52 protein-coding genes (2 of these 52 cut by a window edge) are annotated in these 55,962 nt (G+C 73.0%); 30 read left to right on the top strand and 22 right to left on the bottom strand.

Translation table 11 applies throughout. The features are described 5' to 3' along the window. A protein-coding gene (locus AB0G84_RS08460; protein ID WP_361317363.1) for an ROK family protein crosses the window boundary here: on the top strand, positions 1–1,176 show its 3' portion. It extends 45 nt beyond the left edge of the window; the window shows 1,176 of its 1,221 coding nt (coding positions 46–1,221); its start codon lies off the left edge, out of view; its stop codon occupies positions 1,174–1,176. 160 nt (positions 1,177–1,336) lie between these two features. On the opposite strand, the gene AB0G84_RS08455 is transcribed toward AB0G84_RS08460, so the two are convergent. The 5 genes from AB0G84_RS08455 to AB0G84_RS08435 all read right to left on the bottom strand — a co-directional run bounded on the left by AB0G84_RS08455 (position 1,337) and on the right by AB0G84_RS08435 (position 4,846). Next, complete coding sequence (locus tag AB0G84_RS08455; RefSeq protein WP_361317843.1) at positions 1,337–2,266, bottom strand: phosphotriesterase; 930 nt, start codon at positions 2,264–2,266, stop codon at positions 1,337–1,339. A gap of 86 nt (positions 2,267–2,352) precedes the next feature. Beyond that, complete coding sequence (locus tag AB0G84_RS08450; RefSeq protein ID WP_361317360.1) at positions 2,353–2,937, bottom strand: DUF4865 family protein; 585 nt, start codon at positions 2,935–2,937, stop codon at positions 2,353–2,355. A gap of 99 nt (positions 2,938–3,036) precedes the next feature. Then, positions 3,037–3,660 (bottom strand): TetR/AcrR family transcriptional regulator, encoded by a 624-nt coding sequence (locus AB0G84_RS08445; RefSeq protein WP_361317357.1) that lies wholly within the window; start codon positions 3,658–3,660, stop codon positions 3,037–3,039. A gap of 210 nt (positions 3,661–3,870) precedes the next feature. Next, positions 3,871–4,383 (bottom strand): ATP-binding protein, encoded by a 513-nt coding sequence (locus tag AB0G84_RS08440; protein WP_361317355.1) that lies wholly within the window; start codon positions 4,381–4,383, stop codon positions 3,871–3,873. 175 nt (positions 4,384–4,558) lie between these two features. Further along, complete coding sequence (locus AB0G84_RS08435) at positions 4,559–4,846, bottom strand: hypothetical protein (RefSeq protein WP_361317353.1); 288 nt, start codon at positions 4,844–4,846, stop codon at positions 4,559–4,561. Between the two features lie 322 nt (positions 4,847–5,168). Here AB0G84_RS08435 and AB0G84_RS08430 point away from each other — a divergent pair, with 322 nt between their 5' ends. Continuing rightward, positions 5,169–6,266 carry a PLP-dependent cysteine synthase family protein gene (locus AB0G84_RS08430; RefSeq protein WP_361317841.1) on the top strand — a complete coding sequence of 366 codons (1,098 nt, stop codon included), beginning with the start codon at positions 5,169–5,171 and terminating at the stop codon, positions 6,264–6,266. Between the two features lie 177 nt (positions 6,267–6,443). Here AB0G84_RS08430 and AB0G84_RS08425 read toward each other — a convergent pair whose 3' ends face one another. After that, a complete protein-coding gene (locus tag AB0G84_RS08425) occupies positions 6,444–6,920 on the bottom strand; it encodes an SRPBCC family protein (protein ID WP_361317350.1) in 477 nt (158 codons plus the stop codon). A 137-nt stretch (positions 6,921–7,057) separates the two neighbouring features. Then, complete coding sequence (locus AB0G84_RS08420) at positions 7,058–7,903, bottom strand: DeoR/GlpR family DNA-binding transcription regulator (protein WP_361317347.1); 846 nt, start codon at positions 7,901–7,903, stop codon at positions 7,058–7,060. Positions 7,904–8,744: 841 nt separating this feature from the next. On the opposite strand from AB0G84_RS08420, the gene AB0G84_RS08415 reads away from it, so the two are divergent. Then, positions 8,745–11,030, top strand: a complete 2,286-nt coding sequence (locus AB0G84_RS08415; protein ID WP_361317839.1) for a hypothetical protein — start codon at positions 8,745–8,747, stop codon at positions 11,028–11,030. Here the strand turns inward: AB0G84_RS08415 and AB0G84_RS08410 are convergent. The 6 genes from AB0G84_RS08410 to AB0G84_RS08385 all read right to left on the bottom strand — a co-directional run bounded on the left by AB0G84_RS08410 (position 11,000) and on the right by AB0G84_RS08385 (position 17,112). Beyond that, positions 11,000–13,432 carry a right-handed parallel beta-helix repeat-containing protein gene (locus AB0G84_RS08410; protein ID WP_361317344.1) on the bottom strand — a complete coding sequence of 811 codons (2,433 nt, stop codon included), beginning with the start codon at positions 13,430–13,432 and terminating at the stop codon, positions 11,000–11,002. The genes AB0G84_RS08415 and AB0G84_RS08410 overlap by 31 nt on opposite strands. A gap of 178 nt (positions 13,433–13,610) precedes the next feature. Beyond that, positions 13,611–14,213, bottom strand: coding sequence for a hypothetical protein (locus tag AB0G84_RS08405; protein ID WP_361317341.1), 603 nt, complete (start codon positions 14,211–14,213; stop codon positions 13,611–13,613). A 142-nt stretch (positions 14,214–14,355) separates the two neighbouring features. Further along, positions 14,356–14,787, bottom strand: a complete 432-nt coding sequence (locus AB0G84_RS08400) for an ATP-binding protein (RefSeq protein ID WP_361317837.1) — start codon at positions 14,785–14,787, stop codon at positions 14,356–14,358. Next, positions 14,784–15,602, bottom strand: coding sequence for an MEDS domain-containing protein (locus AB0G84_RS08395; protein WP_361317339.1), 819 nt, complete (start codon positions 15,600–15,602; stop codon positions 14,784–14,786). Before AB0G84_RS08395 ends, AB0G84_RS08400 begins: the two co-directional genes overlap by 4 nt. A 148-nt stretch (positions 15,603–15,750) precedes the next feature. Then, on the bottom strand, positions 15,751–16,575 hold the full coding sequence (locus AB0G84_RS08390) for an MOSC N-terminal beta barrel domain-containing protein (protein WP_361317336.1): 825 nt from the start codon (positions 16,573–16,575) through the stop codon (positions 15,751–15,753). A gap of 78 nt (positions 16,576–16,653) precedes the next feature. Continuing rightward, positions 16,654–17,112 (bottom strand): DUF6643 family protein, encoded by a 459-nt coding sequence (locus AB0G84_RS08385; RefSeq protein ID WP_361317334.1) that lies wholly within the window; start codon positions 17,110–17,112, stop codon positions 16,654–16,656. Between the two features lie 269 nt (positions 17,113–17,381). On the opposite strand from AB0G84_RS08385, the gene AB0G84_RS08380 reads away from it, so the two are divergent. After that, positions 17,382–18,794 (top strand): TerD family protein, encoded by a 1,413-nt coding sequence (locus tag AB0G84_RS08380; protein WP_361317331.1) that lies wholly within the window; start codon positions 17,382–17,384, stop codon positions 18,792–18,794. 22 nt (positions 18,795–18,816) lie between these two features. Here the strand turns inward: AB0G84_RS08380 and AB0G84_RS08375 are convergent, their stop codons facing one another. Then, positions 18,817–19,965 carry a glycosyltransferase gene (locus AB0G84_RS08375; protein WP_361317835.1) on the bottom strand — a complete coding sequence of 383 codons (1,149 nt, stop codon included), beginning with the start codon at positions 19,963–19,965 and terminating at the stop codon, positions 18,817–18,819. A 121-nt stretch (positions 19,966–20,086) separates the two neighbouring features. Between AB0G84_RS08375 and AB0G84_RS08370 the strand changes: the two genes are divergently transcribed. The 3 genes from AB0G84_RS08370 (at position 20,087) to AB0G84_RS08360 (ending at position 22,318) form a co-directional block, all read left to right on the top strand. After that, complete coding sequence (locus AB0G84_RS08370; protein WP_361317328.1) at positions 20,087–20,887, top strand: aspartate/glutamate racemase family protein; 801 nt, start codon at positions 20,087–20,089, stop codon at positions 20,885–20,887. A gap of 61 nt (positions 20,888–20,948) precedes the next feature. Beyond that, complete coding sequence (locus AB0G84_RS08365; RefSeq protein ID WP_361317326.1) at positions 20,949–21,566, top strand: hypothetical protein; 618 nt, start codon at positions 20,949–20,951, stop codon at positions 21,564–21,566. A 254-nt stretch (positions 21,567–21,820) separates the two neighbouring features. Then, a complete protein-coding gene (locus tag AB0G84_RS08360; RefSeq protein ID WP_361317323.1) occupies positions 21,821–22,318 on the top strand; it encodes an NUDIX domain-containing protein in 498 nt (165 codons plus the stop codon). Positions 22,319–22,377: 59 nt separating this feature from the next. Here AB0G84_RS08360 and AB0G84_RS08355 read toward each other — a convergent pair whose 3' ends face one another. Continuing rightward, positions 22,378–22,941, bottom strand: coding sequence for a hypothetical protein (locus tag AB0G84_RS08355; protein WP_361317320.1), 564 nt, complete (start codon positions 22,939–22,941; stop codon positions 22,378–22,380). Between the two features lie 447 nt (positions 22,942–23,388). Here AB0G84_RS08355 and AB0G84_RS08350 point away from each other — a divergent pair, with 447 nt between their 5' ends. The 3 genes from AB0G84_RS08350 to AB0G84_RS08340 all read left to right on the top strand — a co-directional run bounded on the left by AB0G84_RS08350 (position 23,389) and on the right by AB0G84_RS08340 (position 26,581). Next, positions 23,389–24,216 (top strand): 3-hydroxybutyrate dehydrogenase, encoded by an 828-nt coding sequence (locus AB0G84_RS08350; RefSeq protein WP_361317833.1) that lies wholly within the window; start codon positions 23,389–23,391, stop codon positions 24,214–24,216. Positions 24,217–24,298: 82 nt separating this feature from the next. Then, positions 24,299–26,284, top strand: coding sequence for a helix-turn-helix domain-containing protein (locus tag AB0G84_RS08345; protein ID WP_361317831.1), 1,986 nt, complete (start codon positions 24,299–24,301; stop codon positions 26,282–26,284). Positions 26,285–26,389: 105 nt separating this feature from the next. After that, positions 26,390–26,581 carry a CsbD family protein gene (locus AB0G84_RS08340; protein WP_361317318.1) on the top strand — a complete coding sequence of 64 codons (192 nt, stop codon included), beginning with the start codon at positions 26,390–26,392 and terminating at the stop codon, positions 26,579–26,581. Between the two features lie 260 nt (positions 26,582–26,841). Here the strand turns inward: AB0G84_RS08340 and AB0G84_RS08335 are convergent, their stop codons facing one another. Then, positions 26,842–27,804, bottom strand: coding sequence for a YafY family protein (locus AB0G84_RS08335; RefSeq protein WP_361317315.1), 963 nt, complete (start codon positions 27,802–27,804; stop codon positions 26,842–26,844). 95 nt (positions 27,805–27,899) lie between these two features. Between AB0G84_RS08335 and AB0G84_RS08330 the strand changes: the two genes are divergently transcribed. Both AB0G84_RS08330 and AB0G84_RS08325 read left to right on the top strand, forming a co-directional pair. After that, positions 27,900–28,643: an alpha/beta fold hydrolase gene (locus tag AB0G84_RS08330; protein ID WP_361317313.1), complete on the top strand. Its 744-nt coding sequence runs from the start codon at positions 27,900–27,902 to the stop codon at positions 28,641–28,643. 144 nt (positions 28,644–28,787) lie between these two features. After that, positions 28,788–29,426: a GNAT family N-acetyltransferase gene (locus AB0G84_RS08325; RefSeq protein WP_361317310.1), complete on the top strand. Its 639-nt coding sequence runs from the start codon at positions 28,788–28,790 to the stop codon at positions 29,424–29,426. Between the two features lie 101 nt (positions 29,427–29,527). On the opposite strand, the gene AB0G84_RS08320 is transcribed toward AB0G84_RS08325, so the two are convergent. The 3 genes from AB0G84_RS08320 to AB0G84_RS08310 form a co-directional block, all read right to left on the bottom strand. Continuing rightward, complete coding sequence (locus AB0G84_RS08320; protein ID WP_361317307.1) at positions 29,528–30,709, bottom strand: MFS transporter; 1,182 nt, start codon at positions 30,707–30,709, stop codon at positions 29,528–29,530. A 283-nt stretch (positions 30,710–30,992) separates the two neighbouring features. Then, positions 30,993–31,160 carry a hypothetical protein gene (locus AB0G84_RS08315; protein WP_361317304.1) on the bottom strand — a complete coding sequence of 56 codons (168 nt, stop codon included), beginning with the start codon at positions 31,158–31,160 and terminating at the stop codon, positions 30,993–30,995. A gap of 82 nt (positions 31,161–31,242) precedes the next feature. Then, positions 31,243–32,496: an ATP-grasp domain-containing protein gene (locus AB0G84_RS08310; protein WP_361317302.1), complete on the bottom strand. Its 1,254-nt coding sequence runs from the start codon at positions 32,494–32,496 to the stop codon at positions 31,243–31,245. Positions 32,497–32,913: 417 nt separating this feature from the next. On the opposite strand from AB0G84_RS08310, the gene AB0G84_RS08305 reads away from it, so the two are divergent. From AB0G84_RS08305 to AB0G84_RS08240, 14 genes are all read left to right on the top strand, one after another. After that, positions 32,914–33,102 carry a hypothetical protein gene (locus AB0G84_RS08305; protein ID WP_361317300.1) on the top strand — a complete coding sequence of 63 codons (189 nt, stop codon included), beginning with the start codon at positions 32,914–32,916 and terminating at the stop codon, positions 33,100–33,102. A 63-nt stretch (positions 33,103–33,165) separates the two neighbouring features. Further along, complete coding sequence (locus AB0G84_RS08300) at positions 33,166–34,488, top strand: SidA/IucD/PvdA family monooxygenase (RefSeq protein ID WP_361317298.1); 1,323 nt, start codon at positions 33,166–33,168, stop codon at positions 34,486–34,488. A 73-nt stretch (positions 34,489–34,561) separates the two neighbouring features. Further along, complete coding sequence (locus tag AB0G84_RS08295) at positions 34,562–34,924, top strand: cupin domain-containing protein (protein WP_361317295.1); 363 nt, start codon at positions 34,562–34,564, stop codon at positions 34,922–34,924. Between the two features lie 3 nt (positions 34,925–34,927). Then, a complete protein-coding gene (locus tag AB0G84_RS08290; protein WP_361317293.1) occupies positions 34,928–36,550 on the top strand; it encodes a class I tRNA ligase family protein in 1,623 nt (540 codons plus the stop codon). 4 nt (positions 36,551–36,554) lie between these two features. Then, positions 36,555–37,715 (top strand): FAD-dependent oxidoreductase, encoded by a 1,161-nt coding sequence (locus AB0G84_RS08285; RefSeq protein ID WP_361317291.1) that lies wholly within the window; start codon positions 36,555–36,557, stop codon positions 37,713–37,715. Beyond that, the gene (locus AB0G84_RS08280; protein ID WP_361317289.1) at positions 37,712–38,965 is read left to right on the top strand and encodes an MFS transporter; all 1,254 of its coding nucleotides are present in this window, start codon (positions 37,712–37,714) and stop codon (positions 38,963–38,965) included. Before AB0G84_RS08285 ends, AB0G84_RS08280 begins: the two co-directional genes overlap by 4 nt. Positions 38,966–38,981: 16 nt before the next feature. Further along, the gene (locus AB0G84_RS08275; protein WP_361317286.1) at positions 38,982–40,226 is read left to right on the top strand and encodes an ATP-grasp domain-containing protein; all 1,245 of its coding nucleotides are present in this window, start codon (positions 38,982–38,984) and stop codon (positions 40,224–40,226) included. Positions 40,227–40,341: 115 nt separating this feature from the next. Next, entirely contained in the window at positions 40,342–41,205 is an 864-nt protein-coding gene (gene ddaH / locus AB0G84_RS08270; protein WP_361317283.1) for a dimethylargininase, read from the top strand. Positions 41,206–41,230: 25 nt separating this feature from the next. Next, positions 41,231–41,593, top strand: a complete 363-nt coding sequence (locus tag AB0G84_RS08265; RefSeq protein ID WP_361317280.1) for a hypothetical protein — start codon at positions 41,231–41,233, stop codon at positions 41,591–41,593. Next, positions 41,590–43,377, top strand: coding sequence for an ABC transporter substrate-binding protein (locus AB0G84_RS08260; protein WP_361317278.1), 1,788 nt, complete (start codon positions 41,590–41,592; stop codon positions 43,375–43,377). Before AB0G84_RS08265 ends, AB0G84_RS08260 begins: the two co-directional genes overlap by 4 nt. Further along, a complete protein-coding gene (locus tag AB0G84_RS08255) occupies positions 43,364–44,665 on the top strand; it encodes a cation:proton antiporter (RefSeq protein ID WP_361317276.1) in 1,302 nt (433 codons plus the stop codon). Before AB0G84_RS08260 ends, AB0G84_RS08255 begins: the two co-directional genes overlap by 14 nt. After that, a complete protein-coding gene (locus AB0G84_RS08250; protein ID WP_361317274.1) occupies positions 44,656–45,645 on the top strand; it encodes a clavaminate synthase family protein in 990 nt (329 codons plus the stop codon). Before AB0G84_RS08255 ends, AB0G84_RS08250 begins: the two co-directional genes overlap by 10 nt. 31 nt (positions 45,646–45,676) lie before the next feature. Next, complete coding sequence (locus tag AB0G84_RS08245) at positions 45,677–46,354, top strand: hypothetical protein (RefSeq protein ID WP_361317272.1); 678 nt, start codon at positions 45,677–45,679, stop codon at positions 46,352–46,354. 74 nt (positions 46,355–46,428) lie between these two features. Continuing rightward, positions 46,429–47,772, top strand: coding sequence for a hypothetical protein (locus tag AB0G84_RS08240; protein WP_361317270.1), 1,344 nt, complete (start codon positions 46,429–46,431; stop codon positions 47,770–47,772). 292 nt (positions 47,773–48,064) lie between these two features. Here AB0G84_RS08240 and AB0G84_RS08235 read toward each other — a convergent pair whose 3' ends face one another. Next, positions 48,065–49,144, bottom strand: a complete 1,080-nt coding sequence (locus AB0G84_RS08235; protein WP_361317268.1) for a helix-turn-helix transcriptional regulator — start codon at positions 49,142–49,144, stop codon at positions 48,065–48,067. Positions 49,145–49,505: 361 nt separating this feature from the next. Between AB0G84_RS08235 and AB0G84_RS08230 the strand changes: the two genes are divergently transcribed. Then, positions 49,506–51,920 (top strand): hypothetical protein, encoded by a 2,415-nt coding sequence (locus tag AB0G84_RS08230; RefSeq protein ID WP_361317265.1) that lies wholly within the window; start codon positions 49,506–49,508, stop codon positions 51,918–51,920. Positions 51,921–52,152: 232 nt separating this feature from the next. Here AB0G84_RS08230 and AB0G84_RS08225 read toward each other — a convergent pair whose 3' ends face one another. Then, complete coding sequence (locus AB0G84_RS08225; RefSeq protein WP_361317263.1) at positions 52,153–52,806, bottom strand: TetR/AcrR family transcriptional regulator; 654 nt, start codon at positions 52,804–52,806, stop codon at positions 52,153–52,155. Between the two features lie 112 nt (positions 52,807–52,918). On the opposite strand from AB0G84_RS08225, the gene AB0G84_RS08220 reads away from it, so the two are divergent. Continuing rightward, positions 52,919–53,842, top strand: coding sequence for an alpha/beta fold hydrolase (locus AB0G84_RS08220; protein ID WP_361317261.1), 924 nt, complete (start codon positions 52,919–52,921; stop codon positions 53,840–53,842). Between the two features lie 169 nt (positions 53,843–54,011). Here AB0G84_RS08220 and AB0G84_RS08215 read toward each other — a convergent pair whose 3' ends face one another. Beyond that, entirely contained in the window at positions 54,012–54,878 is an 867-nt protein-coding gene (locus AB0G84_RS08215; protein ID WP_361317258.1) for an AraC family transcriptional regulator, read from the bottom strand. A 130-nt stretch (positions 54,879–55,008) separates the two neighbouring features. Between AB0G84_RS08215 and AB0G84_RS08210 the strand changes: the two genes are divergently transcribed. Together AB0G84_RS08210 and AB0G84_RS08205 are read left to right on the top strand one after the other, a co-directional pair. Then, the gene (locus AB0G84_RS08210; RefSeq protein WP_361317255.1) at positions 55,009–55,407 is read left to right on the top strand and encodes a hypothetical protein; all 399 of its coding nucleotides are present in this window, start codon (positions 55,009–55,011) and stop codon (positions 55,405–55,407) included. Positions 55,408–55,489: 82 nt separating this feature from the next. Beyond that, a protein-coding gene (locus tag AB0G84_RS08205; RefSeq protein ID WP_361317829.1) for an SDR family oxidoreductase crosses the window boundary here: on the top strand, positions 55,490–55,962 show its 5' portion. Its footprint extends 445 nt past the window's final position; only the first 473 of its 918 coding nucleotides appear in the window; its start codon is at positions 55,490–55,492; its stop codon lies off the right edge, out of view.

Raw genomic sequence — 55,962 nt, 5'->3', positions numbered from 1 at the left:
CTCGGACCAGCACTGGAGCTTGTACACACCGGACGCGCGCCCACCCGTGCGGTCCTGACCTCCGAACTCGGTGTGACCCGCGCCACCGCGGGCGCGGTGGCCGCCGAGCTCGAAGCGCTCGGCCTGATCACCGTCGATTCCCGGCCCACCGCTTCGGCGGGCTCCCAAGGGCGGCCCTCCCACCGGCTGTTCGTCGACGAGAACGGCCCGGTCGTGCTCGCCGCACAGATCCACGCCGACGGGTACCGGGCGGCCCTGGTCGGACTCGGCGGCCGCATCGTGGCGACCGCGCCCGGCTGTGGCACCATCCCCGCCGACCCGGCGGACGTACTGGCCGAGGTCGTGGCGGCCGGTGCCGCGCTGCTGCACGGGACCGGCCGGCGCTGCCTGGGCGCCGGGCTCGCGGTCCCCTCCGCCGTCGCCGAACCGGACGGCGAGGCCCTCAACCCGCTCCACCTGGCCTGGCCCCCGGGCGCACCGGTGCGCGCACTCTTCCGGCAGGCGCTCGCCGACGCCGGCCTCCCGGGCGTCACCGAGGCGATCGGTTTCACCGGCAACGATGTCAACCTCATGGCGCTCGCCGAACACCGCCACGGCGCCGGTCGCGGCGCCCGCGATCTGCTCTGTGTGGCCTCCGGGCACCGGGGCGTCGGTGGCGCGCTGGTCCTCGACGGGCGGCTGCACAGCGGCAGTTCGGGCCTGGCCCTGGAGGTCGGCCATCTGACCGTCAACCCCGAGGGCGCGGCCTGCCACTGCGGCAGTCGCGGCTGCCTGGACGTCGAGGCGGACCCGCTCGCCTTCCTTGTCGCGGCTGGCCGCGAACCGGGCCCCGAGGTCTCGCTGCTCCAGCAGGCCGCCGACCTGCTGCGGGACGGTTACGCCGATTCCGCCGTACGCGCCGCGGCCGACCTCCTCATCGACCGGCTCGGCCTCGGTATCGCCGGGCTCGTCAACATCCTCAACCCGGACCGCATCATCCTGGGCGGGTTGCACCGCGCCCTGCTGGAGGCGGACCCGGAGCGGCTGCGCGCGGTGGTCGCCGACCGCAGCCTGTGGGGCCGCAGCGGCGGGGTGCCGATCCTGCCCTGCAGCCTCGACCACAACAGTCTGGTGGGCGCAGCGGAGTTGGCCTGGCAGCCGGTGCTGGACGATCCGCTGGTGGTACTCGACCGGTAGCGGGGCGGGCGGGACGGGCCGGACGGGACGGGCCGAGCCGGTGGGGGAGGGGGACGGTGACGGGAACGGTCCCCTGCGGCGGTGGGGCCGGGGGTGGCGGAGCGGAGCGCGGTTCCCGGTGGCGGTGACGGTGGCGGAGCGGGGCCGCCTGGGCAGGTCCTCAGCTCCCGGTGGCCGGTCGTGGCCACCGGGCGGCGAAGGCCCGCGCCGGATTGGCCGTCAGGAATCGCGTCACCAGGTCTTCCCCCAGGGCGAGTTCGAGCCGCCGACGGTGGCGGCCCAGCAGATACGGCATACCGGGGCCGCCGTTCACCGAGCGGGCACCGGCCGTCGTGGTGTCCCCGCCGAGCAGGATCCGGTCGCCAAAGCCCGCCCCGGCGAGCCCGGCCAGCGCATCCGGCAGCCGCCAGTCGGTCGCGTGGTGCGCCCGGGAGGGACCGTCGAAAGCCAGGTACGCCCCGGACTCCGCGGCCATCCGGTGCACCACCGGATCCGGGGAGCGGTTGAGGTGGCCGAGGACCACCCGGTCCGGCGCGACCCCCAACGCGCCGCAGAGCAGGTCGAGTACGTCCAGTGCGCCGGTGCCCAGCTCCAGGTGGACACCGATGGCCGCTCCGGTGGCGTGCTGGGCCTCGGCCGCCGCCGCCATCGTGTAGCGGGCGTGCCGGTCCAGGCCGTGGAATCCCCCCGCCACTTTGATCATTCCGGCGCGTACCCCCGTGGCGCCGATCTCCTCGGTCAGCTCGGTGACGAACACCCCGGCAAGGTCGGGTCGGACCCGCTCCAGCACCGCGGGCGCATAGTGCACCGCCTGGTGCAGCCCGGTGGCCGCCACGATCGTCACCCCCGACTCCTGTGCGAGCCGCGGCAGTTCGGCGGCGCCGCGGCCCATGCCGTACGGCGTCCACTGGACCACCGCGGCGCCGCCCGCCCGGTGGAAGGCGGCCAGCTCCGCGGCCGCCGCAACGGGATCGGCCAGCTCCTCGCCCGGCAGGCGGGGGCTGCGCAGGAAGAGGTGGTCATGGGCGTCGCAGACGCCGAGGTCCGCCGGGGCGATATCGCCCAGCACCGTACGGACGGTCGGCGCCACCGGCGCGGGCTCCCCCGCCCCGGGGGACCCGGACGTCCGCCCCACCGCGGCGGCGGGGTCCGGCTCCACCGGGCTTCCCGAGGCGCTCACCACTGCTGACCCGCCCTCAGTCGGTCCATGCCCGGTGCGGACAGGTGCAGCACCTGATAGCGGTCACCGGCCTCCTCCGGGACGGCATCCGTCCAGAGGGTGAAGTGGACCAGCTCCCACCGGCTCGGATCGAGCGCCAGCGAGGTGGAGTGGACGCCGTCCGTGGCGGCCAGCCGCTCGTGCCTGGCCACCGCGGCGGTGACGGCGGTGTCCGGATCGGCTCCCTCGGCGAGGCGCTCGGTGCGCCGTGAAAAGGCACCGGGACGGCGGTGCGCGGCCGGGCCGGGCCGATGGAACAGCCCCTGCCAGTGCTGGACGACCGGCCGCCCGAAGTCGCTGATCACACCATGGAATCCGGCACCGAGGAGGAAGCGGCTCATCGCCTCCGGGTCGGCCCAGAGGTAGAACGGCGCGTACTGATGGGCCGGGGCGCCGTCCTTGCCGCGCTCGCGGATTCCGTACGCCTTCAGGCCCAGTCCGGCGAAGTCGTCGAGGAGGTGACCCCGGGTGGCCACACGGCGGCGGATGATCCCCATGTCGTAGTCGGCGGGCAGCGTGATCGCGTACTGCATGGCGTGCATAAGGGGGCTCCAGAGGGTGGGAAGGGGGCTCGGCTCCAGAGAGGTGAGGGGCGGGTTCCGGAGGGGGAGCGGAGCGCCGTGGCGGTGCCCGAGGGAGGGTCAGGCGGACGCCGGGGGTACCGGGGGCGTGGCTTGTGCGGCGAGCAGGGCCAGGACGCCCTGGACGGCGGCGTCAAACGGCGCCGTGGCATCGGCCGCCCGGGCCAGCACATAGCCGCCTTGGACGACCGCCGCGACGGTGGCCGCGGTGGCCACCGGGTCGAGCTCAGCAGCCAGTTCTCCGCGCCGTCGGCCTTCGGTGAGCACCTCGGCGATCCGGCCCCGCAGCCAGCCGAACATCTCGTCCAGCGGTGCGCGCAGCTCGGGGCTGTGCACCACATCGCGGTCCTGGGTCATCCGGCCGATCGGGCAGCCGCGCAGCACCTGCCGCTCGCGCAGCAGATAGGCCGCCACGCGGTCGTACGCCGTACCGGGGCCGCCCAGGCACTCCTCGGCGGTCTGCTGCATCTCCTCCGCGGTGCGCCGGATCGCCGCCAGCGCCAGATCGGCCTTGCCCGAGAAGTGGTGGTACATGCTGCCCTGGCCGACGCCCGCACGCTCCAGGATGGCCTTGGGGCTGGTGCCGACGTAGCCGCGTTCCCAGAGCAGTTCCTGGGTGCTGCGCACCAGGCGTTCCTGAGTGCCGAGCCGTTCCCGGGTGCCGAGTCGTTCCTGAGTGCCCATGGCGGCACTGTACATACTGGTAGTTACAAACCTCAAGGGGAGGGGGTGTCGGTCGGAACGGGGCCCGGTCGCCGGGTACTTCCCACGGGGTGCAGACGAAGTCGGCGCAACGGCGGCGCGACGTGACTGCCGGGCTGGGTGGGGATGCTGGGCTGGGTGGGGATGCTGGGGTGAGCGGGGCCGCCGTGTCCGTCGTGACTGCTCCGCCCGTCAGCCGACCCGCGCGCCCCGCACCCCGGGCGGGGCCCCGGCGTCCGCCGCCGTGCGGAGCTCGTCGAACGGCAGCGACTCCCGGTGTCCGGGGGTCGCTCGGGCCTCTTCGGGGGCGGTGGTGAGGGCCGGAAGGGTGAACCATACGACCTTCCCGCCGCCGTCCGGGCGCACTCCCCAGGTCTCGCTCAGGGCGGCGATCAGCGCCAGTCCGCGCCCACAGGTCTCCCAGGTGCCGGCGGCCCGGACGCAGGGGAGCCGGGGATCCTCGTCGTACACCGAGACCGTCAACTGGTCGAGCAGTACGCTGAGTTCGACGGTGCACTGCTTGCTGGGGCGGGCGTGCCGGTGGACATTGGCGAGCAGCTCGGTCACCCCCAGTGCGGCGGGGTCTATGACGGCGTCGAGCCGCCAGTACCGCAGCTGGGCGGAGATGATTCTGCGCACATGTCCGATGCGAGCCGGGGCGGCTTGGAGCTCCACCGTGCAGTGCCTGCTGGGCTGCCTGATCACGACCGCGACTCCCTGATGAGGTCGGGCGCCCCTCGTATCGGCAGGGGCGAAGATCGGATCCAGCGATGCCCGCCACACCACAGCGTCACCGCTGGTGAACCCTGAGTGATACGAGTTCAGGGTCGGTCAGACGGTGCGCTCCCGCAACCGCACCGGGGCGGCCGGGGGCAGGGTGTCAGGCGCGCGGCGGGCGGGCCGCCTCCAGGGCCTTGAGGAACAGCTCCGGCGTGCCGAGGGTCAGGGAGTACCGGTGCCCGTTGAGTCGGGCGAACGCCCGGTCCCGCGCCGCGAACCGGGGCTTGTGGGCCTGTACGGCGCCCAGCGGGGCGCTGTCGATCTCCGTGCCGTAGCTGGTGAGCAGCGCCAGCCGGCCGTCCTTGATGACGACCTGTCCGGCGTGGGTCAGCGACCGCAGCCACCGCTCGATCCGTACGCCGGTCGCGTTGAACTCCGGTTCCGCCATGGCCGGCACCTCCTCGGTGAAACGGGCAGTTGCCCTTCACCGCCCCTAGGGGGAGTGTGCCGTCACCGCGCCCGGTGCGCCAGTATCCCTGGTGGCCGCCGGCGCATGCCCGAACCGGCGGGGTGCGCAAGGCGCTCGCCCCAGGGACCTCTTGGGGACTCTCAAAGGGATGTTTATGCAGGTGAGAAGGGTGCTGAGGGTGGCTATAGTCGGAAGCGGCCCGGCGGTTCCGTGCGGGCTTCGCCACCCCTGAGGAGCGCCGGTGAGCACCGCACAGCAGCCGCAGAGCCAGCCGGAGGACGAGGCCGCGGGGCGGCCCCCGATGCCGACCGTGGACGTCGACCGCTCGGATCCGGACTACCGCAGCTGGCTGAACGAAGCCGTGCGCAAGGTCCAGGCGGACGCCAACCGCACCGCCGACACCCACCTGCTGCGCTTCCCGCTGCCCGAGCGGTGGGGCATTGACCTCTACCTCAAGGACGAGTCGACGCACCCCACCGGCAGCCTCAAGCACCGGCTGGCCCGCTCGCTGTTCCTCTACGGGCTGTGCAATGGCTGGATCCGCCCCGGCAAACCGGTCATAGAGGCCTCCAGCGGCTCCACGGCCGTCTCCGAGGCGTACTTCGCCTCCCTCATCGGCGTGCCGTTCATCGCGGTGATGCCGGCCACCACCAGCCGCGAGAAGACCCGCCTGATCGAGTTCCACGGCGGCCAGTGCCACCTCGTGGAGGACCCGCGGACGGTCTATGAGGTCTCCGCCCGACTGGCCGCGGAGTCCGGCGGCCACTATATGGACCAGTTCACCTACGCCGAACGGGCCACGGACTGGCGCGGCAACAACAACATCGCCGAATCGATCTACCAGCAGCTGCGGCTCGAGCGCTACCCCGAACCCGCCTGGATCGTGGCCACCGCGGGCACCGGCGGCACCTCGGCGACCATCGCCCGCTACGTCCACTACATGCAGTACGACACCCGGATCTGCGTCCCCGACCCGGAGAACTCCTGCTTCTTCGACGGCTGGCTCACCGGCGACGAGGGCACCGGCTGCGCCACCGCCTCCCGGATCGAGGGCATCGGGCGGCCCCGTATGGAGCCGAGCTTCGTGCCCGGCGCCATCGACCGGATGATGAAGGTCCCGGATGCCGCCAGCATCGCCGCCGTGCGCGCCTTGGAGGCGGCGATCGGCCGGAAGGCCGGCGGCTCGACGGGGACGGGGCTGTGGAGCGCGCTGAAGATCGTCGCGGAGATGGTCGCCGAGGGCCGTACGGGATCCGTCGTCACGCTCCTCTGTGACCCCGGTGACCGCTACCTCGACAAGTACTACTCCGATGAGTGGCTGGCGGCCCAGGGGCTGGACATCGCGCCGTACGCGCGCACCCTCGACCAGTTCCTGACCACCGGCGCCTGGCCGGCCTGAGCACGGGTACGGGCACCGGACGTCGGAGCCCAGAGTCGGAGCCGGGGCTGGAGCGGGCGGCCGGGCCGGGGGCGGATGTCGGCGCCGGAAGCCGAAGGCCGGGGGCGGCACCGGCGGGCATGGCGTGGCGTAGCACGGTGTGGTGCGGCACGGCGGGGCAAGGCCGGGTGGCGGGGTTCAGGCCGGGCCGAGGCGCCGGTCCAGTGCCCGTACGGACTCCCGGAAGGCGCGGCCGAGGCCCGGCCTGGCGAGGGTCATCACCCAGCGGAACGGGGCCGGGCCGTCCGCCGCGAAGATCCACCGCAGCCGGGTGCCACCGTCCGTGGGCGTCAGCCGCCAGTCCTCCAACAGGGCTTGCAGGCCCGGGGTGTTGGTGGAAGTGTCGACCCGGTAGGCGTAGTGCGCGGCGGGCTCGGCGGCAAGCACGGTCTCGGTGAAGCGGGTGCCGCCCGTGAGCCGCACCTCTCGGCCGTGGCCCCCGTGCGTCGGGGCTGCCCGGGCCACGCCCGTGAACCAGCTCGACCACCCCGCCACATCGACCGCCAGAGCCGCGTACACCGCCTCCGGTGGCGCGGCCACCTCGGCGGCGAAGATCAGCCGCAGCGGGGCGGACTCGACGAAGTCCAGTTCGACGGGGCGGAGTCGGCGTGCCATGGGATGTGCACCCCCTGCGGGACGGTCGGCGGCCGGGTTCTGCCGGCGCGCCGCCCACCCTAGCTGACGTACCGTCAGCTGTCTGCTCTCTGCCCAGGAGCGGGACTTCGCGGCGGGGCCTCACGTCCCGCTCGGCGTCAGAGCTCGGTGTCCAGCGGCGGTTCGCCGGCCACCACAAGCTCCGGCGGCAGTTCGGCGAACTCCGCGCGCGCCTCTGCGGGCAACCCCGAGTCCGTCACCAGGACATCGACCTCGTCCAGCGTCGCGAACGAACTCAGCCCGACCGTGCCCCACTTGGTGTGGTCGGCGACCACCACCACCCGCCGAGCGGACCGTACGAAGTGCCGGTTGGTCTCGGCCTCCGCCAGGTTCGGCGTCGACAGCCCGGCCTCCACCGATATTCCGTGCACCCCGAGGAAGAGCACGTCGAAGTGGAGCGACCGGATCGCGGCATCCGCCACCGGGCCCACGAGCGTGTCCGACGGCGTACGCACCCCGCCGGTCAGCACCACCGTCGCGGCCCCGGCGCGCGGTCCGCCGCCACCACTGGCCGCGGCCCGCTGCGCGGTGTAGAACACATCGGCCACCCGCACCGAATTGGTGACGACCGTCAGATCCGGGACGTCCAGCAGCTGCTGCGCCAGCGCGAACGCGGTGGTCCCGCCCGCCAACGCGATGGCGCTGCCCGGGGCGGCCATCTGCGCCGCTGCCTTGGCGATGTCCTCCTTGGCGCTCAGCTCCAGCGACGACTTCGCCTCGAAGCCCGGTTCATGCGCGCTCGGCTCACTGACCGGCACCGCGCCGCCGTGCACCTTCTCCACCATGCCCTGACGCGCCAGCGCGTCCAGATCGCGACGGACCGTCATGTCCGACACGCTCAGCTTGCGGGTGAGCTCATTGACCCGTACCCCGCCGCGCCTCCTGACCTCGTCGAGAATCAGGGCACGCCGCTGCTCCGCAAGGAGGTTCTGGTTGTCGCTCACCCCGGCCCGTCCCTTCTGCCCGGCTCGCCACGTCGGGTCGTCTGCGCCGGCCACTGCCTGCGATCACTGGTTCACTCATCCTCGCACGAGCCACCGACAGCGACCCCGCGCACGTGACGCACCGCGCAGCGTCGGGTCCGGCGGTGGCGCGTACCTCTACCGGTGCCCCTTCAGGTGCCCCCGTGACGGCCTCCGGCCCCTTCCGCCGTCGTGGCGCCCTCCGGGCAGGCCGGACGGCTGTCCGGCGGGTACGTGTCACCCCTCCGACGTCGCCCCTCCTGCGTCGCCCGCCTCCGGCCTCTTCGGCTCTCCGGCCTCTCCGTGCTGCGCCGCCCTGGGGAGCGTCCCCGGCCCCGGTGGTCCGTACGTACGATCCGTCACCTCCGTCACCGAGGCGCGCTGGAACTGCCCCCGTGCGGCAGGAGACAATCCCTGCGGCGCCGGGCCGTCATGCACCGCAGTACCACGACCACCCATGACCCGTGCGCTGCACCACAGGCGCCAGACGACCATCGGGGGAGAGCCAGTGGACACCGCAGAACCGACACCGCACGCCCGGACAGCCGGACACGACGAGCCCCAGCGCCCGCCGGAGCCTCCGGAGGGCGACGCAAGGCTCACAGACACCACAACGGACGCGGCAGCAGGCAGCGCAGGACACGCCGCAGCAGGCACCGCTGCACCTGCCACGGTGGACACCACAGCGGCAGGAAGTGCCTTATCCAGACGCACGGATGACGAACCCTCACCTACCGCGCCAACGGCCCCGGCTCCCGCTCCCGCTCCCCAGCTCTCCCTGGAGCTGCTGGTGCACGGCGTCGGCGGCACCACCGCGCAGGAGATGCTCGGCGATCCGCGCGTCCAGCTGATCACGGGCGACGACACCGCCGCCTGCTACCGCCGTACCGACGACGCCGACGCCGAGGAGCGGCCCGGGGACTACCGGGACGAGCCGGTGCGGGAGGCCTACTGCTGGTCCAACCTCACCTCGGGCAACGGGGCCCGCGCCCTCTGGCTGGTCCTGCTGCCTTTCATGGTCGCCAACCTCGCCCACTGGATGCGGCCCGCCGCACCGGCCGACCACCGGGCCCAGCGGATCTACGACCTGCTGGTGCGCCTCCTCGCCCTCACCCTCACCGTGCTGCTCGCCGCCGCGGCCTGCGAGGTCGCCCTCGACCTCACGGCCTGGCAGTGCGCCGGCACCCCGGTCTGCGCCGACGGCAAGTCCTGGCTGGGCTGGCTCAGCCCCGACAGCGGCGGCTGGTGGAGCAGCCCCGGCCGTCGCCTGGCGCTCGCCGCCGTGGTGCCGCTGCTCGTCATCGGCTTCCTGTCGTGGCTCTCGCACCGCACCTGGAGCGCGTACGAGTCGGCCTCCCCGCCGCCCCGCGAGCCCGGCAGCTCCCGCTACACCCCGCACGAGGAGCGGACCGCGCTCAGCCTGCAGGGCTTCTGGTACGGCCGCCGGCTGGTCGCCCGGCTGCGTGCCGCACACACCACGGCGGGCCTGCTGACCATCGCCGTGGTGCTGCTCGCCGCCGGCGCCAAGGCCGACCGGAACACCGGCGTCCCCACCGCGCTCGCGGTCACCGGGCGGGCCCTGACCGCCCTGGTGGTCCTGCTCGCCGCGGTCACCCTCGTCGTGGTGTGGCGCACCGCGCGCAGCGAGGCCGCGCCGGACGACGACTCCGACCACCTGGTGGTGCGCACCCTGCCGTTCGCCGCGTTCGGGGTGCTGGTCCTGGTGGCGGTGCACAGCGGCTGGGTCCGTCCGGAGGCGCACAGCCGTGGTCCGCTGCCCGGCGCCGCCGCGTTCGGCGGGATCGCGGTCCTCCAGGGCGTCCTGGTACTGGCGCTGGCGGTGACCGCCTGGGTCCTGCAGCGCGCCGCCCGCGATGACGCGCGGACCGCCCTGCGCGGCATGGGCGGCCCCGCCGTCGCCCTGCTGGCGTGTGCGGTCGGCGGGGTGCTGTCCGGGGGAGTGGCACAGCGGTTCGCGGACTGGATGGACGGCGGCGCGACCCCGGGCCAGGCGCACGCCCCGATCCCCGGCCCTCCGGTCCTGCTGTCCTGGCAGGCGTCCGTGATCCCCGTGCTGCTGGTCGTCGTGGTGCTCGTCATCGTGCTCGCCGCGGTCCGGGTGGTGATCGTCAGGAAGCGGGTCGCCCAGGACGTGCCCGGGCTCTACGACCCGCGGGAGCGGCCCGACGCCCGCCGTACCGAGCGGATCGCCGGCACCATCGCCCGGGCCGGCCTCACCGACGCGGCGCCCGTACTGATCGCGGCCACCTCCGCGGTCACCCTGGTGCTGGGCGCTGGCGCGGTGGCCGGCGCCTGGCTCACCGACCGGGCACCGGGCCGCGCCACCGCCGGCGCCTCGCCGGTCGTGCACGCCGCCGCCGAGACCGCCGAGTCCCTCGGCTCCTGGCTGATGGGCGCCGGCGTCATACTGCTGATCGCCATGGGACGGCGCGCCTACCGGGACCACTCCGCCCGCCGCACCATCGGCATCCTGTGGGACGTCGGCACGTTCTGGCCGCGCGCCGCCCACCCGTTCGCCCCGCCCTGCTACGCGGAGCGGGCGGTGCCCGACCTCACCTGGCGGATGGCCACCTGGACCGAGCGGTTCGACGGCCGGCTGGTGATCTCCGGGCACTCGCAGGGCAGCGTGCTGGCGGCCGCCGCCGTGTGGCAGCTGGACCTGGTCACCCGCAGCCGGGTGGCGCTGCTGACGTACGGCAGCCCGCTGGAGCGCCTCTACGGGCGCTGGTTCCCCGCGTTCTTCGGGCCGCCCGCGCTGACCGGACTGCACCGCGAGATGGACGACTGGCGCAACCTGTGGCGCTTCACCGACCCCATCGGCGGGCCGATCCGGCTCACCTGTGAGGACGGACGCCGGATCGACGAGGGGCCGCTGCGGGACCCGCTGGCCTTCGGGCGCACCCTGTACGACCCGCTGCCCGCGCAGATCCTGGGCCACGGCGACTACCAGGCCGACCCGGTCTTCGGCGCGGTACGGGCCGAGCTGATCGCCCGGCTCGCACCGCAGGTGCCGGGTCAGCCCGGCCCCGCCGACGCGTGCCCGGGCGACCGTGCGGCTCAGGGGAGTTCGGGCAGGTCGTCCGCGTAGAGGAGGCTGAGGTCGTCGGTGCTCGGGTCGGTCAGCTGTGCCACCCGGCCCGCGTGCCGCTCGACCATCGCCTCGAACGTCTGGCGCGCGGTACGGCCGTTACCGAAGGAGGCGCCCTTGGGGAGCGCGGTGAAGTACTTCAGCAGCGCCTCGCCGGCGCCCTCGGCGAGGCGGTACTCGTGCTCCTCGCCCTGCTGCTCGACGATCCGCAGCAGCTCCTCGGGCGCGTAGTCGCCGAAGGTGATGGTGCGGGAGAAGCGGGACGCCACACCGGGGTTGACGGCGAGGAAGCGCTCCATCTCCGTGGTGTAGCCGGCGACGATCACCACCACGGCGTCCCGGTGGTCCTCCATCAGCTTCACCAGGGTGTCGATGGCCTCCTTGCCGAAGTCTCGGCCGGAGTCCTCGGGGGAGAGGGCGTACGCCTCGTCGATGAAGAGCACCCCGCCGCGCGCCCGGTCGAACGCCTCCTGGGTGCGGATCGCGGTGGAGCCGATGTGCTCGCCCACCAGGTCCACCCGGGAGACCTCGACCAGGTGCCCGCGCTCCAACACCCCCAGGGACGCCAGGATTTCGCCGTAGAGGCGGGCCACGGTGGTCTTGCCGGTGCCGGGGGAGCCGGTGAACACCAGGTGGCGGCGGACGGAGGCGGCCTTCAGACCCGCCTCCTGGCGCCGGCGGCCCACCTCGATCATGTTGATCAGGCTGCGCACCTCGCGCTTGACGCTCTCCAGCCCCACGAGGGTGTCCAGTTCGCCCAGCACCTCGTCGGACGGCCGGCTGCTGACCGCCGGCTCGGGGGCCGCCGTGACCGCCTGCGGCGGGGTCTGCGCCGGTACGCCGCCCAGCAGCCCGGCGGTCTGCGTCGCATGCTGCACCGCGGGCGCCGTGGCGCCCGCGGACGGCGCCGGCAGCGACCGGCTCTCGTCACTGGTGCAGTCCTGGACCGTCGGCCCGTCGCCCTGCCCGGCGCCGCTGTCGGCGAACTCGTAGCCGCCGCGCGCGCACCGCTCGGTGCGGCACCGCGTCAGCGTCGTACGGCAGCCGTCGATCACATGGAAGCCGAAGCCGGAGCTGCCGGTGACCCGGCAGCCGTGGAAGGTGCCGCGGCCCTCCGCCGAGACGTAGAACCCGGCCTCCAGGGGGGAGCCGACCGTGCAGCCCTCGATGGTGGGGTCCGCGCCCTTGGTGACGATCACCCCGGTCTGTGCCCCGTCGATGGTGCAGTTGGCGAGGGTGCCGCCGCTGCCGTGGTCGCGGAACCACGCCCCGGTCGCCGCGTCCCGGATCCGGCAGTCGTCCAGCTGCACCGTGGCCCCGTCGCTCACCGACACCGCGGTGTTGCGGACCTGGGCGAGGTCGCAGTCGACGACGTCCGCACGGGACCCGCGGTCCAGTACGAACAGGGCGTCCGGGACGTCGTGCACCCGCGTGGCGTCCAGGACGGCGGTGGCGCCGTCGCTGACCCACACCGCCGGGTAGTCGCCCGTACTGTCGTGGATCTCGCACTGGTTGGCGTCCACCCGGGTGCCCGGGTCCCAGACGGACAGCCCGTTGCGCCCGAAGTGCCGCACCGTGCTGCGGGTCAGCGTCAGCACCGAACGGGACCGCAGGTCGACCGCGTTCTCCGGGATGTCGTGGATGTCGCAGTCGGCGAGGGTGAGGACCGCGTCGGTGTCCAGGGTGACGCCGTCGGCGGAGGTGCGGTGCACCGTGCAGTCGGTGAGGTGGCCGGTGGCCCGTGCGGCCACCTGGATCCCCGCCCCCTTGATCTCGTAGAGCTCGCAGCTCACCGCCTCGACCGCGCTGCCCTCGCCGTTGACCGACAGGCCGGCGCCCGAGGCGTGGTGGACCTTGCAGTTCTCCAGCCGCGGATGGGCGCCGCCGCGCACCGCCACCCCGGCCTGCCCGGCGGCCACCACCTCGCACTCCTCGAAGAGGCCGCCGGCCCCGTCCAGGACGCTGATGCCCACTCCGCCGGCGTTGTCGACCGTGCAGCGCCGCACCGTCGGGCGGGCGCCGCCGCGCACCTCGATGCCGGACGCGGAGCGGGTCACCACCCGCAGCCCGGTCAGCTCGGGGGCGCCGTCCTCCACCAGCAGCGCGGGCGCCGCGGAGTCGGTGGCCTCCAGATGCAGATCGTGGACGGTGGCCGAGGCCCGTATCGTCAGCGCGACGCCGTCGGCCGGCGCGATCCGCACCGAGCCGCGCGAGCCGTCGGGACCGCGTAGCGTCACCGCGCGCTGCAGCACCAGGTTCTCCCGGTAGGTACCGGCCGGCACGGTCAGCACATCACCGTCCCCGGCGGCCTCCAGGGCTGCGGCGAGCGAGCTGTACTCCCCCGTGCGGCGCCGCCACCGCGATGTTCCGGAGTGCGTCACCTGGACCGAGCCCTGTGCCATGGCGCTGTCGTGCCCCCACCTCGTGCGGCTGATGTCGGCCCGGCAACCATCCGTCCGCAGATGTCCGCATGGGGGTTCCCCGGGCCCCAGCCGGGAGGCTGGGGGCACCACCGTAGCGCGCCCGGCGCGTCGCAGTTGACACGGTCAGAGCCTGGTCGGCCGCGGGCGGCCGGACCGGTCAACTCCCCGCGTCGGCCCGGCCCCAGTCCTGGCCCGCGCGCTCCCATTCCCGGTCCCAGCGGCGGTAGCGACGCGCCATCAACTGCCCGACGGCCAGCCGCCGCCCGCCCTCGATGAGACCGCCGACCGCGGCCGCGGTGCCCAGGCCGGCGAGCACCGCATGGGTGCCGGCCGTGCTGGTGTCCATCGGGCGGGGCATCACCCGCCCCTGGAAGTCCGTCCAGATGCGGAACCGCTCACCGGGCTCCACCGGCCGGGGCGTCGAGATCTGCCCGAGGTGCGGGCTGCCGTTCGCCGCCGTCCAACGGGCCACGACGCGGCGGTGCGCATCGCGCTGCGACGAGGTCTCCGGATCGGGGTCCAGCGGGGCCCGGGACACCAGCCGGTCGACGGTCACCCACACCAGGTGCCGCTGCTGGTGCTGGAGCCGTACGGTCTGCAGCAGCGCGCCGTGCGCCGCCCGGCCGGCGAACCAACCCGCCCACGGAGCCCCGAAGACGATCATGAGGGCGGCGGCCAGCGCGAGCCAGGCCTCGATCCGGTCGGTCCGGCGCTGCAGCGGACTGCGCCGCCAGCGCCATACGCCTGTCATCGCTCGCATCGTCGCCCCTCTCGGTGTGTCCGTGAATACCGCATCCGGGGGGCTTGAGGCGAGGGTTCTGCCAAGAGAGAGCAACATCACCCGGTACGGGGAGCGGCTTTCGGACTAACGGAAGGGGCTGCGGCGGGGCCGGCGCCCGTGGTCAGCGCAGCCGGACCGCCACCGTCACCACGGCACCGGTCGCCCCCGGTGCCGCACCGGAGACCGCGAACCGGTCCGCCACCAGGCGCGCCAGCCACAGCCCGCGGCCTTTGGGCGCACCGTCCAGGCCCGGCAGTAACTCGGGGATCACCGTCTCGCTGAACCCGGGGCCGGCATCGCTGATCCGGCACTCCAACTCGTCGCCCACCCGGCGCAGCACCAGCCGGCCCGAGCCGCCCGCGTGCTCCACGGCGTTGCCCGCGATCTCGTCCACGGCCAGCACGAACTCGCCCCGCCGGGGCTCGCACAGGCCCTCGCGGGCGGCGCACTCCTCGACCAGCAGCCGCAGCTGGGGCAGCAGCCGGGCGGTGAAGCGCCGCTGCAGCAGCCGGCGGCCCGGCTCCTCGGCCGGGCCCGCGGGTTCCGGGATCACCACGGACCCACCACCTCCGTCAACGCCAGCGACGGCACCGACCCGCCGCCCAGCCGTCGCAGCATCCGGCGCTGTCCGCGGTCGCAGCGGACCTGGATCAGCTCATGGCCCGCGGCCCCGTTAGCCAGCGTGAGCAGACCGACCGCGCAGCCCACCGACAGGAAGTGCAGCCGGGTCAGATCCACCGTCAGCCGCCGGGCCGCCGCGGTGTGGGCCAGCGCGAGTCGGAGGGCGCGGGTGAACTCCTCCTGATTGGCGGCGTCCGCCTCGCCGATGAAGCGCAGCACGCCGTCCCCGTCGCGCACCGTGCGCAGACCGCCCAGGCCCTCCAGCAGGGTGCGCGGATGCGCCCGTTCCATCGCGTCGATCACCGTGCGGTTGAAACGGCGCCGGTCGTAGGCGCAGATCTCGGTGTACGGCCGGTCGGTGAACAGCTCCTCCGCGCCCGTCTCACGGTGCATCATCACCTCGACCTCGGCGCCCAGCGCGGCCACCCAGCCCATGTCGATGAACGCGCGCAGGCCCGCGTACCCCTCGGCCGTCGCCCGGTCCGTCTCCGCGGACAGCCAACCCATCTGCCGCGCCGCGGTGAACTCCGGGTCCGGTGCGATCACCTCACGCATGCTGCTCACCACCAACTGGCCGCGCTCGCGCGCCGCGACGGTGCTGGCGCTGGGGAAGTCGAGCCTGGCCAGTACCTCCTGGGCGGGGACCCCCGGGCAGGGCAGCACCAGGACCTTCTCGCCCCGAGCCAGCCCCAGCCGTACGAAGGCCGTGATGACCTCCCAGCGCACCTCGTCGTTCCCGTAACTCACAAACGCGTGGTCCCCGGGCCGCAGATGCTGGACAGGAAGGAGACGGCCACCGCTCCCGGTGCCCTTCGCAGGCGTCGCCACGCAGCCCCTGTCTCCCGTCGCCGTCACCCGTCGGAGGTGCCGGGCGGCCGCCACGGCCGGCCGGTCGTCAGTCGAGTATCTCGAACGGGTCGCCGATACGGATCGTGCCGACCCCGCGAGGTATCAGATTCTGGCCGAAGACCAGCCGGTCGCCGAAGCGGCGGTGGCGGGCCAGGGTGCGCAGCGGCTCCTTGCCGCGCTGGGCGGTGTGCTGGTCGGTGGTGGTCACGACGCAGCGTGCGCTGGGCTTCGCCACCTGGAACACCACCTCGCCGATCCGGACCCGCCGCCAGTCGTCCTCCGCCCACGGGGCCGTGCCGTCCACCACCACATTGGGCCGGAAACGGTTCATCGGCAGCGGGCCCTCATCGGCGTGGTCGCCCTGTGCGATGAGGGAATTGAGTGCGTCCAGCGACGAGGTCGTGGTCAGCAGCAGCGGGAAGGCGTCGGCGAAGCTGACCGTGTCACCCGGCTCGGAGTGCTCCGGGTCGACCGGACGGCGCTTCTCCGGGGCGTCCAGATGCACCAGCCGGCACGCCAGCCCCAGATAGCCGCTGAACCACTCGGCCGCCGCCCGGCCCGCGGGCACCGCCTCGACCGTGTCCTTCCAGGCCTCCACCGGGACGGTTCCACCGCCCTCGGGCACCCCGACCGTCAGCGCCGGCATCCCGGGCGCGGTCAGCCGGATGCCACCGCCGGGCAGCTCCTCGGCACGCGCCAACGCCAGTGCGGGCTGCGGCCGTTGGGTGATCTGCCGGCCTTCGGTGTCGACCAGCAGCCACCGTCGGTCCCCGGCGAGCCCCCACGGCTCCACGACCGCCTCGCCGGGTTCGGACCCCGCAATGGATTTGACCGGATAGAGGTGGATCGAGCGGAGTGCAGGCGTGGACATGTGGTCCATCCTGCCAGCCACCTCGGACAATTGCCCGGCCGCCCGCTTCGGTACCCGCTCGGTCGGTTCGGTGCCCGCTCAGTACCCCCGCGGGTACTGCCGGCCGTACGGATCGTCGTACGGCGCGGCCGGTCGGGGCGCGACCGGGGCGGCGGGGCGCATGGCCTCGTACCCCGTGCCCATGCCCGCGGCCGGACGCTGGGGTTGCTGCTGCGGGGGCTGGTAGCCGCCGCGCCCGCCGGCCTGCTGCGGGATGTACGGGGCCGGGGTGTGCTGCAGCGGGGTGACCGGCTGCGCGGCGGCACCCGGATACCCCTGCCCCGGTGCGGGCTGGGAGGGAGCGGCCGGCAGCGCCGGCAGCGCCGAGGGCAGCGCCGGCAGATAGGACGAACCCGTGTCGTAAGGGGAGGGGTTCACCCGGATCGGGGCGATCTGCGGTGTGCCGCGCTCGGCGACGAGGCTGTCGTAGATCGGGGTGTCCGGGAAGGAGGGCGAAGCGTAGTAGCCGCCGCCGTAGGTAGAGCGGGGGGAGGTCATGCCTCATAAGTTAAGCCCACGATGTGTCGATTGGGGAGCCTGGAAAGCGTTTGTTTTGCGTGATCGGAGTGGTCGCGGATCCCCAATGCGAGCGAACACGGGAAAATCGGTCGTGATCACCCGTAGGAATCAGGTAAAGACCTCGCTTCTCCCCGATGAACGGGGGGCGTTCGGCGCGCACCGGGCCCAGTAGGTTGGAAGGGCCATCGCCACAGGTGTCACCACGGGCGGGGCACGGCAGGACACGGCGGAGAGGGGAAGGCGCAGCGATGTCGATGCTCAAGGGCAGCAACGTCCCGGTCCCGGTGCCGGCAGTCCGCGTGGAGCTGGGCTGGCAGCCCGCCCCGGGGACGCCGGACGTGGATGCCTCGGCGCTGCTGCTGGTGTCCGGAAAGGTCCGCGACGACGCCGACTTCGTCTTCTACAACCAGCCCGCGCACGCCTCTGGCGCCGTACGGCACGAGGGCAAGCGCCCCGTCGGCGGCGGGATGACCGACTGCCTCACCGTCGCCCTGGACGCGGTCGAGCCGGCCGTCGAGACGGTGGTGCTCGCCGCCTCCGCGGACGGCGGCTCGTTCGGCAGCGTCCCGGCGTTGTACATCCGGGTGCTGGACGCCGCCGGTGGCGCCGAGGTCGCGCGCTTCGACAGCCGGGACGCCACCACCGAGAGCGCCTTTGTGCTCGGCGAGTTCTACCGCCGCCAGGGCGCCTGGAAGTTCCGCGCGGTCGGCCAGGGCTACGACACCGGGCTCGCCGGCCTCGCCACGGACTTCGGCATCAGCGTCGAGGAGCCCGCGGCAGGCGTCGAGGAGCCCGTCGCGCCCCCGGCCGGGCCGCCGGCGCCCCCTTCGGTGGCGCCCGTGCCCCCTCCCGCGCCGTCTCCCATGGCGCCCACGCCCCCGGTCGCGCCGCCTCCTGCGCCGCCCGCGCCCCCGTTGCCGATGGGGCAACCGGTGGCGTCAACCCCGCCCCCGCCGGGGCGGTTCGCGCCGGCCCCCGCGCCCCCTCCCGTTCGTCTGACGAAAGTCACCCTCACGAAGGAGGCCCCCGCCGTCTCGTTGACGAAGCAGGGTGGGACCTCCGGGGCGATGCGGGTGAACCTCAACTGGAGCGGACCCGGCGCCGGAAAGCGGTTGACCAAGACGCTCGGCCGCAAGGCGATGCAGGCCATGGGCGCCCGCGGCGCGCTGCTGCCCGCGTCCGGCGAGCTGGACCTCGACCTGTGCGCGCTCTGGGAGCTCACCGACGGCGCCGCCGGCGTGGTCCACCCGCTGGGCAACAACTTCGGCTCCCTGCACGCCCCGCCGTACATCCAGCTCGACGGCGACGACCGCACCGGAGCGGTCGCCTCCGGCGAGAACCTCACCATCAACCTCGACCACCAGGCGCACATCAAGCGCATCCTGATCTTCGTCACCGTCTACGCGGGCGCCCGTAGCTTCGCCGGCCTCGACGCCACGGTCACGCTCCAGCCGCAGCACGGCGCCCCGGTCGACTTCTCACTCGACGCCTGCACGGTGCCCTCCACCGTTTGCGCACTGGCCCTGATCACCCGCAACGGCAGCGAGCTGGTCGTGCAGCGCGAGGCCCGGTACCTGGTCCCCGAGCCCGGCGTCAGCCCGCAGCGCACCGTCGACCACGCCTACGGCTGGGGTCTGAACTGGTCGCCCGCCAGCAAGTGACGGCACAGGCCGGGGGACCGGCTCAGGGCGCCCGGTACGTCCGGCCCTTCCAGGCCGCACCGCGCCCCCGGTAGTGCTGTACCGCCGAGTCCACCGTCATCAGCAGGTACAGCAGCGCAGTGAACGGCAGCAGCGGCGCCGCCCACGCCGGCTGCCCGTAGTAGCGCAGCATCGGCAGGTACGTCCCGCACATCACCGCCCAGGCCGCACCGCCCAACACCGCGGCCACGGGATCCCCGGCGGCTGCCCCCGCCACCAGCGCGACGGGCGGCGCCAGGTAGACGAGTGCGAGACCGAGGACCGTGCCGAGCAGCAGCAGCGGTTGGTGCCGCAGCTGGGCGTACGCGCTGCGCGAGACCATCCGCCACAGCTCGGCCGGCCGCCGGTACGGCCGTACGCTGTCGACCCGGTCCGCCAGCCCCAGCCAGATCGTGCCGCCGGACCGCTGGACCGCCCGTGCCAGCGTCACATCGTCGATCACCGCGTGCGCGATCGCCTCCGGGACGCCCGCCCGCTCCGCGGCCTCCCGGCGCAGCAGCACACAGCCGCCGGCCGCCGCCGCGGTCCGCGCGCCGGGGCGGTTGACCCGGCGGAACGGGTAGAGCTGCCCGAAGAAGTACACGAACGCCGGCACGATCAGCCGTTCCCAGGGCGTCACCGTCCGCAGCCGCGCCATCTGCGACACCAGGTCGAGGTCCGCTGACCGGGCCGCCGCCACCAACTCCCGCAGGCTGTCCGCCTCGTGGGCGATGTCCGCGTCGGTCAGCAGCAGGTACTCCGGCGCGATCCGCTCCCGGGCCAGCGCCATCCCGTGCCGCACCGCCCACAGCTTCCCGGTCCACCCCGGCCCGGGCTCGCCGGGCGAGGACACCGTCAGCGGCAGCCCGCCCCGGGCGGCGGCCAGTTCGCGGGCGAGCGCGCCGGTCCCGTCGGTACTGCCGTCGTCGACCAGGAACACCTCCGCCCGGCCCGGGTACTTCTGCCCGAGCAGCGACGGCAGGCTCACCGGCAGCACCGCTGCCTCGTCCCGCGCCGGGACCACCACCGCCACCGACGGCCAGCGCTCCGGATCCCGGCGGGTCGGCAGCCGCACATCGGTCCGCCAGAAGAAGCCCTGCCCCAGCAGCAGCCACGCCCAGGCCAGCAGCGACCCGGCACCGATCCACTCCATCGCTCCCACGGCCGCAGTCTGCCGCACCGGAAGCCGGCCGGCCCGCCGCAACGTCCCAAGGGCGCCCGCCCGGCCCCGCCCGGTATGACAAGCCCTGCGGCCGGGCCGGTAGAGTGTCCGGGTGAAGATCGCGTTGATGGACTCCGGAGCCGGGCTGCTTGCGGCGGCCGCCGCCGTGCGGCGCCTGCGGCCGGACGCCGATCTCGTCCTCTCCTCCGACCCCGACGGCATGCCCTGGGGACCGCGTACCTCCGACGACGTCACCGAGCACGCGCTGGCCGTGGCCCGCGCTGCCGCGGCACACCGCCCCGACGCGCTGATCGTCGCCTGCAACACCGCGTCGGTCCACGCACTGCCCGCGCTCCGCGCCGAGCTGGAGCCGGCCGTCCCGGTCATCGGCACCGTCCCGGCCATCAAGCCGGCCGCGGCCGGCGGTGGCCCGGTCGCCATCTGGGCCACCCCCGCCACGACCGGCAGCCCCTACCAGCGGGACCTGATCGCACGCTTCGCGGACGGCGTGGACGTCACCGGCGTGCCCTGTCCGGGGCTGGCCGACGCCGTGGAGAACGCCGACGAGGCCGCCATCGACGCCGCCGTCGCGGCCGCCGCGGCGCGCACCCCGCGCGAGGTACGCGCCGTCGTCCTGGGCTGCACCCACTACGAGCTGGTGGCCGAGCGGATCCGCGCCGCGGTCCAGCAGCCGGGCGCCCCGGCCCTCGTGCTGTACGGCTCCGCCGAGGCCGTCGCGGCCCAGGCGCTGCGCCGGGCCGGCACCGAGCCGGCGCCCGCGGCCGCCCCGACCGGCGCGGTCCGCGTCCTGCTCAGCGGGCGGCCGGGCGGACTGCCGGCCGCGGCGCTCGCCTACGCAGAGGGTCGGCTGCTGGCCGGCCGTACCGACACCGCGGGCGCGCTGCGCGGCTGAGCGGCGCAACGGCCCGTCCGACGCACTGCCGTAGCGTGCGAAGGCGCGTACGCTGCGTCTCATGAGGGACCACCCCCACGAGGGGGCAGCAGCCCCCGACGACCACGGCAGCAGCGACGGCGGCGGTCGCACGGCCGCCCGCGCGGGCGGCTCCCACGCGGAGATCCCCGACGTCTGGCAGGGCAGTGCCACCAACCGCGTCCAGTGGCTGCTGGCCGCGGTGGGCGCGGCCTGTCTGGCGCTGGGCATCGAGCTGGCCGTCGACAGCAGCTGGACCTCGGGCCTGGCACCGCTGGTGATGGCGGTGGTCGGCTGTGTCGCGGCCGGTCTGCTGGTGCTCTTCGGCACGCTCGCCTTCGTCCATGTCGCGGTACGGGTCGACCAGGACTGCCTGGAGGTGCGGTGCGGCCACATGGGGGTACCGCGCCGCCGGATCCCCCTCGACACAGTCGTCGCCGCCGACTTCGCGCCCCAGGTCACCCCCCGCCACTGGGGCGGCTGGGGCTACCGGTGGCGGCCCGAGCAGGGCACGGCCGTGGTGGTACGGCGCGGTGAGGGCCTGGTGCTGAGCCTCGGCGACGGGCGGACCTTCACCATCACGGTGGACGACGCCGAGGACGCGGTCCGCGAGATCCGCCGCATGCTGCGGCTGCGCAAGGGCTCCCCGGCCGGCGCCTGAAGGACGTCGGGGCGCGGAACGGGCCCACGGGCGCCGGGCGGTGCGTGTGGGCCCGGGAATTCCACCGGCCCTGGTCCGCGCCCCGGGCCTGACCCGCGCACCCGGCTCTGACCCGCGCACCCGGCTCTGATCCGCGCCCCGGCCCTGATCCGCGCTCCGGGACCGGTCCGTGTCCCTGTGCCGGTCCGCGTCCCCCCGGCAGGGGAATTCCCGGGCCCTACGGGACCGGGGCCCCGGTCCCGTAGGGTCGGGACATGGCAACCCCCGACTTCATCCGTGAGCTCCGCAAGTCCATCGGTCGGCAGCTGCTGTGGCTGCCCGGCGTGACCGCGGTCGTCTTCGACGACCGGGGCCGGGTCCTGCTGGGGCAGCGGGCCGACTCCGGCGAGTGGTCGGTGATCGGCGGCATCCCCGAGCCCGGTGAGCAGCCGGCCGAGACCGCGGTCCGCGAGGTCTTCGAGGAGACCGCGGTGCGGGCGGTGGCCGAGGAGGTGGTCCTCATCGAGACCATGCCGCCCACGCACTACCCCAACGGCGACGTCTGCCAGTTCATGGACGTGACGCTGCGCTGCCGCGCGGTCGGCGGCGAGGCGCGGGTCAACGACGACGAGTCGCTGGCCGTGGGGTGGTTCGCCCTGGACGACCTGCCGGAGGTCAACGAGTACGCGCTGAGCCGCATCAAGCGGGCGCTGGAGGGCGCCCCGACGTGGTTCCACGGCAAGGGGGAGGAGCCGGAGGCCGGGCAGCCCTGAGCGCTGCCGGCTCGGGCGGGTCAACCTGGCTCGGGCGGGTCACCCGGTCCGGAGACCGGTCACAGCTCCTCCGTCGACGGCTCGTCCAACGGGCCGGACGGCTCACCGGGGAGCGTGGGCAGCTGGGACTCGCCGGGAGCGCTCGGACCGCCGGGTTCCTCGGATCCGGGGCCGGAGTCCGACCCGGACGGCTCCTCGGTGTGCATCTCCCGCCGGTCCTTGTGACAGCTGGTGATCCAGGTGCCGGTGGGGCCGCTCTCGTACTGGCAGAGCCAGCCACGGACGGTCAGCGTGCCCCGGTCGTCACTGGCCTCCCGCGGTGCGCGCAGGAAGAACTCCGACATCACGTTCCGGGCCTCCGCGCAGCCCACCGTGCCGCCGGCGTCTGGATCCGCGAACAGCGTGACGTCCCCCTTCTCGCCCAGCGCGTCCTTGAGCACACCGCACTTCACCGGCTGGCCCGGTACGGGGGGCGCGGCGGTGCCGGGACCGGAACGCTGCGGGCCCGGACCGCTCCCGCCGGACGACGCCCCGGCCGATGCCGCCCCGCCCTCGTCCGCCTCGCCACAGCCCGCGGCGGCCAGGGCGAGCAGCACAGTCGGCACGGTGATCAGCCTCCGCATGGCGGACTCCCTCGGGGCGGCGGTGCGCGGGCGGCACGCTGCGTCGTACGACGTTAGGGGGCCCGCGGCGGGGTGGCGATGCACCGCGGGCCGTTCGGGTGGGGCGGGCGCGGCGCGGCGCGGTCCGGAGCGGAGCCGGAGTGGCCCGGACTCCGGGCGGGCGGCGAGGGACGGGCGGTGAGGGACAGCGGCGGTGACGAACGGAGCGTGATGGGCGGGGCGTGATGGGCGGGGCCGCGACGTACGGGGGCAACGTACGGGCGGTCGCGTACGGGCCCCGGGCGGCGACGGAGGGGCCGCGACGTACGGAGGGCGACGCCTGGGACCGTCGCGAACGGGCCCGGGGCGCGCACGGCCCGTGCCCGTTCGCCATACCCGGGCCGCGAAGTGTGGGGTCGTGGCACATCGGTGCACGGAGCGGTGGCTGCCTAGGGTGCGGACATGACCATGATCGGCGCCCACGGAACCCCCGACTCCCCAGGAACCCCGGGCACCCCCGGACCGGTGGCCCTGGACCTCACCGGCCGCACCGCCCTCGTCACCGGCGCGGCCGGCGGCATCGGCCGTGCCTGCGCCCTGCGGCTGGCCGCGGCCGGCGCCACCGTGCGCGCGGTCGACCGGGACGCGCCCGGCCTCGCCGCCCTGGCCGCCGCCGCGTTCCCCGGCGGTGGCCACGGCACCATCGAGCCCCGGGTCCTCGACCTCACCGACCTGGACGCCGCCGAACAGGTCGCGGCCGGCACCGACGTCCTGGTCAACAATGCCGGCATCCAACTCGTCCGCCCCATTGAGACCTTCCCGCCCGACGTCTTCCACCAGGTGCTGACCGTCATGCTGGAGGCGCCCTTCCGGCTGCTGCGCGGGGCCCTGCCGCACATGTACGCCCAGAACTGGGGCCGCGTCGTCAACATCTCATCGGTGCACGGTCTGCGGGCGTCGCCCTTCAAGTCCGCCTATGTCGCCGCCAAGCACGGCCTGGAGGGCCTGTCGAAGACCGCGGCCCTGGAGGGCGCCCCGCACGGCGTCACCAGCAACTGCATCAACCCCGGCTATGTGCGGACGCCCCTGGTCGAGCGGCAGATCACCGACCAGGCCGCGGTACACGGCATCCCCGAGGAGCGGGTCCTGGCCGACATCCTGCTGGCCGACTCCGCGCTGAAGCGGCTGCTGGAACCGGAGGAGGTCGCCGAGGCCGTCGCCTACCTCTGCACCGCGCAGGCGTCGTTCGTCACCGGCGCCTCGCTGGCCCTCGACGGGGGCTGGACCGCGCACTGAGCGCCCGTGGGACGGTGCGCGGTCCCCGGGGACGGCGGCCGGGGCTGGCGCGCGCCGGCGACCCGAAGGTATGCCTGTGACCATGCCCGATCACCAGCAGCCGCCCGTGCCCGGTTCCGAGCCCGGCCCCGCGCCCGCAGCGGCGTGCGCCGACGACCCGGCCGAGGCCCCCTTCCTGGACCTGCTGGCAGGCGGGGCCGCCGCCGAGGAGTACGACCGCCCGCTGCTCAGCGCCCGCGCCGACGGGGCGTCCGCCGGTCGGCTCGCCGCGCTGGAGCGGGCCAGGCTGCTCGCGCTGCGGGTCCGTACCGAGTTGGAGGACCGGCGGCGCCGCGAGGCCGAACTGTCCGCCCTCTACGCCACCGCGCACGACCTGGCCGGACTGCGCGACCTGGATGCCGTACTGCGGGCGATCGTGCGCCGGGCCCGGTCTCTGCTGGGCACCGAGGTCGCCTACCTCACCCTCCACGACCCGGCCGCCGGCGACACCTGGATGCGGGTCACCGACGGCTCGGTCTCGGCGCGCTTCCAGCAGCTGCGGCTGGGCATGGGGGAGGGGCTGGGCGGCCTGGTCGCCCAGACCGCCCGCCCGTACGTCACCGACAACTACCTGCACGACGAGCGGTTCCGGCACACCCGCACCATCGACTCGGGCGTCCGGGACGAGGGGCTGGTCGCCATCCTGGGGGTGCCGCTGCTGCTCGGCAGCGGCGTCATCGGTGTGCTCTTCGCCGCCGACCGGCGCGAACGGGTCTTCGAGCCGGGGCAGATCGCGCTGCTCGCCGCACATGCGGCGCACGCCGCGGTGGCCATCGACACCGCCAACCTGCTCGCCGAGACCCGGAAGACGCTCACCGAGCTGGCGACCGCCAACGAGATCATCCGCGACCGCAGCGCGGTCATCGAGCGGGCCTCGGGCATCCACGACCGGCTGACCGAGCTGGTGCTGCGCGGCGGCGGGGTCCAGGACGTCGTCCGTGCGGTCGCCGAAGTGCTCGACGGCGCGGTGGAGTTCGCCGAGCCCGGGCAGCTGCCGGCCGCCGCCCTGGACCGCTCGCGCGCCGGTGGCCGCGCGGTACCCGACGGTGACACCTGGGTCGCGGTGGTCCGGGCCGGCGGCGAGGACCTCGGCGCCCTGGTCCTGCGCGGCCACCCCGCGCTGGACCCGGTCGACCAGCGGACGCTGGAGCGGGCCGCCATGGTCACCTCCCTGCTCCTGCTGGCCCGCCGGACCGCCGGCGAGGCCGAACAGCGGGTGCGCGGCGAGCTGTTGGACGACCTGCTGGACGCCGCCGCCCGCGACCCCCGGCTGCTCGGTGAACGCGCCGCCCGGGTCGGCGCCGACCTGGACGTACCGCATGTGGTGCTGGCCGCGCGGATGGCCGGTCCGCGGATACCCGGCTGCGACGGTCCGCCCCGCCCCGACGGCACCGACCGCCGCCGGCTGTGGTCGGCGGCCTGCCACCTCGCCGCGACCCGCCACGGTCTGGCCGCCGTACGGGACGGCGGGGCCGTCCTGCTGCTGCCGCTGGCCCCGGGCGACGACCCGGCGCACACCGCCCGGGAGGTCGCCGCCCGCCTCGGCTCCGCCCTCCACGTCCCGGTCACCGTCGGCGCCTCAGCCCCGGTCCCGTCCCCCGCCGCCCGGCCCGCCGCGGTCGCCGAGGCGTACGCGGAGGCCCGGCGCTGCCGCGAGGCGCTCTGCGCGCTGGGCCGTGCCGGACAGGGTGCGGCCGCCGCCGACTTCGGCTTCCTGGGGCTGCTGCTGTCCGACACCCGCGACGTCGACGGCTTCGTCCACCGCACCCTCGGCGCGGTCGCCGACTACGACGCCCGTCGCGGCACCGAGCTGGTGCGCACCCTCGCCGCGTACTTCGCCTGCGGGATGAGCCCGGCCCGCACCAAGGACGCGCTGCACGTCCATGTGAACACCGTCGCCCAGCGCCTGGAGCGGGTGGGCCGGCTGCTGGGACCCGACTGGCAGAGCCCGGCCCGCGCCCTGGAGATCCAGCTGGCGCTGCGATTGCACCAGCTCGCAGCGGCCGTCGCGGGCGATACGGAGGAGTAACGGGCCGGTGCTCCGGGTGCGTACCGCGGCCTGCTGCGCCAGCGTGGTCTCGGAGCTTTCGCTCCCTACCTACGCATCCCTACCTACGGAACAAGGAGTTCGGCAATGGGTGACAGCGGTTCGATGGACAAGATGAAGGGCAAGGCCAAGGAGAAGGCCGGCGAGGCCATGGGCAACGACCGGATGCGGGCCGAGGGCCGTACCGACCGTGCCAAGGGCAAGGCCAAGGGCGCCATGCACGAGGCCAAGGAGAACATCCGCGGCGTCAAGGACTCCCTGAAGGGCAAGCGGGACTGACGTCCGGCGGGGGCGTGGCGGGCGTACTGCCCCGTCTCCCGGAGCGTCCCCGGCCCGCCACGCCCCCGCCGCACATCAGAAGAACCCGCCACGCCCCGCCGGATGGTCCTGCCGCACCTCCGGACCCGCCGCGCCGGCCCTGCCCGTACGGCAGCCGGCCCCGCGGCCGCCCCCGAGACGGTCAGGCCCCCACGGACGCCACGGGCGGTGCGTGGGCCGCGCCGTCCCCTGCCGCCGGCTCCCCACATGAGATCCGACACCTACTTCGGAGTGTCACCGGAGGGTCGTTCGGCGGCGGCCGTGAGCTGTTGGGCCAGGTCCTTGAGCGATTGGCGCAGTTCGTCGGGGCCATGGACGGTGAAGGGCCATTCCAGCGAGGCGAGCAGGCGAGCCACGCTGTCCAGCTGTGCGGCCTGTGCGCGCATCAGTACGCCGGTGGGTGTGGCGGTGAGGGTGGTGATCGTGCGGGGCAGCCGGCGCGCGATGTCCTGGAGGGGGCCTTCGATCAGCACCTCGACCTGCCACGGCGCGGGTGTCCGGGCCAGGGACGCGGTGAGGTGGGTAACCGGGTCGAAGTCGTCGGGCGCGGTGAACGTCGCTGCGCTGGGCGAGGCGGACGCGATCCGGTCGATGCGAAAGGTGCGCAGGCTGTCACGGAGGTGATCGTGACCGACGAGGTACCAGCACCCGGAATGGAAGACCACCCCGTACGGGTCGACGTCGCGCTCGGTGTGTTCCTGGTGCCAGGAGCGGTAGCGCAGGCCGACGGTGTGACCGGAGCGGCAGGCCTGCGCCAGGGTCAACAGGACGCCTGCTTCGGGGGATTGCGCGAGCACGGTGTTGGTGGTGAAGGACAGGGTGTCCCGCATGGCTGCCAGCGGTGCACGCAGGGGGTCCGGGAGCACTCGTTCGATCTTGGCGAGGGCGCCGGCGCCGGCCGGCGCGGTGGTGCTCATGCCCAGACGCTCCCCGGCGAGCAGGCCCAGCATGACCACGAGGGCTTCTTCATTGGTGAGCATCAGCGGTGGCATCCGGTAGCCACGGGCCAGCCGGTAGCCACCGAAGCGGCCTCGGTCCGATTCCACCGGGATGCCCAACTCGCGCAGGCGTGCCGTATAGCGCCGCACCGTGCGCACGTCGGTCCCCAGGCGGTCCGCCAGCTGTGCGCCGGTCAGTCCTGGGTGTGTCTGGAGGAGTTCCAGCAGGGCCAGTACGCGCGTCAAGGGGTATGACATGGATCACTCGGCATTTCAGGGCGGAAACTGTCCTGTATGGACCCTACTCTCGCCATGACCCCTTAAATCCAAGGAGAAACCGCATGGCTACCTTCGTACTCGTCCCCGGTGCCTGGCTCGGAGCCTGGGCGTGGGAGGCCACCGCCCAGGTGCTGCGGGACCGCGGGCACACGGCGCTGCCGGTGACGCTGACCGGCCTGGGCGAACGATCTGCCCTCGCCACCCCGGAGGTGGGCCTGGACACGCACATCGCCGACATCACCGCGTTCGTCGTGGAGCAGGACCTGCGTGATGTCACCCTCGTGGCGCACAGCTACGCGGCGGTGCCCGTCACCGGCGCTGCGGGCAGCCTCGGACCGCGACTGGAGCGCCTGGTCTATCTCGACAGCGCTCCCTTTGCCGAGGGCACGTGTCTGCTCGACGTCATGCCGGACGAGGTGGTGGACCAACTGCACGAGCAGGTTGCCGAGCGTGGAGACGGATGGCGGCTGCCCTTGCCGCCCTTCGAGCTGCTCGGCGCGTTCAGCTCTCTCGACGGGCTTGCCGAGGACCAGCTCGACCTGCTGCGGACGCGGGCCACGCCCCAACCGTTCTGCACCTTCGCGCAGCGGCTGCCCCGACCCGGTGAGCTCGGCCCTGACGTCGACCACGTGGTGGTCACCTGCCGTGATACCGAGGCTCTCCTGGATGCCGGGACGCCGACGCTGGCCTTCCTCAACCAGTCACCGTGGCGGCGCTTCCCGCTCCCCACCGGGCATTGGCCCATGCTGTCCGCGCCCGTCGAACTCGCCCGGACCCTCGACGCGGTCGTTTCTTCCGGGGGCTGACAGCCACGGCCTGCTCCGCTGGACGCCGCCGGTCCTGTCGACGTCGTGCGAGGCCAACTCGGTTGTCGGGGCGTGACTTTGCCCCACGGCGTACGGAACCCCCCACCCTCTGCCCAAGATCACCGAACGGGCAGAATGGGCCGTATGCCGACTACGAACAGGAACGACTCCGCCAACTCCCCGGTGAACGCCCCGGTGACGGCCGCGATCGAGGACGCCGGTGTCGTCAGCCGCCTCCTCGCCGGTGCCTTCGTCGACGACCCGATGATGCGCTGGTTCTTCCCCGATGACGCCTCCCGCCCGGCGCAGCTGGGTCGTTACTTCACCACGCTCTTCACCCGGCAGTACGCCCGGCACGGTGTGTGCGAGCGGACCGAGGCGGCCGCCGCCTTCTGGGTGGCGCCGGAGGGGCAGGCCAAGGCCGTGCCCGACGAGGAGACCGTCCAGGAACTGCAGAACCTCCTCGGCGACCGGGCCTCGCTGTTCCAGGACGCCGTCGAGGCGGCGGCCCGGCACGCACCGCAGGAACCGCACTGGTACCTGGCGGTGGTCGGCGCCGACCCCGCCGCCCAGGGCCGCGGACACGGCGCCGCCCTGCTGCGCTCGGGCCTGGCCCGGGCCGATGCGGCGGGGCTGCCCGCCTACTTGGAGTCGTCGAAGCCGTCGAACCTTCCGTTCTACGAGTACTTCGGGTTCACCGTGCAGGAGGAGCTGAAGCTGCCGGGCGGCGGGCCTGCGCTGTGGGCGATGCGGCGCGAGCCGCGCCGACCGGCCGGCGCATAGCCGGCGTCGGCGGGGACGACCGCTTCCGAACCGTCCTTGTCGTTGCCCTGGTCGTGACGTGGTGGCTGGCCAACGCCGGTGCGACGTGCCGCCGTTCGCTGTCAGGGCCGCCCCGCCCGGTCGCGTGACGGGCCAAGAGGATCACCGCCACGCGTGGTGGCGGTGATCAGCACGGCCGCCACGCTGAAGGCGAGGCCGACGAGGACGGTTCCGCCGAGATCGCCGGTGACGGTGATGGCTCGGCTGCCGAGCGTGGTGGCCGCCGCGACCCCGAGGGTGATGGCGGAGGTGTGCACGGTGTTCACCAGGACGTTCGGCTCCCCGACGGTGATCACCCGGTTCACCAGAAGGGGATTCAAGGCGATTCCTGCCCCTCCGAGGAACACGGTCGCCGTCACGATCAACGGCGAGAGCCCGGGTGCCAGCAGGAAGACGAGCAGGGCGGCGAGTTGGGCGATGACGCCTGAGACCAGCCACCCTCGGGCGGCCCCAGCCGGGACGCGGCCGGCGAGGTGGTTGACGGTGAACGCCGAGGCACCGAAGCCGAACATCGTCAGAGTGGCCTGGGGTGCGGTGAGGCCGGCTCGCTGGAGCAGCGGGTCGATGAAGGTGAAGGCCGTAAAGGCACCGCCGATGGTGAGGAAGCTGGTGAGGTACCTCAGCCACAGGTGTCCGTTGCGCAACGCGCCGAGAGACGCCGGCCGTTCACCGGACCTTCCCGGTGCCTCGGGTACGGCAAGGCGTACCGCGAGAGCCATGGCGGCCGCAGCCGCCGCCAGCACGACGAACGACGCTCGCCAGCCGACGGTCGTCGCCAGCACATGGCTCAGCGGGAGGCCCAGCAGCGTTCCGGCCATGAGGCCGGTCAGCACGCCGGCTGACATACGGGCCCGGCCGCGCTCATCGCTGAGGCGCATGCCCGTCGAGAGGGCCATCCCGAAGGTCGCCCCGGACAACGCTCCGGCGACCAGGCGCAGCGGGATGAGCAGGTTCGTCTCCGACGTGGCCCCCGCCAGCGCCTCGGCGACCGCGTAGCAGGCCATCACCAGAACCAGTGCGCGCCTGGGCCGGAGTCGCCGGAGGGCCCACGCCACCACCGGCCCTCCGCATCCCATGCCGAGCGAGTAGACCGTCACCAGGAGGCCCAGGTCGGCCACCGGCGCCCCGAGGTCGGCCGACATCGCGGTCAGCATCGCCGCGACCTGGAACTCGCTGCTGGTGACGACGAACAGTGAGCTTGCCAGGACGATGACCACCAGCGTGGGTGAGGAAGTTCTCCGCATGCGGGCTAGCATCAACCTTCACATCAGTATGAAGGTCAAGTCAGGAGGGGCCGGCCACGGATGCGCATCGCTGACGCAGCCGCTCAGATCGGAGTGCCGGCAACCGCCTCCTGACCCGCGCCATTCAGTGTCGCATCGGGCGATGTCCGCCCCGTCGAGCACGGCGCGCTGTCCGGCACCGGCACCCCGCACTCGGTGCCTCGGGAACTTCGTGTCCTGTCAACCGGTGCCCGGTGCGGCCCCGTTGGTCGATCCGGCCGACCATGACGGGGACCGTCGACGGTCAGCCGGACAGGGCATAGCCGCCGATGAAGAGGACCGAGAAGAACAGCAGGATCGCGCCTGCTACGGCCGCCACCACGAGGACGGCCTTGATGGCGCTCTCCGCGGTCCGGCGGTCGCGGGCGGGGTGCGAGGGGAAGGCGGGATCTTCTCCGTTGTGTTCGATCACGGGATCAGCCTGTCGGGCGTGGTGACGGCGGGCCATCCGTAGAAGTACTCATGTGGGTGAGGGGCGCCTGCCGGGCGCGGGGTCAGGTGGCCGGGGTGTACGTCAGGTTCGTGGCCGCCGAGGCCGCGTCGAGCCGCCGCTCGCACTCGGCGCGGTCCTCGCCGGCGCAGACGACGTAGGCGTAGCGGCCCAGGTAGCCGTGCGGCGGTAGCCGCAGCTCGGCGCCGGGGTCCGCGATCGGCTCGGCGTACAGCAGTCCCCGGGACGGGGCCGCCGCCGGGACGGAGACCTCCTCGACGCGGCAGTCCTGCGGCGGGTAGCTGAACCGGATGCCGGTCGCGCGGCGCTCGGTGGGGGTGAGGTCGGGGCGCAGCCCCAGGGCGAGTTCGACGGCCACCCGTCCGGGGCGGATGCCGGTCGCCAGCTCGCCCAGCCAGGGGATCAGGTCGCCGCCGAGGCGGGCGTTGACCTCGATGATGACCGGGCCCTTGGTGGTGAAGCGGACCTCGGTGTGGGTGATGCCGGTCGACACCGACAGCGCCTGGTGGGCCGTCGTCAGGATCCGGAGCAGCTCGGGGTCGCGGAGCAGTGCGTCGTCAGCGTCGACGACATGGCCGGTTTCCTCGAAGTACGGCTCCATGCCGGTCTGTTTGCGGGCGAGGAACATCGGCCGGTACGTGCCGTCGAGGCAGGCGCCGTCGATGCTGATCTCCGGGCCGGTCAGGAACTCCTCCAGCAACACCCCGCCCTCATAGTCGGGCGAGCCGCCGTGGCCGGCCCGTTCCGCCATGGTGAAGGCGTCGTCCAGGCCGTCCGCGTCGTCCACCCGCACCACGCCGATGCTCGCGCCCATGCCGCGCGGCTTGAGCACCATCGGGAAGCCGATCGCGGTGGCCGCCTCGCGGGCCTCGTCCAGGGTGAGCGCCAGGGCGTAGCGGGGCTGGGGAAGGCCGGCCAGGGTGAGGGCGGCGCGGGTGCGGTGCTTGTTGCGGCATCGGTCGGCGCCGTCCGTGGTCAGGCCGGGCAGGCCCAGCTTCTCGGCGATCAACGCGGCGGTCGTCACCAGGGTCTCGTCGTAGGTGAGGACACCGGCTATCCGGTGCGAGGTGGCGAGGCGCAGGGCGGTGCCGAGGAGGCGGTCGCGGTCCGGGATCAGCCGGGTGCGGTCGAGCAGCGGCACCACGCTGGAGCCGGTGAGGTGCGGCAGCTGCCAGGTCGGCTCCGTTGCGTCGATCAGCCACAGCGGGTGCCGCTCGGCGGCGCCGGCGAGCAGGTACTCGCGGTAGCGCTGCTGGCCGCTGCCGATCACGAGCAGTACGTCGGTGGGTGCGGTCATCTTCCTGACTCCTCAGCCGTGACAGGGGCGGTGCGGATGCCCGCCCGGCACCAACCATCGCCGGACGCGGGCGGGTTGACGGCCCCCGGACGACAGCGGCAATCCGCCAGGCGGAAACCTGCCATGGGGAGGAATTCGAGTAAGCGGGATGAGTTCGCCAAGAACACGACAAGCCATGACAAGAATGCGGCATATATGGCTCCGTTTCGCACGCGGAAGCGGTGGTTCATTGCTGTTTGCGGCGTTTCGGTGGGTTTTGTCAAAGGGGCGTATTTCTGCCAGGCGGTTTACCGGGCGTCCTCATGGCCCGCCAACCGGCCCACGCGCTGCCATGGTTGCTGCCGAGGCGGCCCGGGCCCGTTCGCCCTTCGAGGCCCCCGCCCTCCCATTCCGCACGCCGCATCACGAGGAGTCCGCATGTCCCGTATCCGTACTGCCGCAGCTGCCCTCGCGCTCGCCGCGTTCGTCTCGGTCCTGGCCGGCGCCACCACCTCCGGCCCGGGCGACTCGGGCTGGGGCACGGCCCGAGCCGGAGGTGACGACTCGGGCTGGGGCTTGGCCCCGGTGACCACCGACGCCAGACCGGTGGCCGACCTGCGGATCTGACCCACCCATCCGGCTCCGGGCGCACACCGCCGGGGCGTCACGCCACTGCACGAGGGGAAGTTCATGTCCAAGCACGACGTCGAAGTCCTGGCCATAGGGGCCGGCCCGGCCAATCTGGCGCTGGCCGTGGCGCTGGAGGAGCTCGCGCCGCCCCACCTGGCCGGCGAGACCCTCCTGCTGGAGCAGGGCGACACCGTCGCCTGGCAGCGCGGCATGCTGCTGCCCTGGTCCCAGAGCCAGGTCTCCTTCCTCAAGGACCTGGTGACCCTGCGCAACCCGCGCAGCAAGTTCTCCTTCGTCAACTACCTGCACGAGAGCGGGCGGTTGGAGGAGTTCGTCAACCTCTCCACCTTCACCCCGTACCGCAGCGAGATATCCGACTACCAGCGCTGGGTGGCCGAGTCCCTCGACCGGGTCCGGGTGCGGTACGGCTCCAAGGTCACCTCGCTGACCCCGCACCGGGACCAGGACGGCCGGGTCGACGGCTGGCTCGCGCACACCGAGGACGGCGCGGTCATCAGCGGCCGGCACCTCGTCGTGGGCGCCGGCCGGGACGCCAACGTCCCCGCGGTCTTCCGCGGGCTCGACGCCGACCGCGTCATCCACAGCACCGCGTACCTGGACCGCATCGCCGCCCGGCCCCGGCGCGCGGGGGAGCGGGTGGTGGTCATCGGCGGGGCCCAGAGCGCCGCCGAGATGTTCCACTCCGTACAGCAGGACCTGCCCGGCTGCGTACCGACGCTGATCATGCGCTCGATCGGCCTCAACCACTACGAGACCAGCAAGTTCACCAACGAGCTCTTCTACTCCGGCTTCGTCGACGACTTCTACGACGCGGACCCCGCCGCCCGCAGCAGCATCCTGGAGGAGATGCACCGCACCAACTACGCGGGGCTCACCCCGGTCATGCTGGAGCAGCTCTACCGGCAGGTCTACCTGGACCGGATGCGCGGCGAGAAGGGCCTGTCGATCCGCACCATGACCCAGGTCACCGACGCCCGGGACACCGGCGACGAGGTCGTGTTGACCCTGGCCAACCGGCTGACCGGCGCCGTCGAGGAGCTCTCCTGCGACCTCGTACTGCTCGGCACCGGATTCCGCCCCGAGCAGCCCGCCGTCATCCGGCACCTGGCCGACGCGCTGGGCCTGGAGAAGATCGAGGTCGGCCGCGACTACCGGCTGGACATCGGCGAACAGTCCACCGCCAGCTGCTACCTGCAGGGCGTCAACGAGGCCACGCACGGCATCGCCGACTCACTGCTGAGCATCCTCGCCACCCGCAGCGAGGAGATCGCCCGGAACCTGATCGGTCACGCCGCGCAGTCCGCCCAGACCGCGCCCCGCCCCGCCGCCGGGGACCGCGAGCCGGTTCCGGCCGGCCTCTGAACGCCGTACGCGCCGCTCACCCCGTGTCCGCCGGCAAGCCCGCCCTTGCCCTTCCCTCCGTAAGGAACTCCCCTTGGACATCCGTCATTTCGACCGCGCCGCGCTCGGCGCGGAGAACAGCTGGTCGCAACGGCTGCTGCCGTGGCCCACGCTGAACGCGCCCTTCGAAGGCGCCCAGAGCGTCATCCGGGCCGGTGCCTCCTCGCCCAAGCACGCCCACCACGAGTACGAGATCTTCATCGCGGTGAAGGGCGAGGCCGAGATCGAGTCCCGCGGTGAGCGGCTGCCCTTCGTGGCCGGCGACATCGTGCACTTCCCGCCCGGTCACGAACACCAGGTCATCAACGAGACCGACACCGACTTCGAGATGTTCAGCGTCTGGTGGGACAGCGACATGAGCGCGGTCTTCACCGCCCGCCACGAGAGCGAGGGCTGAGCCATGCCGTCCCGCAACGAGCTGGGTGACCGGCGCGTCATCGTCATCGACACCCCGCCCACCCCCAACGGCAGCCTGCACATCGGCCACCTCGCCGGCCCGTTCATCGCCGCCGATGTGCACGCCCGCTACCTGCGGGCCACCGGGCGCGGCGTGCTGTACTCCTCCGGCACGGACGAGAGCCAGACCTACGTGCTGGCCAGCGCCCGCAAGCTCGGCATCGCCCCCGAGGAGCTGGCCCGGCGCTCGTGGACCGGCATCCGCGACACCCTGGAGACGATGGGGATGTCCGTCGACGGCTTCGCGCCGTACGACGACGGCTACCGCGCCACCGTCCTGAGGTTCGTCCAGGAGCTGCACGCCGCCGGCAAGTTCGAGCTGCGCACGGTGCGCCTGCCGTACTCGGAGAAGACCGGTGAGTTCCTCGTCGAGGGCCTGGTCTGCGGCGACTGCCCGATCTGCCTGTCGGAGAGCCGCGGCGGCCTGTGCGAGACCTGCGGCCACCCCAACAACTTCGACGAGCTGATCGGCGCCCGCTCCACCGTCGACCCCACCGACCGGCTCACCACCCGCGAGGCCGAGATCCTCGTCCTGCCGATGGAGGACTACCGGGACCGCCTCACCACCTACTACGCCGAGAAGCTGCCCTATCTGCGGCCCCACATGGCCCAGTTGGTGCGCGAGCTGCTGGACCGCCCGCTCCCCGACTTCGCGATCACCTACCCGATCGCCTGGGGCATCGAGGCGCCGTTCCCCGAGACGCCGGGACAGGTCATCAACGCCTGGGTCGAGGGCATTCCGGCGGTCATGTACACCACCGACCACGCGGCCCGGCAGCTCGGTGAGGAGACCGAGGCCTCCGACGAGCTGTGGCGGACCGACCGCGACCACGAACTGGTCTACTTCATCGGCTTCGACAACATCTGGTTCTGGGGCCTGACCCACCTCGCGCTGATCATGGCCCACGAGGGCCGGTACATCGTCCCCGACGCCATGATCGTCAACGAGTTCTACGAGTTGGAGAACGAGAAGTTCTCCACCAGCCGGGGCCACGTCCTGTACGCCGAGGAACTCCTTCAGGAGGTTCCCCGCGACCTCGTCCGGTTCTACCTGGCCCTGGCCAACCCCGAGAACCAGCGCACCAACTTCAGCCGGGCGGCCCTGGACAAGGTCGCCGGCGAGCGCCTGGTCCAGCCGTGGCAGCGGCTGCGCGCCCGGCTCGCCGAGGCGGCCGGGACCGTCGGCGTCACCACCCTGCCGGTCTCCGACCGGGCCCGCCGGCACGCGGCGATCATGCTGGAGCGCTTCGCCGCCTGCTACGAGCTGGAGGGCTACAGCCTCACCCGGGCCGCCCACCTGATCTGCGTACAGCTGGAGCGGCTGGCCCGGTGGGCCGAGGAGCTCGACCTCAGCTGCCAGAAGCTGGACCGGACGGCGCTCGGCGACCTGTTCCTGGAGGTCCGCGCCCTGATCGCCTGTGCCTCGCCGATCCTGATCGACCTGGCGGAGGCGGCCGCGCTGGCCGACGGCTTCGACGGCTCGCTCGGCTTCGAGACCTACGCGCTCTCCGAGGTCAAGCCGTTCGCCCTGCCGCCGCTCGGCACCACCACCGCCCAGGCCGGCTGACGCCGTGCGGATCATCGTCGTGGGGGGCGGAGTGATCGGCCTCCTCACCGCACTGGAGTGCTCGCTCGCGGGCGCCGAGGTGAGCGTCGTGGACCGGGGCGGGATCCCCAACCCGGAGGCCACCTCCTACGACCGGCACCGGGTCCTGCGGGCCCTGCACGCGGGCGCGCCGGAGGCCGCAGCGGCCATCGAGGCGCACCACCGGTGGGCCGAGGTCGAGTCCCGGCTCGGCGCCGAGGTCTACCACCGGGTCGGGGCCCTGACCGTCCTGGGCCCCGGCGAGCCCGAGGCCTCGGCCGCCGCACTCGCCGAGGTGCCGGGCGCGGTGCGGCTCGACGAGCGGGAGACCGCCGAGCGCTTCCCGCAGCTGCTGCCGCCCCGCGGCAGCCGCGCGGTCCTGGAGCGCAACGGGGGTGTGCTGCTCGCCGACCGGATCCTGACCGGCACCGCCGCGCTGCTGGCTGGCCGGCCGGGGGTGCGGCTGCTGCCGGGCCGGCGGGTGATCGGGGTGGAGGCGCCGTTCGGTCTGGTGCAGCTGGCGGACGGCACCGCGCTGCGCGGGGACGCGGTCGTGGTGGCCGCCGGCCTGTGGTCGCGCGAGCTGCTCGGCCGCGAGCGGTCCGACGGGCTGACCCTGTACCGGCAGACCCAGCTGATGTGCGCGGTGCCCACGACCCTGCGGGAGGTGTGGGAGCGCACGCCCACCATCCCGTCGCTCGGCACCCCGCAGGGCGCCTGGCTGGTCCCGCCGGTGGCCGGGACCCCCCTCAAGCTCAGCGCGGCCGTCGCCTGCCGGCCCGTGGACGAGGTGACCGACCGGGTGGCCCCCCGCGACCAACAGACCCGGCTGGTGCTGCACTTCAGCGCGTTGCTGCGCGGATTCCGGGCCGAGTGGATCGAGCGGGCCGAGGACAGCTACTACCTCGCCGACCGCACGACCCACGGCCCGGTCCTCGGGCAGCTGGGCGAGGACAACGCATGGATCTACGCGGCCTGCGGCGGCTCCTCGTTCAAATTCGCCCCCCTGATAGCCCGTTCACTGGCCCGCCGGGCACTGGGCACCGGGCCCGGCGTGCCGACCGGCCTGGCCGCCGTGGACCGCCCGGTGCGGATGCCCGGCCGGCTGCGCGTCCCCGACCACTTGATCTCAGGAGTTGCACCATGACCACCTCACTGGCCCCCGGGGCACGGCAGGCGGCAAAACCACCCGGCCCGGACCGGTCCGAGTGGCTGATCCTCCCGGCGAACTTCGTCACCTTCCTCGGCAACGGCATCCAGCTGATGGGCGCTTCGCTGCTGGTCCTCGAAGAGCAGCGGACCGCGCTGTCGGTGGGCTGGCTGTTCATCGTGGTGGCCATTCCGCAGGTGCTGCTCTCCATGGTGTTCGGGCGGCTCGTGGACCGGTTCGACCGGCGGACGATGTGCCTGGTGTGCGATGTGGCCAGCGCCCTGGCGGCCCTGTCGCTGCCGGTCGCCCTCGCGCTCGGGGCCCCCACCCAGGTCACCGCGTACGTCGTGACCTTCGTCCTGTCGCTGATCTCCGCCGCGTTCAACCCGGCCAGCAACGCCCTGGTGCGGGAGCGGGTGCGGTTCGAGCGGCTCGGACCGTTCAACGCCAACTTCTCGATGTCGACGCAGGCGGGCTCGCTGCTGTCGGCGGCCGTCGGCGGCTTCCTGATCCAGGGCTTCGGCCTGATGCCGATGTTCTACTTCAACGCCGTCACCTTCGCCTTCTCCGCGGTGTGCTGGATACTGCTCGGCCGCAAGCCGCAGGTGGGCACGGAGCAGACCGCCGAGGACGAGGCCGCGACCACCGCGGCGACGGGCGGGCCGGTCAAGCGCCTCGGGCTGCTCCTCGCCGTCGGCAGCGTCAACATCACCGTCAGCAATGTGCTGCTGGTGGTCCTGGTCATCCAGGTGTTCAAGGAGCGCGCGGGCATCTTCGGCCTGGTCGACGCGCTGGCCGGGGCCGGCATGCTGGTCGGCGCGGCCGTCTACAAACGGATCTCCGCACGGGTCTCCAACCTGACGCTGGCGGCCTTCGGCTTCGCGGGGAACGCGGCGCTGATCGCCGTGGAGCCCTTCCACATCGCCGCGCTGATGAGCGCGATCCCGTTCGCCGCCTTCGCCTTCGGCTTCGCCTCGATCTCCTCCCGCACCCTGCTGATGCGGGCCATCGACGACAGCCGCTCGGGCCGGGTGTTCGGCACCGTCAACGCGGTCAGCCTGGCGGCCGGCCTGGTCGTCACGATCACCCTGTCCTACCTCGCCGACCACCAATCCGTGGCCCTGGCCTTCTGGAGCCTGTCGATCCTGATCGGCGTGGTCCCGCTGGCCGCGCTCGCCACCATGCGCCGTTTCTACGCCGAGCGGGAGCCGGCCACCGCCGCGCCCGTGCCCCGGCCCGCCGACTGACCCGAGGAGCTGCACCATGAAACTGCTCGCGCTGGAGGCCCTCCAGAACGCCCAGTACTACCTGTCCCGCTACCAGCAGGTCGAGGAGTTCGGGGCAGAGCTGTACGTCCTGAACGGCCGGGGCGAGGACGACTACTGGCCCGCCGAGCGCTACCGCGTCGCCGGCTCGCAGGAGATCGACGACATCATCGCCGCCGCCCGCGACTGGCACGCGCAGGAGCACTTCGAGGGCGTGCTGACCTTCTCCGAGGCCGGAGTGGTCACCGTCGCCGCGGTGGCCGAGGCGCTCGGGCTGCCCGGCATCGGGGTGGAGGCGGCCCGCACCAGCCGCAACAAGTTCCTGATGCGCCAGGCCCACGAGAAGGGCGGCGCCCCCATCCCGGCCTTCCGTCTGGTGTCCGACGTGGCCGAGGCGCTCGCGGCCGGCGAGGAGTTCGGCTACCCCGTCATCCTCAAGCCGACGCTGGGTGCGGCCAGCAACTTTGTCTTCCGCATCGAGGACGCCGACGACATGGCCGAGCGCTTCGGCCAGGCCCTCGACGGCATCGCGACGATGTCCTGGTACCGGATGGAGGCACAGGGCATCGACCTGGGCCCCCAGGGCCTGCTGGTCGAATCCTTCCTGGACGGGCGGGAGTTCCTGTGCGAGGCGGTCGCCTGGGACGGCGAGGTGTACCTCGGCTCGATCGTCGACCGGGTCACCGTCGAGGGCGACACCTTCGACGACGATGTGCACGCCGCCCCCACCTCGCTGACCCCCGACCAGATCGAGGAGCTGCACCACGCGGTCCGGGCCGGCGTACGCGCCCAGGGCGTCACCCACGGTGTGCTGCACGCCGAGGTCCGCTACCACCAGGGCGCCCCGCACATCCTGGAGATCGCGGTGCGCCCCGGTGGCGGTGGGCTCGACCACATCGCCCGGCTCACCGCGGGCCACTGTCCGATCCGGGCCCTGATGGACACCGCGCGCGGCGTCCGGCCGCAGGTCGGTCCGTACACCCCGACCGGGGTGCACATCGCGGGCATGGCCCTGCTGTGCGCCTCCGGACGGATCGAGCGGGTCGACGTCCCGGCCGAGGTCGGCGACTCCGACAAGGTGTTCTTCTTCAAGATCACCGCCCGGCCGGGTGACGTCATCCGGCGTCCCCCCGAGGGCAACTCCATCCTCGGCTTCCTCGGCGTCACCGGCACTTCCTTCGAGGACGCCATGGACACCGCGACCGACCTCGCCCGCTCCATCGACGTGACGTTCACCCGCTAGCGCACCCCGTCGCCGCAGGGCCCACCGGGCCCGCGGGACCCTCACGAGCACCCCGGGCCGGCCCGTCACCCGGCCGGCCCGGCTCCCCCCTTTCCGCACCCGAGGAGAGATCGCCATGCCCTACCCACAGCCCATCGAGCCGCTGCTGACCGCCGAGGCCCCGCGCACCCGCACCGCGATACCGCGCCGGCTGCTGATGTGCCGCCCCAGCCACTTCGACGTGCACTACTCCATCAACCCGTGGATGCACCCCGAGAAGCCGGTGGACGCGGAACTCGCCCTCGCCCAATGGGAGACGCTGCGCGCGCTGTACGAGGAGCTCGGGCACACCGTCGAGCTGATCGACCCGCTCGACGGGCTGCCCGACATGGTGTTCGCCGCCAACGGCGCCACCGTCGTCGACGGCAAGGTGTTCGGCGCCCGCTTCCGCCACGTCGAGCGCACCGCGGAGGGCCCCGCCTACCTGGACTGGTTCCGCGACCAGGGCTACCAGGAGCTGTGCTGGCCGGAGTTCATCAACGAGGGCGAGGGCGACTACCTCCTGGTCGGGCGCCGGCTGCTGGCCGGCACCGGGTTCCGCACCGACCCGCGCTCGCACGCCGAGGCCCAGGAGTTCTTCGGCGTCCCGGTCACCGGACTGACCCTGGTCAACCCGGAGTTCTACCACCTGGACACCGCGCTCGCGGTGCTGTCCGACTCCGAGGTCATGTACTACCCGGCCGCCTTCACCCCCGGCAGCCGCGCCGTGCTCCGCGAGCTGTACCCGGACGCGATCCTCGCCACCGAAGCGGACGCCGCGGTCTTCGGCCTCAACGCCTTCAGCGACGGCCACAACGTGCTGTTGCCGCAGGCGGCCACCCACCTCATCGACGCACTGCGCGAGCGGGGCTTCGCGCCGCGCGGCGTCGACCTGTCCGAGCTGCTCAAGGCCGGCGGCAGCGTCAAGTGCTGCACGCTGGAACTCCGCGACCGCGCCTGAGCAGCCCCCACCACCCACGGAGGGCATGTTGATCCACTACGACGGCAAACGGTTCCGGAAGGTCACGGCGGGCCCCGACGCCCCCGTCGCCCACTACCGCCAGCAGGGCGACCTGCTCTGGGGCTCCTCCGCCGGAGGGGACGTCCGGCGCGGCTCGCTCACCGGCGTCGCCGCCCCCGACGGCACCCTCACCTTCGCCTACACCATGGTCCTGACCAGCGGCCGGACCGTCGCCGGGCACTGTGTGAGCGTCCCGGAGATCCTCCCCGACGGCCGCGTCCGGCTGCACGAGACCTGGGAGCGCTACGGCCCCGACGCCGACACCGGCACCTCCTGCATCGAGGAACTCGCCGCCACCGACCCCCTCATCGAGCAAGGACCGAGATGACCGCGATACCCCGCAAGGGCGGCACCATCAGCTGGGCCTGCACCCCCGGCTTCCCGCCCGCCGCCATCTTCCCCCTGCTGCCCCCGGGCCGCTTCGGCGCCCGCAGCCTGTACGAGTTCCAGATGCTGATGTACCGGCCGCTGTACTGGTACGGCACCAAGGGCGACGCCCGGGTCGACCCCGAGCTGAGCCTCGCCGAGGCCCCCGTGTGGAGCGAGGACGGGCGCACCGCCACCCTCACCGTCAAGCCCTACCAGTGGTCCAACGGCGAAACCGTCAACGCCGACGGGGTGATGCTCTGGATGCACCTGCTGGAGGCGAAGAAGGAGGAGTACGGCGGCTATGTGCCCGGCTACTTCCCGGACAACCTGACCGGCTACGAGAAGGTCGCCGAGGACCGGGTCCGCTTCACCTTCGACAAGGCGTACGCGCAGAACTGGGTCCTGATGAACCAGTTCAGCCTGATCACCCCGCTGCCCAAGGCCTGGGACCGTACCGCCGAGGGCCCCGCCAACGCCACCGGGAACAAGGACGAGGCGTACGCGGTCTACGACTACCTGATGGCCGAGAACGGCGACGTCTACGCGGAGGACAACTCCGCGCGCACCCGCTGGGCCGACAGCCCCGTCTGGTCGATCGTCAACGGCCCCTGGAAGCTGGCCAGTTACGCGAAGGACGGGCTGGTCACCATGGTGCCCAACCCGTCCTACTCCGGCCCCAACAAGCCGTACGCCGACGCCTTCCGCCTGGTGCCCACCGAGAGCGACGAGGAGCAGTACCGGGAGTTGGAGCGCGGCCCGCACGGGCCGGACGCCCTCCACCTGGGCTTCCTGCCCTTTGACAAGATCACCGAGCCGGCCCCGGACCCGGTCACCGGCGGCCCCAACCCACTCGCCGAGCACTACCGGATCGTCCCGCAGATCCTCTACGCCATCCACTACTTCCCGTTCAACTTCGCCAACCCCACCGTCGCCGGGAAGATCTTCCGGCAGCTCTACTTCCGGCAGGCCCTGCAGACCACCCTGGACCAGGACGGCTCGTTCCAGGAGATCTACCAGGGCTACGGCTATCCGACCTACGGGCCGGTGCCCGCCCTCCCGGAGACCGGGCTGCTCTCACCCGCACAGAAGTCCAACCCGTTCCCCTTCGACGTGGACCGCGCCCGCCGCCTGCTCCAGGACAACGGCTGGGACACCTCGGTCACCCCCGCAGTCTGCGTCAACCCCGGCACCGGACCCGGCCAGGCCGGTGAGGGCATCCCCGAGGGCACCCGGCTCACCCTCTCGCTGCGCTACGCCTCCGGGCACGAGAAGACGCTGACCCGGGTGATGCGCAAGTTCCGCGACGACGCCGCCCGGGCCGGCATCGAACTGGTCCTGGAGGAGGTGCACCCCTCCGTCCTGGTCGGCCAGGACACCACCGGCACCACCAGCTGGGAGCTGTCCTGCTGGAACGGCGGCTGGGTGTATGGGCCGAACTTCCACCCGACCGGCGAACTGCTCTACCGCACCGGCGCCGGCTGCAACTTCGGCAGCTACTCCGACCCGGTCGCCGACGAGCTGATCGAGCGGACCGTCACCAGCGACGACCCCGCCGACCTGTACGCCTACCAGGACTACCTCGCCGAGCAGGTCCCGGTCGTCTGGATGCCCAACTTCCCGCTGCGGGTCTTCGAAGTGGCCCACCAGCTCAAGGGCGTCGAGCCGATCAACCCACTCGGCTTCATCAACCCCGAGAACTGGTACTTCGTCGACGAGCCGGACGGCTCCGATGGCGCCCACTGACCTCGCGGCAGCCCTCCCAGCGGTGGACCCGGTCGCCCACCTCCTGCTGGCCCTCCCCCTGATCATGGCGTGCGGGCACCTCGCCGGGCGGCTGTGCCGCACAGTGGGGCAGGCCCCGGTCATCGGGGAGATCCTCACCGGCATCGCGCTCGGCCCCTCCCTGCTCGGGGCCCTCTGGCCGGAGGGGCAGCGGTGGTTGTTCCCGGCGGAACTGCTGCCGATCCTCAACGCCCTCGCGCAGATCGGCCTGGCCCTGTTCATGTTCCTGGTCGGCTACGAGCTCGACCTGCGCCACCTGCGGGGCCGGGGCCGCACCGCGGTGCTGGTCAGCAACGTCGGCATCGCCCTGCCCCTGCTCGGCGGACTGCTGCTCGCCCTGGCGATGTACCGGCAGTTCGCCGGGCCGGGCGTCGGGTTCCCGGCGTTCGCCCTGTTCATCGCCGTCTCCATGAGCATCACCGCGTTCCCGGTGATCGCCCGGATCCTCGCTGACCGGGGGGCCGACCGCACCCCGGTCGGGGCGCTCGCCCTGACCTGTGCGGCCATCGACGACATCACCGCCTGGTGCCTGCTCGCCCTGGTGACCGCGCTGGCCAGGGGCGGTTCGCCGGCGGGGGTGCTGGTCACCCTCGCCCTGACCGTGGTGTTCATCGTCGCGGTGCACTACGGACTGCGGCCGCTGCTCGCCCGGTTGGCCGCCCGCCGGACCTGGCACGCCGAACGCGCCGTCCTCCCGGTGATGTTGTCCGCAGTCCTGCTGGCCGCCTACACCACCGACTGGATCGGCATCCACCCGATCTTCGGCGCCTTCCTGCTCGGTACGGCCGTACCGCGTGACGCGCCGGCGGTGGCGGCGGCCGTGGACCGGATGCGCTCGCTCACCCTGGTCCTGCTGCTCCCGCTGTTCTTCGTGTACTCCGGGCTGCACACCGAGTTCCGGCTGCTCGGCGGGGACGCCGGGCTGTGGGGCTGGTGTGCACTGATCACCGCCGTCGCCATCGTCGCCAAGTGGGCCGGAGCCACCGGCGCGGCCCGCCTGACGGGACTCGGCTGGCAGGACTCCGTCTCCCTGGGCGCGCTGATGAACTGCCGCGGCCTGACCGAACTCGTCGTGCTCGGCATCGGCCTCCAACTGAAGGTCATCACGCCCACCGTCTTCGCGATGCTCGTGGTGATGACGCTGGTGACCACGGTCCTGACCGCCCCCGCACTGCACCTGATCGACCGGGTGTCCGCGCGCCGGACGCCTTCCGCACCGCGCACAGAAATGGCCATGAAATGTCAGTAACCACCGTCATACCGGATCGGTCGGCCGAAGGGGTCTTCGCCCTTCAGCCGGAGGAGTCGGCCCAGGTCGAGGCCGCCGCCCGCGCCCTGTGCGACCGGCTGCCCGAGGTCGACGACCCGCGCTGGGTCGCCGAGGCCCGGTCGGCCTGGGAAGAGCTGCCCGTTGCGCTGCGGCGCAGGGCGCGCACCTACCGGCGGCACTCGGGTCCCTCCGGCGCACTCCTGGTGCGCGGCCTGCCCGTCGACGAGCAGAGCCTGCCGCTCACCCCGACCGTGCCCGGCTCCGTACAGCGCGAAGTGAGCGTGCCCGCCGCCGTGTTGCTGATGACGGCCTGTGGCCTCGGCGACCCGGCCGCCTTCCGCGCCGAGAAGTCCGGCGCCCTCGTCCAGGACGTGGTGCCGGTACCGGGCCAGGAGACCTTCCAGGGCAACGCCGGCTCGGTGGCCCTGATGATGCACAACGAGAACGCCTTCCACCCGCACCGCCCCGACTACGTGATGCTGCTGTGCCTGCGCGCCGACCACGAGAGCGCCGCCGGACTGCGCACCGCCGGCATCCGCGAGGCGCTGCCGCTGCTGCCCGAAGACCTGGTCGAGACGCTGTCGAGCCCGGAGTTCGCCACCCAGCCGCCGCCCTCCTTCGGCACGTCCGACGGGACGGTCCCGGCCCACCCGATCCTCTCCGGAGACCCCGAAGACCCCGACGTACGGGTCGACTTCGCCGCCACCACCGGCATCACCGACCGGGCCAAGGAGGCGCTGGCCGCCCTGGAGAAGGCGTTCGACGACGTGTCGTACACGGTGCGCCTGAGCGCCGGCGACCTGGCGATCGTCGACAATCGGGTGACGCTGCACGGCCGCACCGCCTTCACCCCCCGCTACGACGGCAACGACCGCTGGCTCCAGCGCACCTTCGTCCTCACCGACCTGCGCCGCTCGCGAGACCACCGCCCCGACGACAGTTACGTCCTGTCCCGCTGACCCCGGGACGTCCCGCACCGAGGAGACCCGTATGCCCGAACTTCCCATGAATCAGGCCGTCCTGAGCGCGGCCGTGACACGGTTCGCGCAGTTCACCAGGGTCGACGAGATCTGGGACGACTACCTCGCCGCCACCGGTGCGCGGCCCGACCTGTCCCGGCCCGCGCACCGCACGGCCCTGCACCGCTGGCTCAACCTCGCGGGCTGCCGCATCCGCTACCCCAAGCCGGGCGAGCCGGACCCGTTCGACACCGGTCTGGCCGCCTGGTGGGGGACCTGGGGCACGGCGCTCCCGCAGTGCACCCTGGCCCAGCTCACCGACGACGACCTCGACCTGCTGGGCACCGGCTTCGCCGAACTGGCCGCGACCCCGGCCGCGTTGTCCCCGGCCACCGGACGCGCCCGCACCCTCGGGCCGACCGCCGCCGCGAAGGCCCTGCACGCGCTGCGCCCCCAGACGCTGATGCCGTGGGACGAGGCGATCGCCGCGCACCTGCACGGCGCCCGCGACCACACCGCGTACGCCGCGCACCAGCGGCTCGGCCGCACCTGGGCCTCCCGCCTCCTGCAGGAGGCCGGTCTCGGCCCGGACCTCGACGGCGCGCTGAAGCTCGCCGCCGGCCTCGGCCGCCCGGCCCGCCCCCTGCCCAAGATGCTCGACGACTACTGCTACCTCGCCCTCACCGTCGACGGCGGGAGCACCCCGTAGACGCGGGCCGGCCGGCGAGGGAGTCCCGTCCACTCCACCGCCGGCCGGCTCCCCACTCACCGAAGGGTTATCACGTGGCTCGCAATGCGCTCAGCGCCAAGTTCCTGGAGACGGTGCCCGAGCCGGTTCCGGTGGATCCCCGGTCGGAGCTCCTGCAGGTCCTCTACCAGGACGCCCTGCTGACCCGCCCGCTCTTCCTAGAGGCGGACGAGCACCAGCAACTCGTCGGCGACCTCGAGGTGTTGCAAGCGTCCCTGACCAGCCTGCCGGACCGGCTGTTCGGCGGCGACCTCACGGCGTTCGCCCGCGCCCTGGGCATGAACGACGACCAGATCAGCTGTGTGCTGCGCGGCCGCAACAGCGGTGTGACCCGGCTGAGCCGCGCCGACCTGTACGCGGACGCCGCCGGCTTCCGGCTGCTCGAATACAACATGGGCAGTGCGATCGGCGGTTCGGACGCGGTCGACATCGCCCGCGGCCAGCTCCAGCACGCCCCCTTCCGGGAGTTCGTCGAGGAGCACCGCCTCACCCACGTCGACACCCTCCGGTCGCACATCGACACCCTCCGCATCGAGTCGGGCGTCGCCCCCGGCAGCCGGCCGGTGATCGCGCTCACCGACTGGCCCAGCAGCTACACCTCGCTCGCCCCCTATATACAGGCGGTCGCCCGCCGCTGGAGCGAGCTGGGCGTGGAGGCGCACGCCTGCCACATCGGCGAGCTGGCCGCGCGGGACGGCGGCATCTGGCTGGGTGAGCGCCGCATCGACATCGTCAACCGGCTGTTCATGCTGGAGGACGTGCTGTCCGGCCCGGGGGCGATGGCCCTGATGGACCCCATCCTGGACGCCGCCGAGCGCGGCGAGGTGAAGCTCTTCACACCGCTCGACGCCGAACTGTACGGCTGCAAGGCCGCCATGGCGATGCTCTCCGACGAGGCCAACCGCCCCCTCTTCACCGACCGGGAACTGGCCAGCCTGGACCGGCTCCTGCCGTGGACCCGGACGCTGCGCGAGGGCGAGGTGACCCTGGAGGACGGCCGCCGGGTCGACCTGGTCGCCTACGCCCTGGCCGCCCAGCACGAACTGGCCCTGAAGCCGACCCTGGCGCACGGCGGCGAGGGCGTGGTGCTCGGCTGGCAGGACGGACTGGCCGCCGGGGAGTGGGCCGAGCGGGTACGGGCCGCGGTGGATGGACCGTTCGTGCTGCAGCGCCGGATCCGGCCGGTCTCCGAACTGTGCGCCGACCACAACGGCGCCCTCGTCGAATGGACCCCGGTGTGGGGGGTGTTCACCACCGCCACGGTCACCGGCGGCGCCTGGATCCGGGCCACCCGCACCGGCTCCGGCGCCGACGTCATCAACCTCAGCGCGGGCGCCTCCATGGGCAGCGTCTTCCACGCCGCCGCCGACGGCCGGTGAGTACACGCGCCCGGAGACGGGCGCTGGCCCGGGGCCGATCCGAAGGGCCTCGCCCCGGGCCACCCTGGGGCGCCAGGGATAAGTCGGTGACCTGGGTGCGGTCAGCACGGCGGGCGGCGGGGCGACCCGCTCCGGACGCGGGCTCACCCGAAAGCGCATACGTGTCGGCGGGGCATCTAGGGTGCGTTCGGAAGTGGATCTTGATGCGTCGAGAGCCACTTCATGGGGAGGCGCGCTCTGACGCATGCGCAGCGGGCAAGGCCGGCGCCGCTGCTCCCGGTCGGGGAGAACCCTATGAGGTCCGCACCGGATCCTTGGTGCCGCCGGGTGCTCCGGCCGCGTCGTCGTCGGCCGGCCCGTCCGCGCCGTGGTCCGGGGACCCGAGCAGATTGCGCTGGCCGATCAGATAGCCCGCGTGCAGCCGGCTGCGGGCCTCCAACTGGTCCATTATTTCCGCGATATGGCGCTGGCAGCTGCGCAGGCCCATGCCGAGGCGCCGGGCGATGGCGCGGTCGTCGAGCCCGGACACCAACAGCCGCATGATGTCCTGCTTGACCTCCGACGACAGGGCCCGCACCTGCTCGACCTGATAGTCCGCCGCGAACGGCGTGGCGGTCAGCCAGGTCCGCTCGAAGGAGGCGACGGCAAAGTCGACGATGCTCTGGTCGTGGACCAGCACACCGCCGTGCGGATGGCCGTGGTAGGAGATCACCGCGGTCTTCCGGTCGAAGACGATCAGACGCGCGAACCCGTCGCTGAGCGTGCGGACTTCGGCCCCGAGCCGCGCCACGCGCTCCACGTACGCGACGGTCGGCTGGTTGTAGCGGGCGGTGTGCTGGTAGAGCGTGCGGATCTTGACACCGCGGCGCAGCAGGTCCTCGTCCCGCACGATCGCCTCTTCGAGGACCGGGGTGGGGCGCCCGCCACCGGGCTGTGAGGTGAGCATCTCGGTGGTGCAGGAGGCGGCCAGTTCGGTGAGCATGCTGCGCACCGACTTGAGCGTCAGCAGGATCTCGATCCCCGAACTCCGCAGCCACTTGGCCCGGGTGGCGGCGTACAGGGGGCGCAGTCGCTCCAACTCGGCACGTACCTGGGCGACCGCACTCTGCTGGTCCCGCAGCGCCTGCTCCATCGGGAAGAGGGTCTGGGCTGCCGCGCTGTCGGGGCTGACGGCCGTGAGCATCCCGGGCTTGTCGTCGGCCGGGCACAGCAGCCCCATCGCGCTCAGCTCCGCGAGCGCCTCCTCCACCTCTTCGACGGTCTTGCCTAACTGGCCCGGAAGGGAGGCGGGGAGCACGGCCGAACTGTTCAGTGCCAGCTCGTAGAGGGTGATGCCCACTGCGCTCAACTTCGGCAGCCCTGACGCTTCCAACCTTATCGACATCCTTGATGGGTGAATGAACGGTCCGCGGAGCGGTGCCATTCTTACGGGTCCGACAACCTCTCCCACAAGGGAAGGGGAGCATGATTTTGCGGACATCTGACGAAACCGGGTGACCAACGGAGAAACTGCACAAGATCACCATCAGCACCGGCTGCACCGGTCGTACCGACCGCACCGACCGCACCGACCGCACCGGCCGCACTGGCCGTCACCTCCGCGCGAACGGCCCCTCGCCGCAGAGGGGTTCACCGTCGAGGCGTTGTCAGTGGTCCGTGTCACGATCGGTGGCACGGGGTCGGTGCCGATCGGCCCGCGGCCCGAATACCGTTCCGTGAAGGGGAATCCACTCGTGACCGACAGCATCCAGCTCGCGTTCCGTACCGCGCTGAGCGTCGCCGACCCGGCCACCGCCGATGCGCTCGCCGAGCGGATGCAGCCGCGGTTGCTGAGGGCCCTCGCCCATCGCTTCGGGCTGCCGAAGCGGATGGTGGAGGAGCTCCTGGGCGGGGACGCCCGGCAGATGCGGGCCGCGCTGACGATCGACCCCGGTGAGTGGCTCCTGGGCGCCGCCGAGCTCGGCGATCCGGTGGTCGGGAAGGCGCTGTGGAACGCGTACTTCCGGGACGACGAGGGCGGGAAACACCGCGCGGTGCAGGAGATCCCCGATCTGCTGGCCACACTGGTGCACGCCGCCGACCTCAGCGACCCCCGCTGGTACGAGGACGACGGCCTGTTCCCGCTGCTGTATGCGCAGCGCCCCGGCCCCGGTCTCCTGCCCGTCCTGACCAGCGGCCTGATCGGGCTGCACGTCGGTGCCCTGGCCCTGTTCGCCGGGCACTTCCCGCCGCCGGTCGTCGTGGACGCCTGCCTGAGCCTCCTGGAGGAGTGGGGCGGCACCGAGCCGTTCACGCGGTTCCTCGAACTGCTCGACGAGGAACCGGACCTGGACACCGGGCACCCCTGGCTGCCGGACCTGCTGCGGCGGGCCGTCGACGCCGCCGACCCGGAGTCCCTCCTGAGGGAGCACCGGGCCGCGGGGGAGTGGGAGGACCCCGACCACCTCCGCGGGCTGCTCGAACTCCGTTACTGCCGCGGTGACGCGGTGCAGCCCGATGGCCTCGACTGGGAGTTGATCCGGCGTGAGCACGCCCGCCGGCCCCTCGACCTGCGCCGGCTCATGCGGTGGGAGGGCTGCCCCGACGACCTGGTGATGACGCGCTTGCGCGAGGACCCCAGCGACACCGTGCGGCATGCCACCGACCTGCCCTTCGAGGTCCTGAAGGAGCCCGCCACTCTCGATACTGACCTCGACGTCCTCAAGTACCGCGTCCGGGACGGCCAGGCGCCGCTGCACCGGGTGCTGGCCGAGCTGGCACCCGCGAAGGGCGTGCTGTGCGCCCTGGCGTACGACGAGGAGCCGACCCGCAAGGCCCTCGCCGCTCTGGTGGCCCCGCTCGGCACGGACCCCGTCAACTGGCTGACGTGCTACGCCCGGTTGCGGCGCTTCCGGGGCAGCCCCACCGAGCTGATCGCGGAGGTCACCGGGCCGGGGGCCCGGGTGAAGCGCCGCACCGACTGGCCGGAGCCACGGGAGGCGGAGTTCCCGCTCGGCGAGGTACGTCAGAGCGCCCGGGAAGCCTTCCTCGCCCTGCTGGACTCCGCCTCGCAGGAGGCCCAGACCGCCGTGGTCCCGCACCTCGACGGGCTGGGCGTCCAGCAGTTCCTGGTGCGGGGAAACCCGTCCCCGGCGGTCCGCGACGCGGCGGTGGCCGCCCACGGCCGTCCGGCCCAGCTGGCCATGGCCGCCGGACAGCCCGGCGGTGAGAAGCGGGACTACCTGCTGAATCTCAACGACCCGGAGATCGACGCCCGGTACCTCGCCGGCTGGCTCAACGGGCCGGAACAGGAACGGCTGCTGGCCGGGCGGCTGCGCGGCGGCGGTACCCGCCCGGTGCCCGACGAGCTGCTCGCGGTGCTGGACGAGCTCATCGTCAGCGAGGACCGGGACAAGCTGCTGTCCGGAGTGGACTCCGGCGACCTCGGCGTGGCCCGCCGGGTCGTCGGCCGTCTGCGGCTGCACCTCCCGGCCACTCGGCTGCGGCTGCTGAGCGCGGTGTGGGAGCGGGGCGGGCCGGACGCGGTGCGCGAGATCCTGGCCATGGACCGCCTCCCGGCCGCGCTCACCCGCTGGACGGAGCGACTGCTGGAGGCCCCCGACGGCCTGGTACAACTACGGTCCAGGCTCGCCGAGGAGAAGTCCCCCGAACGCCTCGCGGCGTACGTCCTCAGGCCGGGCAGCCGTCCCGAGGAGCGGCTGAAGTGGCTCCTCAGCGAGGAGCTGGAGGTGCCCTGGGCCGAGCTGGTGGCGGCCCACCGGTCCACGCCGTTCGCTCCGGAGCTGGTGGCCGAACTCGTGATGCTCCCGCGCTGTCCGCGAGAGCTGTTCCTCGCCTGGTTGGGGCGCGCCGACAGCATCCTGGGCTATCTGCTGGACAAGGCCCTGGAGCGCGGCACGTTGCGCCCCGAGGACTTCGTGACCCATGCGGCGCCCGCCCGGACCGGACTCGACCTGATATGCCGGTACCTCGCGGACGGACCCTCCAAGGAGGACCGGCGGCGGCTCCGGGACAAGGTCGCGGAGCTGGCCCCCGAGCGACTGGGCACCAACCCGGACGCCTGGGCGGTCTGTCTGCAGTTGCTGCCGGACTTCGTGGGCACCCTCGCCGAGCTGATGTCGACCGCGGGCGCGGCGGCCGGGGCATAGCGGTACGCCTCTGGTCACCCCGGCCGTAGGCCTCTCTGGTCACCCCGGCCGTACGCCTCTGGTCACCCCGGCCCTACGCCTCTGGTCACCCCGGCCCTACGCCTCTGGCCACCCCGGCCGTACGCCTCTCTGGTCACCCCGGCCGTACGCCTCCGGTCACCCCGGCCGTGCTGCCGCGGGCGGCGCCGACGGGCCGCCGGTGCGGTCCGGGCGCGCGGTCGGGGGGCGGCCGTCACGCCTGGTCGCGCCGCGCCGGTGAGCGGTGGCCGTGGTCCTGGACGAGCCGGCCCCGGAAGATCCGGTTCAGGTGGTGGTCCAGGACCCCGGCGGCGGACTCCGGGCTGCGCTGGCCGACGAGGACGCCGGTGCCGAGGCCCGCCGACATCGCAAGCAGGCCGACCGCCTCCGCCGACGCGTCCACCTCGGACGCCACCAGCCCCAACTCCTGTGCTTGCCCCAGCAGTTCGGTCAGGGTCCGTTCGGCGGCATCGGGGTTCCGGATGAACGGCTGGGCGGCGAGCGCCTCGTCGTGCACGGCCAGCACGGCGTACGAGGTGTAGAGGAGGTGGAAGGTGCGGCTCTCCTCGTCGGTGGGCAGCGCCGTGTGCAGCAGTGCCTCGATCACCGCGCGGGGCCCCGGGGCGTCCCCGGCGGCCCGGACCCGGGCGGCGACCCGCTCCCCGAACCGTTCGGCCAGCCGCTGCAGCCCGCACAGCAGCAGCTTCTCCTTGGTCTCGAAGTAGTACTGCACCAGCCGCAGGGAGACACCCGCCTCCGCCGCCACCTCGCGCATCCCGGCGGCGTGCAGTCCGCGTCGTCCGGCGACCCGGATGAGCGCCTCAGTGATCTCGGTGCGCCGTTCTGCGTGGTCCACGCGCTTGGGCATCGGCCGCCGCTCCTCTCGTCGTTCCCTCCGGGGTTGCCATTTCCCTTTGATGATACCGCTGTATCAACATCGTGGTACGTTCGTATCACGAAGAATCGACCCCCCTTTGGAGGTGGCCGTGCCCACGACCCGTAGCCGTGCCCAGGCCGATGTCGGCCGATATGTGAGCGATGCCCGGCGGGAGCGCTACTTCGCGGCCTGTGACGCGGTGTTCGCGCTGGGGGCGGACGCGTGCGCGGAGGCGGACGTGGCGACGTCCTTCGGCACCACGCACGTCTACCGCTACGGTTCCCAAGACCCGGCCGCCGGCTCCCGCACCCCCGTCGTCCTGGTGCACGGAGCGGGGAGCTGCTCCGCCATGTGGTACCCCAACACCCCAGCGCTCAGCGCCGATCGCCCGGTCTACGCCCTCGACACCCCGGGCGACCCCGGGCGCAGTGTGCAGAGTGCCCCCATCCACCAGCCCGAACGCGCCGCCCAGTGGTTGGACGAGGCGCTGGCCGGGCTGGGGCTCGACCGGGTGCATCTGGTCGGTACCTCCTACGGCGGATGGCTCGCCCTGAACCAGGCGCACCGCAGGCCCGGCCGGCTCGCCTCGGTCACCCTGCTCGACCCCGGCGGCCTGGAGAAGGTGGGGCTGCGGTTCTTCACCTGGATCTTCGTCAGCCTCTTTGCGACCTTCGCGCCCAAGGCCCTCCGGCCCCGGCTGGCGTCCTGGCTGGAGCAGCCGGTGCTCGTGGTGCCGGAGCTACGCACGATGGTCAGGAAAGGGGTCCGGGCGTACCGGATCCGCCGGCCGGCTCCGCTGCCGCTGTCCGACGAGGAACTGGCCACCATCCGCACCCCGCTCTACCTGGTGCTCGGCAAGCGAAGCCTGCTCGTCCACCCGCGGCGGCAGGAGGAGCGCGTCCCACGGCTGATACCCGGCGCCCGGGCCGAGATCGTGGCGCAGACCGGCCACGGTCCGCAGATCGACCACGCGGAGGAGGTCAACCGCCGGATGCTGCGCTTCATGGACTCCGTGGAACGCCCGTGAACCGCCCGTGAACCATCCGTCGGCCGGCCGCGGCTCGCCGGCGCGCGGGCCGGCTCCGTCGCCGAGGGCGTTGAGGTGAAGGACATCCGGCACGCGCCGGCGGCCCGGGCAAGAGCCCGGGCCGCCGGCCGATGCCCGTGCGGCCGGTGCCCGTTCAGCTGGCGCCCGTTCAGGCGGCGGAGCGCTCCACCGGGATCCACAGCTCCGCGTCCGCGTGCGCGCCGTCCGGCGACACGCTCACCCGCAGGATCTCCGGCCCCGGCCGGCTCCGGTACGGATTCGACGGGAACCACTGGGTGTAGACGTCCCGCCACAGGTGCTGCAGCGCCTGTGGGAACGGGCCGGAGTTCTCGAAGATGGCCCAGGTCCCCGCGGGGACGGGCAGGGCGTCCAGGTCCTCGGGTGCCTCGGCGTGCGTCACCACGCCGTGGTAGTAGTCGAGTTCGGTGCCCTCGGCCCGGCTCGGGTCGAGCTGGTCGCTCACCCCGACGATCCCCCGCGGCTCCTGGTCGGCCAGTGCCGTGAGGCGCCGTATCGTCTCCGGGGCGATGCCCCGGATAAACTCGGCGATCGCCGGGTTGACCCCCTCGTGGACGAGCGGGACCCGGGCCTTCTTGCCGACCACCCGGAAGGCGTCCTTGTCCACGATCCTGTATCGCATACTGCTGTTCCCTTCGATGATGAGGCGGAAGGACATCCGGGGCTGGGAGCGCAGCGCCGCACCGGTCCGCCGGGCCTCGCCCGGCCCCACGCCATGCAGGGCACGGAAGGCACGCGCAAAGGCCTCCCCCGAGCCGTAGCCGTAGCGCAATGCGACTTCCAGCAGCGTCCGTTCACCGGCGAGCACCTCGGCGCCCGCCACGGTCAGCCGCCTGCGGCGGATGTACTCCGACAGCGGGAGGCCCGCCAGCGCGGAGAACATCCGACGGAAGTGGTACTCCGATGTCATGGCGATCCGCGCGAGTTCGGCCACCTCGATCGGCTGGTCGAGACGCGACTCGATGTGCGCCATGGCCTGGTTCAGCTGCTCCAGCACCCCGGTCTCCTTCCCTTTCGCTCCCTCACGTTAGGAAGGACCCACCCTGCCGGACCCGACATCCTGTGCCCGGTCCGGTCGGGTTCGGCGCCCGTCCCGCCGGGCGGGGCCGTACCGCTACCCTCGACGGATGGCGCGCAACCCGAAGAAGGCCCGACGCCTCGTCGTCGGCGGGGAGACCTTCCTGTGGTCCCTGAACCACACCCACCGCGCCGGGGAGAGCGGTCGGTACGAGGACTGCTGCGAATCCGTCGTCCTGCGCCGGCTCCGGGCCAGGGGCCACCTCCGCATCCTGTTCCGGGAGGGCCCCGGCCGGCTCGCGGCCAGCGGGTTCCCGATGTCCTCGGGCGAGGTGTGCTCCGGGGGCCGCCACCTCAACCTGCACGAGCCGGGCACCGTACGGGCCCTGCTCGACGAGGCGCTGCGGCACGGGTGGTGCCCCGACGACCCTTCGGGCCGCGAGATCGACGGCTGGACACACTTCGACGCCGTGGTCCGGCGCCGGGAGGCCGCCACCCGGCCCGGGTGACCGGCTACGGCGTCCGCCGCACCGCACGGAGCGGCGGACGCCGCCCGGCGGGACCGGCTGCGATAGTCGGGGCATGGTGTGGATGCCGGACCCCGAAGCCCTGCGCGGGAAGGTCGCCGTGGTCGCCGGAGCGACCCGGGGCGCAGGACGCGGGTTCGCCGCCGCGCTGGGCGAGGCGGGCGCGACCGTGGTCTGCACCGGACGCAGCAGCGTGACCGGTCGCGGCGGGTCGGACTACGACCGCCCCGAGACGATCGAGGAGACCGCGGAGCTGGTCACCCGGCTCGGCGGGTGCGGTATCGCCGTCCAGGTCGATCATCTCGACCCGGAGCAGGTACGCCGCCTGGCCGTGCGCCTGCGCGGCGAGTTCGGCCGCATCGACGTCCTGGTCAATGACATCTGGGGCGCCGAACGCCTCAAGGGCGGGCCCGCGGACTGGAACACCCCGGTCTGGCGGCACGGTCTCGACGACGGCCTGCGCATCCTCCGGCTCGCCGTCGACACGCACCTGATCACCTCCCACCACCTCCTCCCGCTGCTGATCGAGGAGCCCGG

The sequence above is a fragment of the Streptomyces sp. NPDC020742 genome (assembly GCF_040641675.1).
GTDB lineage: Bacteria > Actinomycetota > Actinomycetes > Streptomycetales > Streptomycetaceae > Streptomyces.
Note: the sequence above shows the minus strand (reverse complement) of the source record. Positions and strands in the feature narration are given on the sequence as shown.

Bases quoted from the DNA above. Each gene is read 5' to 3' on its own strand.
- AB0G84_RS08450 (WP_361317360.1), bottom strand. From the start codon at position 2,937: ATGCACGCCATGCAGTACGCGATCACGCTGCCCGCCGACTACGACATG.
- AB0G84_RS08445 (WP_361317357.1), bottom strand. From the start codon at position 3,660: ATGGGCACTCAGGAACGACTCGGCACCCGGGAACGGCTCGGCACTCAG.
- AB0G84_RS08435 (WP_361317353.1), bottom strand. From the start codon at position 4,846: ATGGCGGAACCGGAGTTCAACGCGACCGGCGTACGGATCGAGCGGTGG.
- AB0G84_RS08430 (WP_361317841.1), top strand. From the start codon at position 5,169: ATGCCGACCGTGGACGTCGACCGCTCGGATCCGGACTACCGCAGCTGG.
- AB0G84_RS08425 (WP_361317350.1), bottom strand. From the start codon at position 6,920: ATGGCACGCCGACTCCGCCCCGTCGAACTGGACTTCGTCGAGTCCGCC.
- AB0G84_RS08415 (WP_361317839.1), top strand. From the start codon at position 8,745: ATGCTCGGCGATCCGCGCGTCCAGCTGATCACGGGCGACGACACCGCC.
- AB0G84_RS08410 (WP_361317344.1), bottom strand. From the start codon at position 13,432: ATGGCACAGGGCTCGGTCCAGGTGACGCACTCCGGAACATCGCGGTGG.
- AB0G84_RS08405 (WP_361317341.1), bottom strand. From the start codon at position 14,213: ATGCGAGCGATGACAGGCGTATGGCGCTGGCGGCGCAGTCCGCTGCAG.
- AB0G84_RS08390 (WP_361317336.1), bottom strand. From the start codon at position 16,575: ATGTCCACGCCTGCACTCCGCTCGATCCACCTCTATCCGGTCAAATCC.
- AB0G84_RS08385 (WP_361317334.1), bottom strand. From the start codon at position 17,112: ATGACCTCCCCCCGCTCTACCTACGGCGGCGGCTACTACGCTTCGCCC.
- AB0G84_RS08380 (WP_361317331.1), top strand. From the start codon at position 17,382: ATGTCGATGCTCAAGGGCAGCAACGTCCCGGTCCCGGTGCCGGCAGTC.
- AB0G84_RS08375 (WP_361317835.1), bottom strand. From the start codon at position 19,965: ATGGAGTGGATCGGTGCCGGGTCGCTGCTGGCCTGGGCGTGGCTGCTG.
- AB0G84_RS08365 (WP_361317326.1), top strand. From the start codon at position 20,949: ATGAGGGACCACCCCCACGAGGGGGCAGCAGCCCCCGACGACCACGGC.
- AB0G84_RS08360 (WP_361317323.1), top strand. From the start codon at position 21,821: ATGGCAACCCCCGACTTCATCCGTGAGCTCCGCAAGTCCATCGGTCGG.
- AB0G84_RS08355 (WP_361317320.1), bottom strand. From the start codon at position 22,941: ATGCGGAGGCTGATCACCGTGCCGACTGTGCTGCTCGCCCTGGCCGCC.
- AB0G84_RS08350 (WP_361317833.1), top strand. From the start codon at position 23,389: ATGATCGGCGCCCACGGAACCCCCGACTCCCCAGGAACCCCGGGCACC.
- AB0G84_RS08345 (WP_361317831.1), top strand. From the start codon at position 24,299: ATGCCCGATCACCAGCAGCCGCCCGTGCCCGGTTCCGAGCCCGGCCCC.
- AB0G84_RS08340 (WP_361317318.1), top strand. From the start codon at position 26,390: ATGGGTGACAGCGGTTCGATGGACAAGATGAAGGGCAAGGCCAAGGAG.
- AB0G84_RS08330 (WP_361317313.1), top strand. From the start codon at position 27,900: ATGGCTACCTTCGTACTCGTCCCCGGTGCCTGGCTCGGAGCCTGGGCG.
- AB0G84_RS08325 (WP_361317310.1), top strand. From the start codon at position 28,788: ATGCCGACTACGAACAGGAACGACTCCGCCAACTCCCCGGTGAACGCC.
- AB0G84_RS08320 (WP_361317307.1), bottom strand. From the start codon at position 30,709: ATGCGGAGAACTTCCTCACCCACGCTGGTGGTCATCGTCCTGGCAAGC.
- AB0G84_RS08310 (WP_361317302.1), bottom strand. From the start codon at position 32,496: ATGACCGCACCCACCGACGTACTGCTCGTGATCGGCAGCGGCCAGCAG.
- AB0G84_RS08305 (WP_361317300.1), top strand. From the start codon at position 32,914: ATGTCCCGTATCCGTACTGCCGCAGCTGCCCTCGCGCTCGCCGCGTTC.
- AB0G84_RS08300 (WP_361317298.1), top strand. From the start codon at position 33,166: ATGTCCAAGCACGACGTCGAAGTCCTGGCCATAGGGGCCGGCCCGGCC.
- AB0G84_RS08290 (WP_361317293.1), top strand. From the start codon at position 34,928: ATGCCGTCCCGCAACGAGCTGGGTGACCGGCGCGTCATCGTCATCGAC.
- AB0G84_RS08280 (WP_361317289.1), top strand. From the start codon at position 37,712: ATGACCACCTCACTGGCCCCCGGGGCACGGCAGGCGGCAAAACCACCC.
- AB0G84_RS08275 (WP_361317286.1), top strand. From the start codon at position 38,982: ATGAAACTGCTCGCGCTGGAGGCCCTCCAGAACGCCCAGTACTACCTG.
- ddaH (WP_361317283.1), top strand. From the start codon at position 40,342: ATGCCCTACCCACAGCCCATCGAGCCGCTGCTGACCGCCGAGGCCCCG.
- AB0G84_RS08265 (WP_361317280.1), top strand. From the start codon at position 41,231: ATGTTGATCCACTACGACGGCAAACGGTTCCGGAAGGTCACGGCGGGC.
- AB0G84_RS08260 (WP_361317278.1), top strand. From the start codon at position 41,590: ATGACCGCGATACCCCGCAAGGGCGGCACCATCAGCTGGGCCTGCACC.
- AB0G84_RS08255 (WP_361317276.1), top strand. From the start codon at position 43,364: ATGGCGCCCACTGACCTCGCGGCAGCCCTCCCAGCGGTGGACCCGGTC.
- AB0G84_RS08250 (WP_361317274.1), top strand. From the start codon at position 44,656: ATGTCAGTAACCACCGTCATACCGGATCGGTCGGCCGAAGGGGTCTTC.
- AB0G84_RS08245 (WP_361317272.1), top strand. From the start codon at position 45,677: ATGCCCGAACTTCCCATGAATCAGGCCGTCCTGAGCGCGGCCGTGACA.
- AB0G84_RS08225 (WP_361317263.1), bottom strand. From the start codon at position 52,806: ATGCCCAAGCGCGTGGACCACGCAGAACGGCGCACCGAGATCACTGAG.
- AB0G84_RS08210 (WP_361317255.1), top strand. From the start codon at position 55,009: ATGGCGCGCAACCCGAAGAAGGCCCGACGCCTCGTCGTCGGCGGGGAG.